This is a genomic window from Micromonospora sp. KC213, from assembly GCF_004348325.1.
Classification (GTDB): domain Bacteria; phylum Actinomycetota; class Actinomycetes; order Mycobacteriales; family Micromonosporaceae; genus Micromonospora.
Map to the genome: position 1 here is coordinate 1 of NZ_SMKF01000027.1, position 44735 is coordinate 44735.

Below are 44735 nucleotides of genomic sequence, written 5' to 3' on the forward strand. Positions count from 1 at the left end.
ACCCCTGGGAAGGCGCATGGCCACCCAGCCCCCAAGCCTGGCGTGTCCGCTGCCGCCAAATCCGCGAAGACATCGAGGAGACCCACCCCCATGCCTAAGATCCGCATCTTCGACGAAGAAGACTCCGCCGCCATCCGCCGCCTCCTCGACGACATCGACCAGCAGCGCAGCCGAGCCGAAGCCGCAGAAGCCGAACGCGACGACTACCGCGAAGCCCGCGACACCGCCCGGCAAACCGCGGCCTTCCGCAAGGGCATCATCGACCGCCACCGCGCCGAGCTGGGCGCAGCCGGCGAAGTCCTCGCCGTCGTTCGCGACGCCCACGACCAGATCGAGCGAGCACTGGCCCGATACGACACCCGACCCACCACGGAGACCGTCTCGGGCGCCCTCGGTTCCCCGGCCGTCCGCGCGCAGGACGAGCAGCTGGCCCCGTGGATCCGCCGCGCCATCGCCGACCCCGGCAGCATCGCCGGCCGCCGCCGAGGCCCATCCTGGCGCCCCAACGAGGAGGGCTACGCCGACGTGCCGGAGACCCTCGCCGACTGGACCACCCGAGCAGTGCTGCGGATCCTGGCCGTCGACGGCCGGCCGCGCTGCGAACGCTGCTCCCAGGAGATCCGGGTCAACGACCTGTACGACCCGCCGCTGCCCGGTGTCGGGCTGTGGGAGCACCGTGGCGACTGCCCGCCGGCCGATGAGGTCGCCCGTGACGCCACGCTGGCGCAGATCGAGCGTGACGCCGCCCAACTCCAAGCGGACCTCGCCGCCGGCCGGGTTGACGATCACCTCGGCCACACCCCCGCCCCGCGCCAGATCCCGGAGTACCACTGGGGTCGAGCCTGGTCGCCCACGCAGGACGAGGCCACCTGTCCCTGCGCGAAGGCCCCGTGCGGGTACGTCATCCGCTCCGCCGACTCGGCCGGCTGCGAGTACCACGGGCCGATGCAGACGATGCGCGGCGGCCACCCGGCAGACCGGTGCCCCGGCAAGCGGGAGGGCTGACGAGTGGACCCGCTGACCGCAGCCTGGCGCCGCCACGACGCCAGCGAGCCCGAGCTGGCCGACGCCCCGCTCTTCGCCAACCACCTCACCGCCGCCTGGGCCACCCACGAACGCATCCGCGCCCTCGTCTGGCCGCTCGCCTCCGGCCCTGACGGCACCGTGCACACCACCTGTGCCGACGCCACCTGCCACCACGACGGCGAGCAGCCCGGCCACGCCCGCTGCCTTGCCGCCCGCGTCCTCGCCGTGCTCGATCGAACGGAGGGCTGACCGGTGACGTGCGACGTGTGCGGCCTCCCCGACAACTACCGAGGCCAGGGCGACGGCATCGGATCCTGCGACTGCCCCCGCTGTGACTGCGGCGCGGCGCGCAGCTCGGCGTTCTGCACCTGCGACCCCGACTGCGACTGCGACGACCCGGACTGCGGTTGGTACGACCGCTGCGACCGTGCCGACGACGAGTGGCCCGACGACGTCGTCCTACGGCCCGTCGAGACCGTCGAGCTGCCCGGGGTGTCCCGGTGACCGCCCGCCGCATCGCCATCGCCGGCGCCATCGCCCTCATCGCCAGCACCACCGCCATCCTCGCCCTCGACGCCGCCGCCCGCGCCTGGGGCAACCCCGCCGCCGCCGTCCTCGTCGCCCTGGCCGCCGTGTGGCTCGGCCAGGGAATCGCACCCCTCATCCGCCACAGGAGGCACCGGTGAAAGTCACCTCTCCGAACACGCTGACCCGCGTCGTTGTTCACAACATCGACCTGATGCGAAAGGCACGCGGATGGACCAAGACGGAGCTCGTGCAGCGTCTTGATTCCGCTGGCTGGCCGATGAAGCACTCGGTCGCCATCGACCGATTGGGCGACGGGCGTCGGACGCTCACCGTCGACGAGCTGGCCATCCTCGGCAAGGTCTTCAGCGTCGAGCCATGGTCGCTCACCGTTCCGCCCACGTGCGATGCCTGCCTCGGTTCGCCTCCCGCTGGGTTCGCCTGTCTTGCCTGCGGGGCCAACACCGCCCGCACGACCGCCTGAGGAGCGCAGTGACCTCGCCACACCACCTCCACGCCACCGCCGCCGCCTGGTCCCTCCACACCGCCCGCACCCACCTCGCCCAGCTCGCCGACGAGGAAGCCGCCCAGATCGCCGCCGAGCAGCTGGAGGCCCCCGCTCTGCTCCGCTCCCCGGCCTGGGGACGCCGCCACGCCCTCGGCGGCCACGGCGACCCCACCCCCGGAATGGTCGTAGTCGCCACAGACCGCCGGCCAGCCCGGCGCAACCGGTGGGCCCTCCTGCTCGCCCGCGCCGACCGCCGCATCACCGGAGTCGCCGCCATGCTCCGCCTCGACGGCCCCGACCCGCTCCGGCTCATCCTCGACACCATCCCGAGCACCCAGCCCGGCACCGCCGCCATCGTCGCCCGCCACCTGGCCGACGAGGACACCTGGGTACGCAACGCGATCGACCTCCGGCCCGCGCGAGAGCCGCTGCCCGGTGTCGCCTGCCCGCACTGCGGCGAACGCCAGCTGTACGTCCAGACCGCCGGCCCCGTCAACGCCTGGACCGTCGTCTGCTCTACCGGCCGCCTCTGCACCGGCGAGGGCTGCCCGTGCGGGATGCCCGGGGCGGTCGAGGGCGTCGCCCACATCTGGCCGCGGAGTACGGTGCTCACGGAGTGCAATAAGCCGATGACGACCCCCGCCAGGAGCGCCCATGCCTGAGCACCTCATCCCCGCTCGCTACAGCGACGCCGAGACCTCCCTACCCGAAGTCGACCGCTGGTGCAGCGCCATCCTGGCCGGCTCCAGGGCCCGCCTTCTGCTTCTCGGCCCATGCATGTCCGGGAAGACCCACACCGCGTACGCCGCTCTCCGCCGTCTCCTCGCGGCCGGCTACCCACCGGCCAGCCTGGGGGTGTACAGGGCGTACGAGATGGCCCGCGACTACAACCCGCAGCTCATCGAGCAAGCACCGCCGGTGATCTTCCTCGACGACCTGACCGACCGAAGCGACAATGTGGCCGGCGTCAAGAACCTCGAACCCGATGAGCCGGAGATCCAAGCTTTGATGGCGATGCACCAGGGCGCAGTCGTAGACGCTGCCGAGAGGTTGGCGGGGCGGGCAGGCACCTCATGGATCGCCTGCGCGTCAAACCGAGAGAGGCTTGCGGCGGACCTGGGAGAGGACGTCGCCGTCAAGCTCCTCGCCGTCGCTGACGTGGTCGAGCTTTCACCGAGGCCGCAGCGTCCTGTCCTGGACTGGTGACCTGCTACGTGGCGGTCGCCAGCCACGATGGGAAGGGTGACCGACCCCTCGCCCTCCGGCGGCCGACGAAAGTTCGGGCGCGACGTCGCAATCAACGTCTTGGCGAACCTCATCGCGGCGGCCATCCTCTACCTGCTCGCAGTCGCCGGCCGCTATGTCGCCGCCAATTGGGTACTCGTGGTGCTGTCTCTGGTCCTTCTAGTGATCGCCGGCACCGCGACCCTGATGAGCCTCCTACTGGCTACCACTGTCCTGAACTCGGTCCGAATCGGAGGCTGGGCCGCTGCAGACGGTCGGCCCGGTCGGGGTCGCCGTACACTCCTGGTCGCGCAGCGCGGTGAAGGGGTGGCGCCCACGTCTGAGCCGAGGCGAGGTGCTCCATCAGCTGGCCCAGCGGATGACCATGCAGGACAGTGACCTGTGAAACACGTCTCTATGGACGGTCGCAGTGCAGAAAAACTCACCTGTGTAATGTGATCGTAGTCACACGCAAATCGCTTGATATCTGGACCAGTGCCGGTAAATTCGGACAGCCATCCTAGCGCTCGGCTACGGCCCAAATGCGATGCGTATCCGGCCTGCACGGTCCGTCACGCTGATTCGACTACAGTGCCTAGTGCAGAAGACATTGAGCCGTCTTCCTCCGGGGGTGAGGCACTCGCCCCGCCGTACGGGAGGCGAGGGATCTCCCGCAGTGAGCGGGAGCGCCTGCCGGCTGGAGGTGGTTCATGTCCATGCATCCAGAGCCCTTGGGTGAGTCTAAGGGTTCTAGCGACACCCCACCCCCTCAGGCTCGCAGGTCTGAAGGGGCGGGCCGGACGGTCGTCCTGATCATTCAGGGCGCCGCCGGTATCGCCACCATCGCGGGCGTCATGCTCACGAATGGTTGTGGGCCCTTCTGATTGGCCGTCAGGAGAGCCTGTTGCGGTAGGGGGTTCTCGCCTTGTCCATCTTCCCGGGTGGGGCGAGGCCCTTTGCTCTCTCCACCTCTTGCGTCCCAGCCACCCAGCCAGGGGAGTTCCCCCTGAGGTGGCTTGGCTCTACTTCAAGTGGGTGGAGCTGGTCACAACCTTACACCCCAGAGTGAGTATGGTGACTTTCCGCGCATGGTCCACGCCTGTCCGCCATGTTGGCGAGCAGGCATGATCAAAAATGAGGGCACCATAATGACCATTATGCTCGGCGGGACGTTACGGCAGCGGAATCACCACCCATCCATCGCTGCCCTCCCAACGAGCCCTGATTTCGGTCACCTCTGGCAGCTCTGCCGGAGTCGCCACCCAGAAGCCCAGGGACTGTCCGGGGGACAACCTCACCGCCGACAGAGACGCCTCCCCCGATGCGCGGACCAGGCCATCCTCATCATGGATTTCCAGCGAAACCGCCGGTTCCGTTCCCGCGTTGCGGAGCAGGTAACTGTTCGGGGCGCCTCGATGGACCACCTGCCACGCCACCGGCGACGGAGGCGGCGGCAAAGCTGCCTCAGCCGCCGCAGCCTGGCGCTCGGCAGCCTCCGCCGACCGTCGGGCTGCGTCAGCGGACGCCTTAGCGTGTCTCAGGCCCCAAGCCGAAACGGCGACAGCAACGACAGAGATGATGATCGCGATGACATCCGTCCATTTCATGCCTTGCAAGCTACCGATCTGCCACCTCTAACGTCCTGAGCTGAACGGCCCGGCCAGCGTCGGTAGGAGAGCCGAGTTGGAGGTGTTGTGAGCTCGATAGGCTCGGACCATGCAGCTTGACCTAGGGGATGTGCCCGCCTGGACGGCGCTCGTCCTCTCTGGCGCAGCCGTCTACGTCGCGACTCGCGCCAACCGGCATGCTCGCGACTCCGCCGCCGCCTCCAAGGATTCCGCTGGCTCGGCCCGCCGGTCCGCCGACGCGGCCGAGCGTCAGGCCCTGGCCGCTGAAGCCGCTATTCCACCGCCACCACCGCAGGTCGCCTGGCGGGTCGAATGGGTAAGTAAACAGCGTTACCTGCTGCGCAACATCGGCGTGGGCACCGCGACCGGGGTCAAGGTCGAGGTCCGAAACGCTCACCCCCTCGCCGGGCTCAAACTCGGCGACGGCACCCTCGAATCGAACCAATCCGTCTCGTTCCTCATCATGGGCAGCATGGGCCGGCCAGCACCGACCGAACTCTGGGTCTCGTGGGACGGTCAGGAAGAGCCGATTGCGGTCGCGATCTGATGGGCTACGACAGGGAACTCGACAACGCCGCACTCGGCCTCGCGATCGTCACTGCGCTCGCCAGTGGCGACACCGAGCAGGTAAACCGCCTGCTTCACGGCCACATCCGCGCTTCACCGTCCGTGGAGCAGGGCACCAACGACATCATCAACGGATTGATCTTTACCGCGTCGACACTGCTCACCAAGGCCGCCTCCGCCGCCAACGTGGATGAAACGACGATCCTCCAGGAGATCGGCATGCTCTACGCCGATCGCGAGGGTTACGGACGCGAGGACGAGCAGCGGTGATGTACGTGGCCGGCCGGGAGTACGGGACTGCTGCCGAGATCGCCGAGCGGCTCGGTCCAGACGTCACCGTTGCCATGGTCCGCAACTGGCACCAGCGTGACGGCCTGGAGAGCCGGCGCGTCGCCCGGACGGTCTACTACCCCCTCGACCAGGCGGCCCAGATCGAGGCTGCGAAGCGTCGAACGCCACGCGGACGGCCACGGCAGCTTGACGGCGCCCAGGTCAGCGCCGCATGATTTGATCACTCACCGCCACAGGCGGAGTGTGCCCGCAGCCCGGTAGAGCCCCACGGCTCCCGGGCTGTACTGCGTCCAGGGGGCGGGACGCACGGGCTCGGGGGCGCGGGCAGGCTGCTGTGGTGGCCGGCCTGCCCGCACACCCGCCGGCTACGACTGGCCCAACTTCGCCTTCGCATCCTGGAAGGTGGCGGCCTCCGCCTGCCACTGTTCCAGCATCTCCTGCGGCGAGGGACCGCCGAACGCCGCACACACGGCCATCAGCGGCGGCAACAGGTCAGCCGGCCACCCGCCAGGGATATCCACGTCCACCTCGAAGACATGGGTGGCGACATCGCGACTGATGTGGATGCTGAGAAAGCCGGCCGCAGTGACCAATCGCACGACGTCCGCGACCTCGTCAGAAGTGTCGATCTGGTCGATGCGCAGGATGCCGGGGCGGAACTTCGCTCGCATGCAGTACCTCTCGGGTCGGGCCAGCTGATGCCGGCCACTGCCCCCGATCAACCTCCACTGCGGAGGGTGTATTCCTGATCACTGACCCTGACCGGACAAGGTGCCGGGACGGAGTAGCCATGACCGATCGCCCCGCACCCCGGCCCGTCACCCAGGCCGACTACGACCAGGTCCGCGAGCTGCACGCCCAAGGCCTGAGCCGCAACGCCATTGCCGAGCAGATCGCCCGGTCCGGACGCACCGTGTCCCGGCTCGCCGGCGAGATGGGCCTCAGCTTCGACCGGGCACGCACGAGGGCCGCCACCGAGGCGAAGAAGGACGACGCCCGAGCGAAGCGCGCCCAGCTGGCCAACGACCTCCTCGACGACGCCGCCCGACTCCGCCGGCAACTCTGGCAGCCCGCGGACTACGTCGACCACGGCGGCAAGGAGTACGACCGCGTCGACTGGACCCTCGACGAACCCACGTTCGCGGACAAGCTGAAGATCATGCAGGCCGTCGGGATCGCCGCCGACAAGGCCGTTCGCCTCGACGAGTACGACGCCGACCCCGGCATCGACGCCGCCAAGTCCATGCTCGGCGCCCTCGCTAAGGGCCTGGGGGCCGCGTACGACCAGCTCAACCAGGCCAGCACCGACGCCGATGCCGGTTGACCTCGACGCAGTCGGCCGGACACTGTCCCCGATCCACCTCCGATCGGTGGTCGAGTCCACCGCCCGACTCAACATCTGGCAAGGATCGGTCCGGTCCGGCAAGACCGTGTCCAGCCTGCTCCGGTTCCTCCTCGCCGTCGCCACCGCTCCCAGCTCCGGCCGCGTGCTGCTGTTCGGCAAGACGAGGGAGAGCGTCAACCGCAACGTCTTCGCGGTGCTCACCGACCCGGCCATCTTCGGCCCCCTCGCCAGGCTGGTGAAGTACAACCCTGGCGCACCCACCGGCACGATCCTCGGCCGCGAGGTCGACGTCCTGGGCGCAAACGACGCCAAGGCCGAGCCAAAGGTCCGCGGCATGACCCTGTGCCTGGCGTACGGCGACGAGCTGACCACCGTCCCGGAGCCGTTCTTCACGCAGGTCCTCGCCCGTCTCTCCGTGGCCGGCGCGAAGCTGTTCGGCACCACCAACCCGGACGCCCCCAACCACTGGTTGCGGAAGAAGTACCTGCTCCGCCAGGGCGAGCTGAACCTCCGCACGTGGCACTCGACGCTCGACGACAACCCGCACCTCGACCCGCAGTACGTGGCCGACCTGAAGGTTGAGTACGTCGGGCTCTGGTACAAGCGGTTCATCGAGGGCCGCTGGGTCCAGGCCGAGGGCGCCGTTTTCGACATGTTCGACGAGGACCGCCACGTCGTGCCGGTCCTGCCGGCCATCCACCGGTGGGTCAGCCTGGGCATCGACTACGGCACCCGCAACGCCACCGCCGCCCTCATCCTCGGCGCCGGCCAGGACGGACGCCTGTACCTGACGCACGAGTGGAGGCACGACCCGTCGACCGCCCGACGGCAGCTCACCGACGCCAGCCTGTCGCGCGAGCTGCGTGCCTGGCTGGCCGGCCTCGAGGTCCCCGGCGCGGTCGGGCTCAAGGGCGTCGCCCCGGAGTGGACCGTGGTCGACCCGTCGGCCGCGTCGCTGCGGCTCCAGCTGCACGAGGACGGCATGACGCCGGCCCTCGCCGACAACTCCGTGCTTGACGGGATTCGGCTCATGTCGTCGCTGCTCGGCAACGACCAGCTGCGGATCGACCGGTCGTGCCAGGGCCTGATCAACGAGATCCCGGGCTACTCCTGGGACGACAAGGCCGCGGAGCGGGGCGAGGACGCACCGATCAAGGCCGACGACCACTCGATCGACGCCGCGAGGTACGCGATCAAGACCCCTGAGGTGCTGTGGCGCCCGCTGCTGCGCACCGCCCACGCACTCGCTGCCTGAACCCATGGAGGCCCCGTGGACCCCACCCACATTGCCCGCGTCTGCCACGAAGCCAACCGCGCCATCCAGATCATCACCGGAGACCCAGCCGTCTCCCCGTCCTGGGACGACGCGCCGCGCTGGCAGCGCGACTCGGCCATCAAGGGTGTCGAGAGCGCGCTGACCGGTGCCAGACCCGCCCTGATGCACGAGCTGTGGTGCGAGGAGAAGCGCGCCGCCGGCTGGACCTACGGCGAGGTCAAGGACGCCGAGGCCAAGACACACCCCTGCCTCGTCCCGTACCACGAGCTGCCGGAGGAGCAGCGCGTGAAGGACCGGCTGTTCGTATCGATCGTTCGCACGCTCGCCTGACACAGCCCGAACCGAGGGAGGCCCGGTGCCGATTCCGACCGGCGGCGCCTGGCCGCCACCCGCCTACGGCCTCGCCTACGCCGCCTACCGCGACTGGGACGCCTGGTACACCGGCGACCCCGACCGGCTCCGCACCGTCTACCTCAACCGCGCCGCCAACGGGCAAAGCCTCTCCCCATCCCAGCGTGTCCGCGCCGGCCAGTACGCCGGCGGCATCGTCGGCTACCTGTCCCGCTGGCTGTGGGGCAACCCGCCGTCGCCCGGGCAGCGCGACGGCCGGCTCCACGTGCCGCTGCCCGCCGACCTGGCCGCCACTGCGGCGAACCTGCTGTTCGCCGAACCACCGACGCTGACCAGCGAGGACAAGGCGGTCCAGGCGCGGCTGGAGCTGCTCCAGGAGGACGGCCTCAACACCACCCTGCTCCACGCCGCCGAGGCCGACAGCGCCTTCGGTGACGTCTACCTCCGGCCCGTGATCGACCGCGACGTCTACCCTGACCGGGCCTTCCTCGGGGTCGTGCACGCCGACGGAGCACTGCCGGTCATCCGGTGGGGGCGGCTGGTCGAGGTGACCTTCTGGTCGGAGCTCGAGAACGACGGCCAGCGGGTGATCCGGCTGTTGGAGCACCACGACGTGGTCACCGGCGCTGACGGCAGCCGGGCCGGCCGCATCGAGTACAGGGTGTACGAGGGCACGCCCACCCAGCTCGGTCGGGCCATCAGCCTCGCCGACCACGCCGGCAGCGTCCACCTCGCCGACCTGGTCGACGAGACCGGCGCCCAGGCGACCGGTCTCGACCGTCTCGACGTCGTCCGGATCGCCAACACCGGCCCGCAGCGCCGCTGGCGTACCGAACCGGGCCTGAAGTACCTGGGCCGGTCGGACTTTGACGGCAACGAGCAGATCTTCGACCGGATCGACGAGACATGGACGTCCTGGTTGCGCGATGTCCGGCTCGCCCGCGCCCGCATCATGATCCCCGACTACATGCTCCAGTCGAATGGACCGGGCCAGGGCGCGACGTGGGACGCGGATCGGGAAGTGTACGCCGCGATCAACGCGCTCCCAGTCACCGGCAACGCCACCGGCCAGGGCATCACCCTGAGCCAGTTCGCGATCCGGCACGCCGAGCACAAGGCCACCGCCGACGCACTGACTGAGGTGGCGCTGCGGCACGCCGGCCTGTCCGCCCAGACCCTCGGCGAGGAGGGCGACGTGGCGGTCACTGCCACGGAGGTTCAGGCTCGGGAGCGGCAAAGCTTCACGACCCGGGGTAACCGGATTGTCGGGGCGTGGCAACCCGGCATCGCTGACGCCATCGAGCTGCTCCTCGCCGTCGAGCGCGGCCAGATGGGTGGCAAAGCCGAGCCGGTCAAGCCCAACGTCGAGTTCGGCGACAGCGTGTCCGAGGCACCGGAGACGGTGGCCCGCACGGTGCAGCTCCTCGACGCCGCCAACGCCATCAGCATCGAGACCAAGGTGCGGATGGTCCACCCCGACTGGGATGACAAGCAGGTCCGGGCCGAGGTGAAACGCATCCGGGAGGACGAGCCGACCCCGGTGGACGTCGGTAGCTCCCTCGGCGCACTGGCCGGCAACCAGCCCGACGGCGGCGACGAGGGCGAGGGGCAGCCCGGCGAGGAGTGATCCCCGATGCCCGTGCCACCCGAGCAGATCGAGGACATCGCTCGCGACGCCGCCGACCTGTATCGGGAGGCCGAGACGTCGATTCTGGCCACGGTCACCCGCTACCTGGCGGACGGACTCGACGCCCCCGACTGGGCGGTCCGCCGGCTCGGTGCCCTGTCCGCGTTGCGGCGCGCGGTCGAACGCACCCTGGCCCTGGTCGGCGCAGCCGGCGCGGACCGGATCCGGCAGGCGGTCGCCGACGCTTACCGGTCCGGCCGGGCGGCTGCGACCGTCGAGGTGCCCCGGCGGTACTGGCCACGGGATCTGGACCTGGCCGCCGCCGCGGCGGCCCGGGCGGAGGTGCCGCGCGCCGCGGTCATCGAGAACCTGGCAGCGGCGCTCATCGGCGACATCGGCCAGACGCACTCCAACGTGCTGCGGCACGTTGAGGACGTCTACCGCACGGTGATCCAACGGGCGACCGCCATCAGTGTTGCCGCCGGGCAGACTCGCAGGCAGGCCGCGCAGCACGCCTACCAGCGGTTCGTCGACCAGGGCGTCACGTCGTTCACCGACGTTCGGGGCCGCCGGTGGCGCTTGAGCAGCTACGTCGAGATGGGCGTGCGTACCGTCACGCAACGCGCCGCCGTGCAGGGCCAAACCGACCGGCTCCAAGACCTCGGCGTCGACCTGGTCCTCGTGTCCAACTCGCCGCGTGAGTGTCCGCTGTGTCGGCCGTGGGAGGGCAAGGTCCTCACCATCGCCGGGGGGCGCCGTGGTCGCGTCCAGGTGCCCTCGGCCGTGTCGAACGGCACGGTGACGGTGGACATCGCTGGGTCGCTCGCCGAGGCCCGGGCCGCTGGTCTCCAGCATCCGAACTGCACGCACTCGGTCCGTGCGTACCTGCCTGGTGCGACCCGAATCCCGACCGGCAACCTCGCGAACCCTGACGGCTACGAGGCCAAGGAGCGGCAGCGGGAGATCGAGCGGCAGATTCGGAAGTGGAAGGAGCGCGAGCAGGCCGCTCTCGACCCCGCAGCGCGCACCTCCGCCCAGGCGAAGGTCCGGGCCTGGCAGAAGGTCATGCGTGAGCATCTGGCCGCCCACCCGGAGCTGAAGCGCCTGCCCTACCGGGAGCAGATCGGCGCGGGGAACCTGCCACCTGGGCCCAGGCCGGCAGCTCCGCCACCGCCGGCACCTACCCCCTCACCGTCTCCTCCGCCGCTGCCTCAGCGGACCAGGACAACCCAGCCGCCGGCTCGCGTCGCCGACCTTCCCGGGCTTCTGGCCGTCGACCTGGGGCAATCCGCGAACCGCTCCATGGTCCGTGACGTGATGGCCGACGTGATCGGCGGCGACTACGCCGGCCTCACCGTCGAGATCGAAGACGTCGAGCTGTACGACGAGTACGGCGTGGATGGCGACCTGCCCGGCATCCTGGTTCGCGGCGGCATCTACCCAGATGACGACCTGAACGCTCGGCAGGTCGGCACGGTGATGCGCGGCTTCTACCGCGACGAGGCCGGTGACCTGGTCGCCGTCCACGCCTACCTGCAACTCGACCCGAGTACCCGCGGCAAAGGCTTCGCCACTGAGTTCAACGGCCGCCTCGAAACCTGGTACCGGTCGCAGGGGATCAGCCGCATCGAGGTCCACGCCAACATCGACGTCGGCGGCTACACGTGGGCCAGCCACGGCTACGACTTCGCCGACGAGGAATCCGCCGAATCGGTCCTCGACCGGCTCCGCTTCATCATCGACATGGTCGAAGACGAGGTGACAGACCTGCGGGAAGAAGCCGAGCAGGCCGACGACGACGAGGCCGCCCGGCTGGGTGCGCGGGCCGACGCGCTGGACGCCCAGCTGGTGGAGGCCGCGGCTATCCTCGATAGAGCGGACACGGCGCCGTTTGGGTCGGATGCGTACCCGAGCGCGTACGAGATCAGCCAGTGCGGCCGGTCTGCCGCCACCGGGAACGAGTGGATCGGCAAGAGGGCGATGCTGGGTAGCGACTGGCAGGGGGTGAAGTGGCTGTGACGTCGTCGCAGATGCCACGTCCCCGCCGCCGGCCCGTGCGCCCCTCCGAGGCTCGGGTCCGCCGGCTCCAGGAGCTCGGTGAGTTGCACCGCGAGTGGGTGGCGGGGAACGCCGACGCGGCCGGTTTCCGGCCGGAGGAGCACCCCACCCCGGGCAGCGACTACAACCTGCACCACGTGGACCTCGACGCCCCGCCGGGCGCGCAGGACGAGTTCCACCGTCGCGCCCGACAGGTCATGGGTCTCCGGTAGGGGCCACCTTCGTTCGTCCGTCGCCCGTACTGCGGGCGCGGTAGCAGCTGCCTGCGGCAAGGCCCGGCAGTACCCATTCACCGACACCCTCAAGGAGGGCTTGTCATGCAGCACACCCGACGCCGTACCCTCAGCGCTCTTGCTGGCCAGGTCATCGGCTACCGGAAGGACGGTCGCCCGATCCGGCTGGCCGCCGGTGGTAGCGGCGATGGAGGCGGCGACGGTGCTGGCTCGGACGGCGGAGCCGGCACCGGCGGCACGGATGCTGGAGGTGACGGCCAGGGCGGCAAGGGCGGCCAGGGCGACGGCACCGGCAGCAAGGACGGCCCGACCATCGACGGCGAGTTTGACGCCGAGCGAGCGCGGCGTGCCATCGCTGCCGCCCGCGAGGCCGAGAAGAAGGCCAAGGGCGACGCGAAGGCGGAACGGGAGCGCGTCGCTGCGATCCTCAAGGCCGCCGGCCTCACCCCGGATGGGCAGGCTGATCCGGCTGAGCAGCTCAAGGCGGTCGCCGCCGAGCGGGACGCCGCCGCGGCGCAGGCCCGCGACACGGCCGTCGAGCTGGCGGTCTACAAGCGCGCCGGCAAGGCCGGAGGCGACCCGGACGCCCTCCTCGACAGCACCCGCTTCCGGGCCGCCGTCAAGGACCTCGACCCGACCTCGTCCGACTTCGACGACAAGGTCACCGACGCGATCAAGGCCGCGATCAAGGCCAACCCGAAGCTCGCTGCCGCCGTCACGGGAGGCCAAGGGCCGGCCCGCCAGGGGACGGATCACACCGGTGGCAACAACGGGGGACGCCAGCGGCCCGCCGGCCTCGGCGCGGCCATCGCCGCCCGCATGGCCGGCCAGTAAACCACCCAACACCAACCAGGACAGGAGTAGCCGACCGTGGCTATCACCCTCGCCCAGGCCCAGGTGAACACGCAGGACGACGTCGCTTTCGCGGTGATCGACAACCTGCGCCGGTACTCCTGGCTCCTGGACCGCATTGTCTGGGACGACGTCGTCAACCCGACCGGCGGCGCGACCCTCACCTACGGGTACACCCGCCTGACCACCCCGCGTACGGCCGCGTTCCGGCAGCTCAACACCGAGTACACGCCGTCGAAGGCTGTCCGCAACCGCTACACCGTCGACCTGAAGCCGCACGGTGGTGCCTTCGAGATCGACCGGGTCCTCGCGAACCTGGGCCAGCCGGCCACCAACGAGGTCACCTTCCAGATGCAGCAGCTGCTCACCGCCACCCAGCAGAAATGGCAGGAGGAGCTCATCAACGGTGACACCGCGGTCGACCAGGCGGGCTTCGACGGCCTCGACAAGAGCCTCACGGGGACGGCCACCGAGTACGACCCGCTGGACAACGGGGTCACCGCCGGCTACCTCGACTGGACCGCCGGCACGATCATCTCCCAGCCCCTCGCGATGGCGGCGCTGGACCGGCTCGACGAGATGCTCGCCCAGATCATCCCGTCGAAGACCGGCGGCGGGGACCTCGGCACCCCGGGTGCGCTGCCCCCCGGCGAGAAGGCCATCCTCGGCAACACCAAGAGCATCACCCGGATCCGGGCGCTCGCCCGCTGGGCTGGCCTCTACACCGCCGACAAGGACGACCTCGGCCGCAGGGTCGAGCGGTACGGCGACTGGGTCCTCGTCGACCTGGGCGACGGGCAGCTCGGCTCCAGCCCGATCATCCCGATCTACTCGGCAGACGCCGACGAGGGCGGCGCCGGGGGCACCATCACCGGCCTGACCGACCTGTACGCGGTCACGTTCGGCATGGACGCCCTCCACGGTGCCGCGGTCGCCGGTAAGCCGCTGGTCGAGACGTGGATGCCCGACTTCACCCGGGCGGGCGCGGTCAAGACCGGCGAAATCGAGATGGGCCCCACCGCGATGGTGCTGAAGAGCACCAAGAGCTGCGGTGTGCTCCGGAAGGTCAAGGTGCAGTGATGGCGCGCTTCAAGGTCACCGCCCCGCAGGTGGTCACGACGAAGGTCGCCGGGGTCACCCTGGTCGACGGCACGGCCACGGTCGACGACAGCACCCCGGAGAACCGGCGGGCGCTGGCGTACTTCCGGCGCAAGGGCTACCGGGTCGACACCGTCGAAGAGGCGCAGCCCGATCCGGCCGTCACCGCGGAGCCCGAGCCGGTCGAGCCGCCGGCCCGGTCCGCGTCCAAGGCCGACTGGGTCACCCACGCCGCCGAACACGGCGGGATGACCCGCGAGGACGCCGAGAAGCTCACCCGCGACCAGCTGGCCGAGAAGTACCTCGGCCCGAAGGAGGACTGAGCGATGACGCAGCTCGGCGGCTACACCCGCAACGTCCGCGACGCGCTCGCGCACGTCAACCTGGCCGACCCCGCGTCGCCGGACACCTTCTACCGCAGCAACCTGCCCCGGACCGGGCTGATCGACTCGGCCGGCGACTCCGGCCACCCGGCCCTCGCCACCGGCGTGATGACCTCCGTCCCGGTGTACCTCCGGGCAGGGGACGTCATCACCAACATCAGCGCCCGCTCCGGCGCGACCGCGGCGAACACGCCCACCAACTACTGGTTCGCGCTGTACAGCAACGCCGCCACGCCGGCGCTGCTGGCGCAGACCGCCGACCAGACCAGCACGGCGTGGGCGGCCAACACGGTCAAGACGGTCGCCCTGTCCGCCCCGGTCACCATCACGGAGACCGGCATTTACTGGGTGGGGATCGCGATGGCCGCCACCGCGGTGCCCTCGCTGATCGGCACGATCGCGATGACTCCGGTGGTGACGGGTGAGCGGAACCTGTCCCAGTCGTCCGGCTCCAGCCTGACGGCGACGGCACCGGCGACGATCGCGACGCCGACGGCGAAGCCGTTCGTTCCCCGAGTCGTCCTAACCTGACCTGCCTGGGCCGGCCGTGCCGGGGAGACGGCCGGCCCAGGCACCCACCAGCCAGAGGGAGGCAGCATGGCGTACGCGACCCCGGAGCAGCTCGCCGCCTACCCGGTCACCGTGCCGGCCGGTGCTGACGCCGAGCTGCTCCTCAAGCGAGCCAGCCGGGACGTCGACAGCGCGCTTTTCTGCACGGTCTACGACCCCGACAACCCCGACGTGCAGGCTGCCCTCCGCGACGCCACGTGCGAGCAGGTTGCCGGCTACCTCGACTCAGGGAACCGGACCGGCACCGGAGCGGCACAACCTCCACCGGTGGGCTTCAGCATCGGGAAGGTGACCGTCCAGCGAGGCGGCAGCGGCAGCGCTGTTGGGGGACAGCAGGCAGCATCGGCCAAGGTCGGCCGCCTGTGGTACCAGGCGTGGCTGGTGCTCCAGAGCGCTGGGCTGACCGGTCAGGGCCCACAGGAGACCTGGTATGGAGTGGTCTGACTTCATCGCCGAGTGCATCCCCACCCCGGCCACGGTCAGCGTGGAGGCGTACCAGGGCAGCGGCGCGTACGGCCCGGTCTACGCCGCCCCGGTCGACGTGACCCCGTGCGTGGTCGAGCAGACCCGCCGCCTGGTCAGGGTGCAGACGCAGGACGCTGCCGGCGCCGAGCAGGTGTCCTCGACGACCGTGTACGCACCGCCCGGCACGACGTGCCCGCCCGGCTCCCGAGTGACCTGGGCCGGCCGAGCATCCCTGGTGCTGGCCCGTTCGGACCTGGCCGCGCACGGCCTGCCCCTCCCCGAGCACGTCGAGCTGAACCTGGAGTGAGCCGTGACGGTCGAGGACGGCCCGTTCCGACTGGAGTGGGACGGCGACGAGGTCGAGGCGCTTCTCCAGGCCGCCAGCTTCGAAGGCGCCGAGCTGGCCGCCGAGCACCTCCTCGGCGAATCAAACCTCCTCGTGCCGCACGAGGAGGGCGACCTGGAACGGTCTGGCGAGGTCACCAGCGACGAGTCCACCGGCGAGGTTGTCGTCAGCTACGACCGGCCGTACGCCGTCAAGCAGCACGAAGACCTGACCCTCCGCCACGACGAGGGCCGCGAAGCGAAGTACCTGGAGAAGCCCATGAACGACGTCCAGGTCCAGGATACGATGCTCGCGATCATCGCCAAGGCCGCCGGTGAACCGTTCCGGGGGACGTGATGGCAACCGGTGACGGCTGGACCAGCAAGCTCCTCACCGGCTGCGCCGAGCACCTCGCCGCAGCCGGTATCGGCACCTGGCGCACGTCCGGCGTCTACCAGCCGGCGGAGACCGGCATCGCGATCCGGGCCGTACCGCAATCTCCGGACCGAATCATTACCCTCGCCGCGTACCCGCTGGGCACCGCCTTGCAGGGCATGGCCGACCACCAGACCGCCATCCAGATCCGGGTCCGTGGCCTCGCCGAGGACCCGCGCGACTGCGACGACCTGGCCGACGCGATCTACGACGCGCTGGACAGCGCCGCAGGCCTGCGCTGGGACGGTATCCCCGTCGTCCAGATCTGGCGGCAGAGCTACACCAGCCTCGGCCAGGACGGGAACCGCCGTTGGGAACGGTCGGAGAACTACTACGTGCAGGCCATGCGGCCTACCAGCAACAACACCGACTGAAGGAGCGAGTCATGGCCACGACCCCGACCACCCGCGTGACCACCCTCGCGCGGTCCCACCGACTCGACGCCGACACCGCCGTCTTCCCAGCCAGCCAGTACCAGCAGCTCATGGGCATCGAGGACCTCAAGCTGGTGGAGGAGGTGCGCGTCGAGGAAGACGAGATGTACTCCGACAATGGGGCGATGCGGGAGACGAACACCGGCTACAACTGGCGGCTGGAGGGAAAGCTCGCCTACTCGACCAACCTCGCCGGAACGTCGATCGACCCGGTCCACGCCTTCCTGCGCACGAAATTCAAGGCTCACCGCGCCGGCCGAGTGGAGAACGCCGAGTTCGGCGTGAGGTTTTACAACCGGGACGGCCTGGACTCTGGCCATGACCACGAGGGCCGCGTCTACGTGAAGAGCTGGACGATGCCCGGTGGGAAGGGCCGCGACGTCATCGACGTCGTCCTGCAGGGCCAGGGGCCGCTGGCGGACATCGTCAACCCGATCGCGTCGCTGGTGCCGACCATCACCGCCCTCGACCCGGCCACCGGGGGCACCGCGGGCGGCAACCATGTCAACATCTACGGCCAGCACTTCAAGCCCGGCGGGGTGGCCGCCGTAACCGACGTTGATTTCGGCGCCAACCCCGCCAGCGACTTCACCGTCGTCTCCGACTCGCACGTCGTGGCGACCGCCCCGGCCGGTGCGGCTGGCACCGTCCAGGTCTCCGTGACCACATCGGCAGGCACCTCGGCCAACACGGCCGCCGACGACTACACCTACGCCTGATGGCCCGTCTCTCCGGCCTCGACCAGTACCTTGACCCCGGTCTGACCCTCGCTCTTCCTGGGCCGGATGGGGCCGAGCGGGACTACGTCATTCCACTGCCCAGCGCGGAGTTGGGGCTGTGGTGCCGGCGGATCGCCGAGTCCGCTGGCGAAGTCTCGGCGGCCAGCACCGAACGGGAACTGCGGGAGGCCACCGACCGGGCCCGCGCCCGGGTCGAGGCGCTACCGAAGCTGCCCGGTGACCTTTCCTTCGAGGAGCGTCTGCTCGGCGACGCCCACCCGCGAATGCTCGCTGACCGGGTGCCGGACCCGTACGTACAGTTTGCCGCCCAAACCGTCTACGTGTGGATCATAGGCGGCGAGGAAGCCGCCGAGCGGTGGTGGACGTCGGGAGGCCGCCCCCCGGCGCCGGGCCCGGTGCCGAACCGGGCCGACCGCAGGGCAGCTCGTGGCGGGACCAGTACGGCCGCGGCCGACGCGACCCGCGAACCGGCCTCTACGAGTGGTACGACATCCCGTCGGAGGAGCGGCCGGCGCCGTCAGGGCGGCAAGTCTCCTGGGCAGAGATCCTGACCCACTGGCCGGCGGTCGAGGCCGACCTGCACAGCGAGTACGGCATCGACGTCGAGGACCGGGGGCTGATGCGGGCTCGGTCGTGGCGGTGGCTGCGGAGCCGGATCGTGGGGCTACTCGCCGCCGACACGCGGCTGTCCCGGGCACTCAGCCCGGATGGCACGTCAGGTGATCATCCCCGCTCGCAGACGATCCCGTCACCATCACGGTCCTGATACCACTCGTACTCCGGATCCTTGCCCTCCTCGTACGGCCCGTAGCCCTCGCGGTTTGCCTCGCGGCATGTGTCGAATCTCGGGTCGGTCTTCGGTGCCGCCGGTGTCGGCTTACGGGTGGTGGGCTTTGGTGCTGGCTTACGGGTGGTGGCGGCCGGCTTCGCCGTGGGCTTCGTGGTGGCCGCTACAGCTGGCCGAGGTGTTGTTGCTGCGGGGGCCGGGGCTGTTGCAGTCGTCCTGGCCGGTGCGGCTGCGGCTGGCGCGGATGTGGTTAGCGGCTGGGTCTTGGCCGTCGGGCTGGTGTCGTCGTTGATCGCGCCGACGATCCCGGCGCCGCAGCAGCAGAGCACGATTCCGGCGAGGACCGACCCGCCAATCACGCCCACCGGCGAGTTGAACTGCAAGGGCCCGAGGCGAAAGTTCCATCGAAGTTTGGACACGCCAGCGGACGCTACTGCCCGCTGTCAACCCCGTACAGATGGAGGAGGTGGCCAATGGCGCTCAAACTCGGCGAATTGGTCGCCTATCTAAAGACCGACAACAAGGGGCTGAAAGACGGCCTGGCCGAAGGGCGCCAGGAGGTGCGCCGCGGCGGCCGAGACATGGAACAGGAAGCCGCAGCCACCGCCCTCGCCATGGCCGCGGTCCTCGGCGCTGGCGGTCGCGCTGCTGGGGAGGAGTGGGTACGCGGCGCGGACGGGAAGCTGCGGGATGGCCGGGGCCGGTTCGTCGCCGCCGGCAAGGCCCTGGGGGACGCTACCGCTGCTGACGTCGCAGGAGCAGGCTCCCGTCTCGCTGGTGGGCTGCTGGGCCGCTTCGGCGCCAGGTTCGGCGCGATGCTGCCCGACTCGGTCGGCAAGGTCTTCAGTGGCCTGCCGCCCCAGGTCCAGAGCGTGATCGCTGCTGCCGCCGCCACGATGGCCGTCACCATGTCCGCCGCTATCGGCGCGGCGCTGGCCGCCGGCATCCTCCTCGCAGTCGGCGGCGGCGTTCTGGCCCTGGGCATCACGCAGGCGGTCAAGGACCCGGCCGTCGCCGCGGCGTGGAAGGGATTCGGTGACCGGGCGAAGAAAGCGTTAGCCGGATTCGCCGAGCCATTCAAAGAGCCACTGATGAGGGCGGCGGACACTTTCGGTGACGCGATCGAGCGAATGGGCCCTGGCCTCAAGGAGATCGGTCGGATCATCGCCCCGGTGATCGACAAGCTCGCTCCGGCACTTGTCGGTTTCGCCGAAAAGGCCATGCCGGGGCTGAAAGACGCGGTCCAGCAGAGCGTTCCCCTATTCGAAACCCTCGCAAGGCATCTGCCTGAAATCGGGGCAGCGGTGTCGTTTTTCCTGTCGTCGATCGCTGACGGCGGAGCAGGCGCGAACACCATCCTGAGTGACATGCTGACCTGGCTTGAAGGTGCGATCATCATCGCCGGGTGGCTGATCGGATCGCTGGCCAGCCTCTATCAGTGGATTCGCGACACCTTCTCCACGCTGGCGCGCGTCGGCGGCGAGGTATGGGACTCGATCAAGAATGGTGCCAGTTCGGCCCTGAACTGGGTGCGAGGCAAGTTCGACTGGGCAGTCGGCGTCGTCCGGGGCCTGAAGGGCCGGATCGGCCGCGCCTCGTCTGGAATGTGGGACGGAGTCAAGAATTCGTTCCGCGCCGCCCTCAACTGGGTCATCAGCAAATGGAATGGGCTGCAATTCCGGCTGCCGTCGATCACCGCTTTCGGGCAGACGATCGGCGGCGGCACGATCGGCACTCCGAACATTCCACATCTGGCGACCGGTGGTGACGTGTTGGAGTCCGGTCTTGCGGTGATTCACCGGGGCGAGCGGATTCTGCCGGCGGCCCAGGTTGACCGTCTCCCGGCTGGCGGGGGCAAGCCAGCCGAGCTGCGCATTACCGGCGAGTTGGTCGCGCGTGGCTCCGACCTGGTGCTGGTGCTGCGGGAGCGGGCGCAGGTCACCACTGGCGGCATCGTCAAGCTGATCGACGGATGAGGAGGCGGGGTGTCGTACCTGACCGGAGACTCACTCCTGGTCCGCATCAGAATTGCGTTCGGGGCATCTATCGCCGCAGACCCGGCGACATGGTCGTGGACGGACGTCACCGAGTGGTGGCATGTGCCAGACGACGTGTCGGTTAGTTGGGGGCGGTCGTCGAGGGCAGGGCAGGCCGAGTACTCGACCCTCGGCCTCACCCTGAAGAACACCGACGGCCGCTTCACCGCCTACAACCCCCTGTCGCCGTACTGGCCGCATGTCCGCAGGTGGACGCCCATCGAGTTCGACATCGACCTCGGCGACGGGGCGGGGTGGCGTAACAGGTTCAGCGGCTTCGTGCGGAAGTGGCCGCTGACTTGGCCTGGACGGTCAGAGAAGATGGCCGTCGCCCGCATCGAGGCGGTCGGCGTGCTCTGCCGCCTTGGCCGTGGCAACCCTCCGGCGAAGTCATCACTACGCCGCACCATTCCCGCCACCGGCACCCTCGCCTACTGGCCGGCCGAGGACGGCCCCGCCTCCGGCCAGGCAGCCTCCGCGTTCCCGGACCACCCACCCCTGACGATCGTCGGCGTGTACGAGTTCGCGCCGATCGAGAGCTGGAAGAACTCCCAGGGTTACAGCGTCGACTATGGCACTGCCGGCCTGGTTGACGTGTCCGGTGGCGCGACGATGACTGCGGCCGTACCAGCGACCGTCACGGTCGCCACCGCGACCGCCTGGACGGTGGCCGTCTGCGCCGACATCCCCGACACGCGGGCGACCGATCTGGTGCTGGTGGAGATTGCCACCCCGGGCGGCACCCACTCGGCGTGGCGGCTGGTCGTGACGACCACCGCCCGCACCCAGGTCCACGCCCGAAACAGCGCGGGAACCTGGGTCATCGTCGTGGACAACTCGTCGTTGGTTCTGTCGATGTTCTCGCACAACCTGGCGGTGTGGCAGTCCGGCGGCAACATCCAGGTCGGGTTCAACTGGGATTCGGTGAGCGGCTACAAGGGGTCCGGGTCGGTGGCCGGCACCCTCGCCGGCGTCGCCCAGGTAGTGGTCAACCCCACGGCGTCGACCGCGGCGGTGCCTACCCCGATGGGGCACATCGCGGTGTGGGCTGGGCACAGTCTTACGGCCGTGGACCTGCGCGACGGGCCCGTGGTTCTCGCCTTGTTCGGATACGGCTGGTCGAGCATCGCGAGCGGGGCCGCGGCGACCGGCGAACCGGCCACCGAGCGGCTAGCCCGGCTGGCCGCCGAGGACGGCGTCCCCTTGGCCATGGCGGCGGCGGATCCGGGAGACGAGGTGATGATGGGCTTGCAGCGGCCCGGAACAGCGTTGGACCTGTATCAGGGGTGTGAGGCCGCCGATGCGGGCCTCCTGTACGAGGATGGCTTCGGGCTCGGCTACCTCCCGAGGACAGCCCGATACAACCAACCGGTCGCGTTGACCATCGACGCCGCTGCCGGCGAGCTGGGGACACCGTTTGAACCGGTCGACGACGACCAGATGCTGCGCAACAAGTGGACGGTCGAGCGGATCGACGGCAGCTCAGCAGTAGCCGCCGACGAGGAGTCGATCATCCTCCAGGGGGAGATTGAAGACTCCGTCACGCTCAACCTGGCCTCGGATCATCCTCTGCCCGACCACGCCGGCTGGCGGCTGCGCCTGTCCACAGTTCAGGAGCCCCGCTACCCGGCCGTCACCATCACCCTGTCCTCCAGCCGGGGACTCGCGGCAGCGTGGTGTGCCTGCAAGTCAGGCAGCCGGGTTCAGGTAATCAACCCGCCGGAGCAGAACCCGCCCGGCACGGTTGACCAATTGGTGGTGGGCGCGACGGAGGTGTACCGCGGCCGTCGGTCGTGGCGGGCCACGATGAACGTGGAGCCGGCCGCGCCATGGCTAGTCGCCACCGCAAGCGGCCCGCATCGCGCCGCCGCGGCCGGGTCGACGCTCGCCACCGACATCACCGCCGGCGCGATGTCGCTGTCCCTCACCTCCACGGCGGCCGGCGGCCTGTGGACCACGAAGGCGTCCGCGTTCCCCCTCGACCTGCTCATCGGCGGCGAACGGGTCACCGTGTCGGCCATTACCGGCACGTCGAGCCCACAGGCCGCCACCGTCACCGCCCGGGCGGTCAACGGCGTGTCCCGATCTTGGCAGGCTGGCACACCGGTACAGGTGTGGTCGCCGGCCGTCGTTCCACTGTGATGCGAAAGGGTGCCCGATGACGACTGCTGCCGGCGACCTCCTCACGCCGTCGAGGCTCAACCCGATCGCTTTCCAGCTTCAGCTGGCGTCGCTCTACACCCTGACGGGTACGGCCACGGATCTCACCCTGACCAACGTCACCCCGGGCTACGCGCCGAGCACCATGTCTGTGGTTGTGCCGGAGGGCGGCATGGTGGGTCTGGCCGTCTGGACCGGCGATTTCCAGCTCACCTCGTCTGGGGCGGTTACCGCGGCCACTGTCGACCTGACGATCGATGGTGCTGTGCCCACTGGCGCTCCGCAGGCCATCTTCGATCCGGGCAACGTGACCGACGCCCGCGCCACCAATCCGTCGCACTGGCCGTTCTTCCTGGCGGCAGGGTCGCACTTTTTCGGCCTCCGCGCCTCCGTGACGCCCTCGGTCAGCAACGTGCGGCTGAACGCCAAGCACACCGCCCTGTCCATTCTTCTGCACCCGTAGAGGAGCGCATCCATGTCCATGCCCGGTGAGAGCCGCACCTTCCCCGTGAAGTTGACCGTGACGGTCGTGGAGGTTGGTACGGACACCCAGGTGGTCATCGACGTGCCGCTCCCCGTCCCGGCCGGGACGGTGATCAGCAACGAGGAGATTCACACCTTCTACGGCAAGCTCATGGCCGCTTTGCAGGCCAGTCCAGATCTCGGGGTGGCTCGTGCTGAGCTGGTGTCGGAGCAGCGCCTGGACGTCGACCCGGGCATGGCGGCATGACGTCCGCGCCCGACAACTTGCTGGCCGTCCGCCGTTTGCTGCTGGGCGGGCTCGGTCCGCACGGCCTGGCCTCGGCCGAGGTCGGGATCGTGGGAGACCCCGCGCACCGGGGCGGCTACCACTGCGGCTCGGACCGGGTGGTGACCGGCGACTACTCGGTCGTCGAGTCCCCCCGGGACTCCACCGGCCTGACCCTGCACGCCTCGGCCCTGGACGTCGGCACGTTCTCCGTCCGGGCGGGTGGCCGCACCCACAACCTGATGAGCTTCTCCACCTGGTGCGTCGCCCAGTGCGCGGCGGACACTCCGGACAGCCGCGACATCCGCGAGATCATCTACTCCCCTGACGGGAGGGTGGTCCGCCGGTGGGACCGGCTCGGCAGGCGGTCGACCGGCGACAGCTCGCACCTGTGGCACACCCACTTCTCGTTCTTCCGCGACTCGACCAAGGCGGGCCGGGACCAGACCCCGCTGTTCCGCCGCTACCTGACCACCATCGGCCTCCTGAAGGCCCCGATTCCGGAGGCTGACTTGACTCCCGAAGAGCACGAGTGGCTGCGCGACGTCCGCAACGCCCTGCTTGACCCGAACCTGGGCTTCGCGACCACGCCCGGCCAACCGAAGCGGTCGCTGCGGCAGCTGCAACTCGACCTGGCGTGGGTGTTCATTAACGGTCCGGCCAGCTCTGGCGCGTGGGTCGGTGGCGCGCTGTCTCGCATCGCGGAGGCCGCCGGCATCTCGCCTGCCGAGTTGGAGCAAATCGCCGACGCGGCCCGCGAGGGCGCTGCTGAGGCCGCCGCTGCAGCGCTGGCACAGTTGACCCCGGAGGCGATTGCTACGGCGATCCCGCCGACCATGGCCAAGCAGGTCGTCGACGAACTCAACAGGCGTCTCGCGGCCTGACTCGCGCCGAACGGGGGTAATACACCCGTGGACCACGTCCTACAGCTCGGTGCCCTGGCCGGGGCGCTGACCGCCATCGTGACTGCCGTCTACCTCGGGGGGCGCTGGATGCTCCGCACGCTGCGCAGGATCGACGACTGGCTCGACGACTGGTATGGCCAGCCGGCGCGTCCGGGCCAGCCTGCCCGTCCGGGGGTGCCGGAGCGGCTCGCCCGGATCGAGGCTCGGCAGGCGGCGATCGAGGCGCAGCTGCGCCCCAACGGCGGCGGGTCGCTCAGGGACGCGGTCGATCGGGTGGAGCAGACCGTCCGGGGCGAGTAGCCCCTTCAGCTGCCGGCTGGCGCAGAGCCCGGTGCTCGTGCTGGTGCTGCGTCACCTGCCCGCACCCGTCCCGTCGGCAGCGCCATTGCCGGCCCATATCCCAGCAGCCGGCTACCGGGCACGCACCCCATCCCGGGGTGGTGTCCGTGTGCCCGGCGGGGCATGGCTGCGGGATCTCCGCCAGCTGCCCGTCTGGCGTCCGCTCGTACAGCTGCACCACCCGACCGTACCCAGGGAGGTACCCCCGTGTTCACCAAGCGATTCTGGATGGCCGCCGGCGAGCGAGCCGCGAAGAGCAGCGCCCAGGCGCTGCTGATCCTCTGGGGCGGCGACGCCGTCTTCAACGCCTGGCACGCCGACTGGCCGACCGCCGGTGGAGTCGCGGCCGGCGCGGCGGTGCTGTCGGTGCTCACGTCGATCGTGTCGGCGGCCGGGGGTACGCCGGGATCGCCGAGCCTGGTGGCCGGAGACCGGTAGAATCGGCGGCGCGGTGCCGCCGGTCCGGGCCGGCCGGTCACCGTCCAAGCTCCCAATAGGGCCGCACCCTCCGCTTCGGTGGAGGTTCCGGGGTTGCACCGCCGGCCGCCTTCGGGCGCGAGTGCTGGGTAATGCGCGGCCCGCCCACGATGAGCACCACCCTTCGCTCCGATCCGGTGCCGGAGCGAAGGCCCTCAACGACTGCGCCCCCGCTCGGCTTCGGCCGGGCGGGGGCGCTTCGTGCTGTCCGGGGTCAGCTCGCCGCGGCGATCCGCTCGGCCCGCACGTCCCGGATCCGCCGCTTGGCGGTCGCCTCGGACACCTCGAACTCCTCCATGACCAAGCGGACGATCTCGGCGTACGCATGGCCACGGTCCAGCATCGTGCCGATCACGTCCTCGATCGTCTCCGGCTCCTCCGGCTCGGTGCCGTCCAGGTCGAGGTCCACCTCGGCGTCACGAACCTCCAACAGACGGGTCTCAGCCGCCCGGACCCGTCGGCCACCAACCTCAACAATCCGACCCCACCAGCCGGTGTCACGGTCAGTGTCATCGGTGTCAGACACCGCGCTGACCTGCGCGTTGACACCAGCGTCGGTGTCAACGTCGTCGGTGGGGGAGGGGAGTCCCCGCGACCGTCGGTACCAGTCGTGGAGGGTGGCGCCGGTGATGTAGATGATGATGACGACGCCCAGGGCGATGGGGCCGCCCCAGCCACGCGACGGCTCGTCGGCGGCAGCGGCGGCGATGGTGGTGGTCAGCATCAGGCGGCTCCGAACAGCAGTGCGGGCAGGGGCGCGACGAGGCCGGTCACGATGTCGAGCAGGGTGCGGGTGGCGTCGCCGATGAGGCCGTTGGGCAGGTCGGACATCATGCCGAGCAGGATGGCGACGGCCCACATCTTCCCGTTGAGCCGGTAGAGCGGGCTCTGCGGCCAGGTAAGGGTGGCGAACCGGCCGAGCTTCTTCGACGTCTTGACGGGCAGCATGCAGCCGATGGTGTAGATCCACAGGAGGCCGATGCCGACGCCGAGGACGGTGTTGACGCTGGCTCCGGCGATGTACGCGCCGCCGGTGGAGTCAAGCAGGCTCTTGACCACACCGCCGAGGGCGGCAACCGTCTTCTGGTCGGCAGGCGACCCGTCGAAACCCTCCTTGACCGCCGGCACCGCCATGATGAACGCAAGGCGGTCCCGGATGGAGTTCGGGCCGATGCTCATGTAGTCGACGACGATGGCCAGTAGCAGCAGGATGGCCACGGCGGTCGGGGACATGGTGTGCGCCATGTCAGGCCCCCGTCCAGTCGAGCACCTTGGTACCGGTGCGGGCATCCCGGATCTCCAGGCGCGGCGAGTCCATCGGCTCGTTGGCGGCCAGGGCCGCGCGGGTGAGCGCCTGGAGGAGCCGGTCGAGGATCCCGTCGACGCCCGGGCCCTCGAGGTCGAGCTGCTGCGTGAAGACCCGCTGGTGCAACACCTCGTACTCCGCATCGAAAACGTGCACTCGGTAGATGCGTGAGGCCATCAGTCCATCTCCAGGTGCGTCAGGACGGGAAACAGGGCGACGCCGAGGAGCACCATGGCGGTCGCGGCGACCCAGGCAGAGGTGGTGCGCCCGGCGAGGATGGCGGCCAGAGCGGCGACCAGCTCGGCGAGGACGCCGGCCGTGAGGGCAACGGCGATCCGGGTCCACTGCACAGGCCGGGGCACGGCGAGCACGAACGGGCGGACGCCGGCCCGGCGCAGTTCGCGGATGCGCTCGGCGAGCTGCTGGAGACCGCAGGCGGGCAGGGTGATGATGCGGCCGGCAAGAGCGCGCAGCGGCGAGTCCGGGGGGACGTATCCGCAGACGTGGTGAGCCGGGAGCATGATGAGGTTCCTTCCTTCCGGGGAGGGCCGGGGCGCGGCGCTGCTTTGGTCGGTAAGCCGCGCCCCGGGGCGTTCTACTTGGCGTTCTGCTTCTTCCACTCGTTGGCGTAGGTCTTCCCGACACCGGCCAGCGCGGCCAGCTTCCGGTCAGAGGGCGCCCGGCCGTGCTCGGCCAGGTAGGCGTCGTAGGCCGCCCTCGTGCGCTCCGCGTCGGTGCCCGCGGTCGGCTGCTTGGGTGCCCGCCGACGCAGCTTCTGGCCGACCTTCGCGGCCACCGTTGCCCGCTTCGGTCGGGTAGTCGCGGGCACCGGGGCGGCTGCCCGCGCGGGCAGCTCCGGGCCGCCCGCTGGAGCCGGGGCGGCGGGCACTTTGCGGGCAGGGTCCGCAGCGCCCGCCACGGGCACCGCCGGCCGGATCGCGGGCAGAATGGCGGGCAGCGGAGCACCCGCGGGCGGCCACACGCCGAGCGCCCGCTCGGCCAGCGCGATTCGGGCCATCTGCGGCGCGAGCCCAACACGAGCCGCGGCGATCCCCCGCTCCAGCTTCCGGCACTCCCGGATGCCCGGGTCGCTCTCGTCGACCGTCTCGGCAGGCGCACGCAGCTGCCCGCGCAGCGCCGCCCACGCGGCCTTCAACCGGCTACCCGGGTTGCCCGCCCGTGCGGCTCGCTGGGCATCCCGGTGAGCGTGGTACCCGGCCCACGCCTCGCGCGGGTCACGGACGTTGTGCTCGATGCTCCACCGCTCTGCCTTCCATGTGCGGATCGGGAACGCCCTGCGGCGCTTGCGGTCGAACACCGCGCCGGTCTCGTCGAGCAGGTCCTTGCGGAGCAGTTGCACGTGTTGGGCGCGGCGGGTGTGCAGCCCCCACAGCCAGGGGGAAAGCAGCGATGCCATGCCGGAGCCGACGGCGAACGGGGTCGGCGTCCAGTTCGGGCCGTCGAAGTGGCTGTAGTTCATTGCGCCGACGATGCCGGCGATGAGGTAGGCGCGGCGGCGCATCTCGGCGGCCGTGCCGGTGGCGCTCTGGAGCAGTGCGTCGTGGGCATGCCAGTTCACGTACAGGCTGATGGACTCGACGGTCGCGGCGTAGACCAGGGCGACCGCGATCCGGGCGGCTGGGTGCCATGCGGCCGGGGTGCGGGTGAAGGCGTACGCGGTCTGCCCACCGACTGCGGCGAGGTTGACCAGAAGCAGCGGCGCGACGTACCGGGCAGTGTCGGCCCACCGGCGCAGAGCAGCATGGCGCCGGGTCCGTGCCTTGGCCTTCGCTTTGCGGGCCTTCTTCTCCGCGCGGGCGCGTTCACGCTCTGCGGCGCGGCGGGCTGCCCGGTCCGCGTCGGCCTGTTCCTGGGCGGCGACCCGCGCCAGGCGGCGGCGTTCGTCCTCGGCGCGAATTCGTGCCTGCTCGACCTCGGCCAGCTCGGCCGGGGAGAGCCGGGTCCGACTGATCAGCTTCATGCCGAACAGTGTGCCACACTAGACACGTTAGACACACTAGGCATGTTGATGGGAGGTGCAGTGTCGATCACCGCGACCCTCGACACGCCCGCTACGATCGGCACGATGCCGAGGACCGTTGACGACCTGAGACAGGCGCTGGACGCTGGCGAGTGGCTACGGCCCGCCGACGCCGCCCTGGTCATCGGCGTGTCCAAGAGCGTCGTCGTCCGGATGCTCACCGCAGACCCGCCGAAGATGCGCTACCGGGTGAAAGCCGGCACGGGACGGCATCGCGAGTGCCACCCCGACGACGTCCGCCGAGAGATGGAAGCCCGCCACCAGGTGCACGGCGAGTAGTAGTAACCCCAGACGCAAAGCCGCCCCCGACCGTGCTGGTCGGGGGCGGCTTCGTCACATGGTGGGCTGGCCGGAGCCGGAGCAGCGGCTACGCGAACCCATCGCCTGATGAGGCGGGCATGGGCTGCCGGGGGCTACGCCGACACGGGCTCCGCAGACGGAGCAGGAACTTTGAGGTGCCATGACTGGACTCCCTGGGGGATTCGGTAGTCCGGGTGAGGGTCGGTCTCGGGCTCGGCCATCGAGCCGGACGCCGCCGTGGCGCGCAGGTACACCACCGACCCGTCGCGGCCGGTGAGCCGGAGCGCCGCGGCGACCGGCGACTCAACGCCGGCCTGACGGCACAGCTCCCACTTCGTGAACTGGTCCGGGCGGGCGACGTCGAGCAGCTGGTGGGCGAGCACGAGGAGACGAGCGGCCCGCCACTTCGGCGGGAGCGGCTCGGCGGGCAGCGGTACCGGCGTGGCGTCACGCGGCGGCACGGCCACCCACAGCATCGCGGCGGACCCGGACCGGTGGACGGCCTTGACCCCGGCCGGAGACTGTCCGCCGGGCTGGGCGTCCCGGCCGTACCGCTCGACGGCGGTGATGTCCGGGTGCTCGGCGGCGAGGAGCAGCTGCTCCATCACGTCCAGGGCCTGGGATGTCTGCACTACGGTCTCCGATCGGGGGATTCAGGCAGCTCACGGGCCGGGCCAGTTTACCGGCGGCCCTCGGGGGTGCTCGGCTCCAGCGCACCGGTGCCTACTCGTTGAGCGCGTCGTAGAGGGCGGTCGGCAGCACAGCCACCCGGATGCACCACTCGCGGGCGCACGCGACGCTCTCCAGCCGGCAGTCCAGGCCGTGGGCGCGGACCCAGACCAGGCCCAGCGGGTGCTCTTCGCCGCCAACGTGCACGATTCGCAGGTCGACGTCCATCGCGCCCAGAACGCCGAGATGGGTCATCCACTGGCCGGATCGCAGCGCGACCCGGGTGCCGGGCGGCACGTCGGGCGTCACCATGAGACCGCCATGGCAGGTCGTTCGGCTCGGTCGAGGCGGAACTCGGCGAGGATGCCCTGCGCCCAGTCGAGCAGCTCGCACCCCTCGGCGGCGCACTGCTGGCAGTCCGCCAACTGGTGGGTTCGCACGGTCCATGACGCGACCTGGACGACGTCGGGGACGGTCATGACCTCGACGAAGCGGCTCACTGGGTGCGGTGGCGTTGGCCGGGCGTCATCAGCGGCGCCACGGTCGGGATGAGGGTCGGTCCGTCCCAGCTGGGCGCGGCTGGGGCGGGGTAGGCGCCGGCCCGCTGGCCGTAGCGGGTTGCTGGGCCGGTGAGGTCGATCTGTGCGTGCCGCCGACGGCGCCAGCGAAAGGGCCAAATCATCGTCGCTCCTCGCGTCCCGGGACCGAGGCGGCCGGCCCTGTTGGCTCGGCCGCCCCTGCCCTTCCGGTGGAGCAGCGGCACTTCGCGTATTGCGTCGGGTAGCACCGCCGCTGAGGGGTGCAGCTGCCCAGCACCACGGGGGGAGCGCTGGGTAACCGGTCCCTCACTGCTAGGGTTGCGTGTAGATCGGCGATCTTCCAGGTACGCCCTGTACAGCAATCACGACGCGGTAGCGCAACTCGTACGCTACGTACCAGTCACGGCGTGCAGCCGACCAGCGACGCAAGATCGGCAAGCTCCCTGCTCATCGTCCGTCGCCGCCCCTCCGCGATGGACTGCACGATCTCCCGCGCGTACCGCTGCTGCCGCAGCCACGCCGGCGCCCGATCGGCCAGCTCGACGAGCACCCCCGTGGCGTCGGCGTACGCGCCGGTCTGCACGTGCGACCACGCCACGTCCAGGCGGTGCCGCTGCCGAGACGACGGCGTTACCTGCGGCGACCGCTCCATCTGCTGGGCCAGGCGTAGCGCCTGATCCGGCTGGCCGGCGATGACCGCCGACTCGACGCGCATCAGCTGCACGCCCTCCGCGCTGTAGTCGTTGCCCATGACGTCGGCGTTCGGGTTCGGCTGGCCGCCGAGCCGGTGCGCGCCGGCTGCAGCCAGGTCGAGCATCTGCTCCGCGTCGTCGTGCCGGGCGTCCCGGACCGCTGCCGACGCACCCTTCATGAGCAGGAATCCCCAGGCGGCGAGCTGCTCCGGGGTGGCCTGCGACAGCCGCGGCTCGACCTGGTCGGCGGTACGCACGGCGAGCGCCTCGGCCTCGGCGAATCGGGCCTGCCGCAGCAGCAGCCAGCACATCGGCGCGACGGCACCTGCGCCCACCACCTGGTCGCCGCTGCGCCGAGCGTGGTCCAGCGCGCCGCTGAGGGCAACGTGGGCCAGGTCGACGCGGCGCAGCTGGATCAGGAGTCTGCCGGCAAGCTGGTGGGCCTGCGAAGCGAGAGCGTGCGCCGCCAGCTGCTCGTCGCCGGTCGTGACGTCGACGAGGGTGCGGGCCTCGCCGAGCAGCGATGGCACGAGCGACAGGGTGGCAGCGTAGTCGTTGGAGTGGTACAGGGTGTTCGCCGCCCGCACGGCCCGCCGGACGGTCGCCGGTGTGGGCGGCTCACTCTCGGCATCGCCGGTGACCGGCTGACCGTCCAGCCCGGCGACCGGGGTCAGCGCGCGGCGGACGTCGACGAGGCCGAGCGGCGCGGCGTCAGGTTCACGCATGGCCTGCGCCCGGGCAGCGGACCCCATCAGCGTGGTGGTGGCCACCTGCAGCGCGCGGGCGAGCTTCTCCAGGGTCGACATGCGGGCGCTGGTCCGGTCGTTGCGCTCCAGCTTGCGGATCGTCTCGACGCTGACGCCAGCGCGCTCGGCCAGCTGATCCTGCGTGAGGGTAGAGGTAGTGCGGATACGGCGCAGATGGTCGCCGATGGTCTGGTCCATGCTCGACTCTCCCAGGTAGCGGTCTGGGCGGCGGGCCGCCGGTCCGCTACAGCCCGACGGCACCGCCACTGCCGACGGTACCCCTGGCCGGCTATCGGCGTGGGAGAGCGCGCCGAACTGGGGTACCGGGGGACCGAGGATCCCCGGGTCCGATGTGGAGGTGAGGTCCGTACCGTGCGCTAATGATCGACTTTCGGGCGGAGAGGGCTGTCTACCAGCAGCTCGCTGACCTGCTGCGCGAGGAGATCGCGTCGGGGCGGATCGGCCCGGGTGAGTTGCTGCCGTCAAGTAAGCGCCTGGAGCAGGAGCACGGCGTAAGTCGGGAGACGGTCCGCCGGGCTCTGGCGGTGCTACGCGGCGAGGGGCTGATTGTCACCGAGCCCAGCTACGGTACCCGCGTGCGGGTGGCCGAGGAACGAAAGCGGGTATCGGTGCCGCGGGGAGCGTCGGTGATCAGCCGCCCAGCTACCGCTGCTGAGCGAGAGCAGTTGGACATCCCGCTTGGTGGTCATGTTCTGGTGGTGATGGTCGGCGGGCGGGTGCGGGGGCCGGTACATGCGGCAGATCGGACGGAGCTGACCACCGCCTGATTTCCGGCCGAATGAGGGAGTTTGGCGCGTCAAGATCGACGATCAAGGAAAATATGTAACGCGCAGCATGCCGAGAGCGATATCACTAGTAGGCCGCCGTCGGAGCGCTGTGGACTCGCCCTCCTCGGACTCCGGCGGCGGTCCCATATTATCCATCGACCTTTACGAATGCTGCTAGGCCGCTTGGTCGGGATCCGACAGCACGGCTGACCGTGGTTTGCGAACCAGTACGGACGTGCTGGTCAACGGGGTACGGGTCTGGGTCGACCGGGGCGACGGGCTGCGTCAGGTGGCGGTGCCGATCGGCACCGTCGACGACGTACGACGCCTGGCGCAGCGGCTCACCGCGGCCGCCGGGCGCAGGCTGGACGACGGTTGCCCGTACGCCGACGCGCGGCTGCCGGACGGCACCCGGCTGCACGCCGTCCTGCCCCCGGTGGCGACCGACGGCCCCTACCTGTCGCTGCGTACCTTCCGGCAGCGACCGTTCACCCTCGACGAGCTGGTACGCCACGGCACTGTGCCCCGTCCCGTCGCCCCGCTGCTCGCCGCCGTCGTCGCGGCCCGGCTCGCGTACCTGGTCACCGGCGGCACCGGCTCGGGCAAGACCACCCTGCTCAACACGCTGCTCGGGATGGTCCCGCCGACCGAGCGGATCGTGCTGGTCGAGGACGCCGCCGAGCTGCACCCCGGGCACCCGCACGTGGTGGGGCTGCAGGCGCGTACGGCCAACGTGGAGGGATCGGGCGTGGTCGGCCTCAGCGAGCTGGTCCGGCAGGCGCTGCGGATGCGCCCCGACCGGCTGGTGGTGGGGGAGTGCCGGGGCGCGGAGGTGGTCGATCTGCTCGCCGCGCTCAACACCGGCCACGACGGCGGGGCGGGGACGCTGCACGCGAACACCCCGGCGGACGTGCCGGCCCGACTGGAGGCGCTGGGGCTGCTCGGCGGGCTGCCCCGGGCGGCTCTGCACGCCCAGGTGGCCGCCGCGTTGCAGGTGCTTCTTCAGGTGCGTCGCGGTTCCGCCGGCCGGGTGCTGGAATCGATCTGTCTGCTGCTGCCCGAAGGGCCCGACCGGCTGGTCACCGTCGTGCCGGCCTGGATGCGGGGCCGGGGCGTCGGGTTGGCCGGCCGGGCACTCGCCACCCTGCTGCGGAATCGAGGTGTGGCGGTCCCACCGATCCTCTGCGAACCGTGGCCGGGCTCGGCGGGGTCGGAATGAGCCCCCTGCTCGGGCTGGTCACGGTGCTGATGGCCCGGCCACGACGGGCGCTGCTGCTGGTCGGCGTCGCCGGTGCGGCAGCCGGTACGGCCACCGCCGGCCCGGTGGCCGGAGTCCTCCTCGCCTGCTACGGCGTGCTCGGTACCCGGGCCGCACTCCGGAGACGGGCCGACCGGCACGCGGCCCGGGACCACCGGCGTCGGCTGGACCAGCTCTGCGGCCTCGCCGCCGACCTGCGGGCGGGACTGCCCGTCCCCGAGCCGGACGACCGCCCGGACCGCCTCGCCCGGCTGACCCGGGCCGCCGTGCGGCTGGCCGACCGCACCGGAGCGCCCCTGGCGGAACTCCTGGAACGCATCGAGGCGGACGCCCGCGCGGTGGACCGGGGGCTCGCCGCCGCCACCGCGCAGGCCGCCGGTGCGCGGGCCACCGCCCTGCTGTTGGCCGCCCTTCCGGCCGGCGGGATCGGCCTCGGCTACGGCATCGGCGCCGACCCGCTGGCGGTACTGCTGCACACCCCCGTCGGCGCGGTCAGCGCGGTGACCGCAGCCGCCCTGCAGACCGGCGGGCTGCTCTGGGCCGAACGGCTGGGCCGGGTGTCCGACGGGCACGGCCGATGACGACCGGGCAGCCGATGACCGCCGCCGCGTTGCTGACCGCGGCCGCGCTGCTGGTGGCCGTATTCCCGGCATCGGTCCGGCCCGCCCGCCGGCTGCGTGGCCTGCTCACGGGTACGCGCAGACCGGGCAGGTCGACGAATCCGCCGGCTGCTGCCGTCGAGCGAACGCTGTCCGGCGACACGGGCCGGTGGCGGGGCGCGGTACGGCTCGGCTCCGGGCTGGCCGGGCTGGCGGTCGCGGTGCTGGTCGGTGGCGTGCCCGGATGTCTGGCCGGAGTGCTGGTTGGTCTGGCGGCACACCGACTGCTGCGGCGCATCGAACCACCGGCGGTCCGCGAGCGCCGGCTGCGCGAAGTCGCTGACCTGCCGCTGGCCGCCGATCTGCTGGCGGCGGCGCTGCGCGCCGGCGCTCCGGTGGACCGCGCGGTGCTGGCCGTGGCCGACACGCTCGGCGGCCCGCTGGCGGCCCGCCTCGGTCGGGTGGGCCGGACGCTGCTGCTCGGCGGCGAGCCGCAGGAGGCGTGGGCGCACCTCGGCTCGGTGCCGGGGGCGGAACGCGTGGTGGCCGCCGCGCAGCGCTCCTCGCGCAGCGGGTCCGCGCTCGCCGGGGCGCTGACCCGGGTCGCCGACGACCTGCGGGCCGACCGCGCCACCGCCGCCGAGGCAGCGGCGCGTCGGGCGGGCGTGCTGATCGTCCTGCCGCTGGGTCTGTGCTTCCTGCCGGCCTTCATTCTCGCCGGCCTGGTGCCGGTGATCGTCGCCGTCCTCGGCGACGTGCTCTGACAACCCATCGAGAAGGGACACACTGTGCGCAGACTCCGTACCCGTATCCGCAGCCGGCTGCGCGGGGACGCGGGCATGAACACCGCCGAGTACGCCGTCGGCACCCTCGCCGCGGTGGCGTTCGCTGGCATCCTGCTCAAGGTCCTCACCTCCGGCAACGTCCAGTCCGCGTTGACCGCCGTGATCGACCGGGCGCTCAAGTGAGCGCGCGCCGGTGGGCCGGTCGCGACCGGGGATCCTTCACCGCCGAGCTGGCGGCCGGCCTGCCGGCGCTGCTCCTGCTGCTGCTGACCGGGGTGACCGCGGTCGAGGCGGTCACCACCAGAGCCGCCTGCCTGGACGCGGCGCGGGAAGCGGCCCTCGCCGCTTCCCGCGGCTCGGACGGCAGCACGGCCGGCACCCGGATCGCCCCACCCGCCGCGACGGTCGCGGTGTCGGCCGACGCGGCTCGGGTCACCGTCACCGTCCGGGCTCCGGTCCGGGCGCTCGGTGCCCGACTTCCCCGGCTCACCGTGGAGGCCACCGCGGTCGCCGCCGTCGAGCCGGGCACCCCGGTGAGCCGGCCATGACAGTGCCGGGCGTACGGTCGCGCGACGCCGCCGACCGGGGCGGCGCGACCATCTGCCTGCTCTTCCTCGGATTGGTGTTCGTGCTGGTCGGAGCCTTCGGAGCGGCCATCGGCACGGCCCGGCTGGCGCGGCACCAGGCCCGGGTGGCCGCCGACTTCGCCGCGTTGGCCGCGGCGGGGCAGGCACCGGGCGGGCACGGGCCGGCGTGCCGCGCGGCCGAGGAGTTGGCGGCCGCCAACCGGGCCCGGTTGACCGGCTGCCGGCTGGACGGGCTCGACGCGCTGGTGACGGTCGAGGTACCGGTGACCCCGCTGCCGGGCCTGCACCGGGCGGCCACCGCCATCGCTCGCGCCGGCCCGGTGCGCGGCTGACGGAGACCGGTGGCGCTGACGGTCAGCAATCGGCGCCGGGTGTGACTGCCGACCACACCCGGCACCGGCGACGTGATCGGTGGCGGCTGGGTGATTTCGACATGCCGGGCCTGCTGCCGCTGAGCTGCAAACGATCACCCGGCCAGCCGAGCGCCGACCGGGGTGAGCCGCACCCGGCCGGCGGACGACGGTCAGCGGGCCTGGAGGGCGTCCAGACCGATCGCCATCGCGATCACCAGGCGGCGGTCGATCTGCGGGTTCTGCACCTCGACGACGTACCGGTCGCGCAGCCCCCACTTCTTCACCACGGAGAAGAACGGCTGACCACCGCCGACAAAGTCGAAGTGGTACGGCAGCCAGGAGAGCGAGTCGACGAACCGGCGCAGCAGCGCCACCGGCAGGCTCCGCTCCTGGCCGGTGACCTGCGGCAGGCCGGGCTGCTCCACGTGCCAGGTGGAGCGCAGCAGGGACTGCGCGAAGTCCTTGCGGAACAGGCCGAGCGGGTTGCCCGCGTGGTCGGTGACGTCGTAGGTGGCGCCGAGGTCGACCCGCTGGCGGGCCTTGAAGCCGAGCAGCGGCTGCTGCTTGGAGTCGTCGCGGTAGATGGTCACCTGTTCCTTGAAGGCGAGCCGCTTCTGTTGCGCGAATGCCAGCAGTTCGCCCTCCTGGCCGTCCGGGCCCACGGCGTGGACCTCGTACTGGTTGACCATCAACCGGATCCGTTGCCGGACGTGGAACCGGTGCTGTGCCTGCAAACTGTCGAGCTGCATGGAGTTTCTCCTGTCAAAGGGTGGCCGGAGTGTCGCACGCCGGCGCGCAGAACGACGGCCGCCACGGCAGCACCGAGGAGTCCGTCGTCCGTCGGGGCACCCCGCGTCGGATCGCGCAGCCCGCCGGTCAGCGTCCGCCGTCGACGGTCACCTTCATGGCCCAGGAGTTGAGCACCTGGTGGATGGTGCGTAGGCGCTCGTTGATCTGCTCCAGCCGTTCGGCCTGGGCGAGGTTTGCCATCGCGGCCCCCAACGCGATCTGCTGGTCAGGGGTGAGGTTGTCCTGGTCGATGTTGTAGAGCAGGTCGACGGTCTCGGCGATCGTGTCGGCCATGGCTTCTTCTCCTCGGGCAAGAAGACGACAGGTCGGCGGATCCTGACCGGCGAATCCGATCAATGGAAGCGCTCCCATCTCCTTGCCCACATGCTCTGCCCCTCATGCACCCTTCCCACAACCCGGACCCGCCGGCCACCTGTTGGCCAGCCCTCAACCGGCGAAACCGCCCCCGGAGAGCAGGTACGGCCAGGACGCTGCCGGACGGAAGACAAAACGTGGTCGGGACGCAGACAGCAGGGCGGCCGGGTGCGCGGCCCGGGACGGCAGGCGCGGTTACGGCATCGGCTGGCGCGGCACCGACGCCCCCGAGCCGCCCGCCGGACCGCCCACCGAGCCGTCCGCCGGGGCGGGCAGGTGTCCGAGCACCACGTCCAGGACGCGGACCGCGTCCGGCTTGGACAGCGGATTGTTGCCGTTGCCGCACTTCGGCGACTGCACGCAGGACGGGCAGCCGGCCTCGCAGCCACACTCGGCGATCGCGTCCCGGGTGGCGCGCAGCCACGCCGCCGCCGTCCGGTACGCGCGTTCGGCGAAACCCGCCCCGCCCGGGTGGCCGTCGTAGACGAAGACGGTCGGCGCTTCGGTGTCCGGGTGCACCGCGGTGGACAGGCCGCCGATGTCCCAGCGGTCGCAGGTGGCCATCAGCGGGAGCAGCCCGATCGCGGCGTGCTCGGCGGCGTGCAAAGCGCCCGGGATGTCGGCCGCCTCGACGCCGGCTAGAGCCAGCGACCGCGGCGACACGGTGAACCACACCGCGACGGTGCGCAGTTCCCGCGCCGGCAGGTCCAGCGGGCGGGTGTCGATCACCTCGCCGGAGGCGATCCGCCGTCGCTGGTACGAGACCACCTGGTTGGTCACGTCCACCTCGCCGAGGAAGAGCCCCACCGGTCCGGCGTCGAGGTACGAGCGGACCGACACCACCGACAGCGAGGTGACGTCCCGGGCGTGGGTGGACCAGTCCGGCTCCTCGGCGTGCACCAGCGCGCACCCGTCGGCCAGGTCGAGGGCGTCGACCACGTACGAGACGCCCTGGTGCAGGTAGACCGCCCCGGGGTGGACGAGGACGTGCGACGAGCCGGCGTCCACGGTGCCGAGCAGCCGCCCGGTCGACGCCTCGACCACGCAGACCGGAGCGCCGTCGGAGCCGCGTAGGTCCACCTCGGGCCGTTCCCGGTGCCGCCAGTACCACCCGGTCGGGCGCTGCCGCAGCGCGCCGGCCGTGACCAGGGAGTCGACCGCCTCCTTCGCCCCGTCGCCGAAAAGTTCCAGGTCGGCCGGGGTGAGCGGGGCTTCGGCGGCGGCGCAGGCGAGCTGCGGGGCGAGCACGTACGGGTTGGCCGGGTCGAGCACGGTCGCCTCGACGGGCCGCCCGAACAGCGCCTCCGGGTGGTGCACCAGGTAGGTGTCGAGCGGATCGTCCCGGGCCACCAGCACCGCCAGGGCCTCGTCGCCGGAGCGTCCGGCCCGCCCGGCCTGCTGCCAGAGCGAGGCCCGCGTGCCGGGCCAGCCACAGATCAGCACCGCGTCCAGTCCGACCAGGTCGACGCCGAGTTCCAGGGCGTTGGTGGAGGCGAGACCGAGCAGTTCGCCGTGCAGCAGGGCCCGTTCCAGCTCGCGCCGCTCCTCGCGCAGGTAACCGGCCCGGTAGGCGGCCACCCGGTCGCCCAGTCCGGGCACCGCCTCGTCGAGTGCGCGTCGGGCGTTGGCCGCCACCACCTCCGCGCCGCGCCGGGAGCGGACGAAGGCGAGCGTGCGTACCCCCTCGGCGACGGTGTCGGCGAGCAGGTCCGCGGTCTCCCGCAGCGCCGACCGGCGGACCTGGAGCAGATCGGCGTCGGGGGCGGGCGTGGCGGCGGCCGGCAGCAGCGGCGGCTCCCAGAGCGCGAAGGTCACCCCGCCGCGCGGCGAGGTGTCCTCGGTGACGGCGACCACCGGCAGCCCGGTGAGCCGCCCGGCGGCCGTCGCCGGGTCACCCGAGGTGGCCGAGGCGAGGACGAAGACCGGCGTACCACGAAAGCGCGCGCACTGCCGGCGGAGTCGGCGCAGGACGTGCGCGACGTGCGAGCCGAACACGCCCCGGTAGGTGTGGCACTCGTCGACCACCACGTACGCCAACCGGCGCAGGAAGCCGGACCACCGCGCGTGCCCGGGGAGGATGCCGTGGTGCAGCATGTCCGGGTTGGTCAGCACGAACCGGGCGTGCCGGCGGATCCACTCCCGTTCGGCGCGCGGGGTGTCCCCGTCGTAGGTGGCCGGGCGTACCCCGTCGAGGCCCAGGTCGGCGACGGCGCGCAGCTGGTCGGCGGCGAGCGCCTTGGTCGGGGCCAGGTACAGCACGGTGGCCCGGGGGTCGGCGAGCAGCGTGGCCAGTGCCGGCAGTTGGTACGCCAGCGACTTGCCGGACGCCGTCCCGGTGGCCACCACCACGTGGTTTCCGGCGTACGCCAGCTCGGCGGCCTCGGCCTGGTGCCGCCAGGGGGCGACCACGCCGCGCCCGGCGAACGCCGCCCGCAGCGGCTCGGGGGTCCACCGCGGCCAGGGCGCCGGCTCGCCCGGCCGGGCCGGAACCCGTTCGACGTGGGTGACCGGATCGGTGCCGTGGTGGCGGGCGCGCAACCGGCCCAGCAGTTCCCCGGGCGCCGCCGGCTGCCGGCGACCGGGGCCGGGTCCTGCCGATGCGGTGGCTGCGGGGTTCACGTCCTGCACTTTCATGAGGGTGTTCGGGTGGTGAACGACCGGGGGGATGGGTAAGGAGGAGCCGCCGCCGGTGACCGGAGGTCGGCCCGGCGGGGATGGTTAGATGCCCAGGAGAGTTTACGACTCTCGGAGGAGGACTGATGGAGCTGTCGCTGGCGACCCGCACCGTGGGGGAGCACACGGTGCTTGAGGTCGGCGGTGAGGTGGACGTCTACACCGCACCTCGGCTGCGCGAACGGCTCCTCGAACTGATCGACGGTGGCGCCCGGCAGGTGATCGTCGATCTCGGCCGGGTCGACTTCCTCGATTCCACCGGCCTGGGGGTGCTGGTCGGTGCCCTCAAGCGGCTCCGCTCGGCGAACGGATCGTTCGCTCTGGTCTGCGACAAGGAGCCGCTGCTCAAGATCTTCCGGATCACCGCCTTGGACCAGGTCTTTCCGTTGCACCCGACGATCGAGGCGGCGATCGCGGCCGATCCGAGCGGCGCCGGCGCGTGATGGCCACGGTCCGGCTCTCCTTCTCGCCGGCTCCGGTGCACGTGCGTACGGCCCGCCTGGTGGGGGTCGCGGTGGCCCGCCGGGCCGGGGTGCGCGAGGATCTGCTCGACGAGGTGCGTCTGGCCATCGGTGAGGCGTGCACCCGCGCTGTGGCGCTGCACCGACAGTACGGACTGCCCGATCCGGTGCTGGTGGAGATGTCCGACTCCGGGGCGTACCAGGTGCGTGTGGTGGACCGGGCGCCGATCGAGGCGGGCATCGGCCTGGCCGCGTTGAACGCCGACGAACTGGCCAACGAGTCGCTCACCGACGAGGCACTCACCACGGGCGTCGGGTTCGCCCTGCTCGCCGGCTTCGTCGAGGATCTTCAGGTCCGTCCGGTGGACGAGGGGGTCGGCACCGAGGTCCGGATGGTGTGGCCGGTCGGTCGCTGACCTTCACTTTCCCGTACGAGGTCGTGACCCCACGTGGTCGCGGCCTCGTCGCGTCTCTGGGCTCCCATATCAGATTTTTTCTCATAACACAGTTAGAAATATCATCAGGACACGGTGTGCCCCGGTTGTGACCTCCAACACTAGGCAGGGCTACAGTCTGTGGGTTGTCAGCACGTGAGCCCTCCCGCAACCAGCGGATATGGACGTTGATCATGGTCCGTCGGGGCGGGTTGGCGCGCGTGCGCAACCGCATCCAGGCGCCGGGCAGACGTCCACTGGCCGGCGCGACCGTGTCGGTACAGGAGGACACAGATGTCCGGGACCATGGCCGCCCCCGAAGGCGGCGCGCTGTCCCTCACCGGAGCGAACCTGACGTACGTCGTCATCGCGGCGGTCATCGCCGCGGTGGCCCTCGTCTTCGCCGCGGCCTTGACCAAGGCCGTGCTGGCAGCCGGTAAGGGCACCACCAACATGCAGGAAATCTCCGGAGCGGTACAGGAGGGGGCCTCCGCGTACCTGCTCCGGCAGTTCAGGACGCTGGCGATCTTCGTCGTCATCGCCGTCGTACTCCTCTTCCTGCTGCCGGTGCACGACACCGACGGCAGCGAGGTCGCGGTGAAGATCGGCCGTTCGGCGTTCTTCGTGGTCGGTGCCCTGTTCAGCGCGTTCATCGGCGGGGCCGGCATGTGGCTGGCCACCCGCGCCAACCTCCGCGTCGCCGCCGCGGCGCGCGAGGCGCAGGGCGGGCGCGAGGCCGCCATGAAGATCGCCTTCCGCACCGGCGGCGTGGTCGGCTTCCTCACCGTCGGCCTCGGCCTCCTCGGCGCCGCGCTGGTCGTCATCCTGTTCGAGGGGGACGCCCCGACCGTGCTGGAGGGCTTCGGCTTCGGCGCCGCCCTGCTGGCCATGTTCATGCGGGTCGGCGGCGGCATCTTCACCAAGGCCGCCGACGTCGGTGCCGACCTGGTCGGCAAGGTCGAGCAGGGCATCCCCGAGGACGACCCCCGCAACGCCGCCACCATCGCCGACAACGTCGGCGACAACGTCGGCGACTGCGCCGGCATGGCCGCCGACCTCTTCGAGTCGTACGCGGTCACCCTGGTCGCCGCTCTGATCCTCGGCCGCGCCGCGTTCGGCGAGGCCGGTCTGGTCTTCCCGCTGATCATCTCCACCATCGGGGTGCTCATCGCCATCGTCGGGGTCTTCATCACCCGGCTGCGCGCCTCGGACCGCAACGGCCTGACCGCCATCAACCGCGCCTTCTACCTCTCCGCGGTCCTCTCCGCGGTGCTGGTCGCCGTCGCCGCCTTCCTCTATCTCCCGGCCACCTTCGCCGAACTGGAGGGCGGCCTCACCGGCGTCGACGAGAACCCGCGTCTGGTGGCCATCGGCGCGGTCGTCATCGGTATCGTGCTGGCCGCCGCTATCCAGGCGCTGACCGGCTACTTCACCGAGACCAACCGGCGTCCGGTGCAGGACATCGGCGCCAGCTCGCAGACCGGCCCGGCCACCGTCATCCTCGCCGGCATCAGCGTCGGCCTGGAGTCGGCGGTCTACTCGGCGCTGCTCATCGGCGCCGGTGTCTTCGGCGCGTTCCTGCTCGGCGGCAGCTCCATCACGCTCTCGCTGTTCGCGGTGGCGCTGGCCGGCACCGGCCTGCTCACCACCGTCGGCGTGATCGTGGCGATGGACACCTTCGGCCCGATCTCCGACAACGCCCAGGGCGTGGCCGAGATGTCCGGCGACATCGACGAGAACGGCGCGCGCATCCTCACCGAACTGGACGCGGTCGGCAACACCACCAAGGCGATCACCAAGGGCATCGCCATCGCCACCGCCGTGCTCGCCGCCACCGCACTGTTCGGGTCGTACACCGACACGCTGCGCAGCTCGTATGCCACCGCCGGGGTCGGCGACGTCGGCACCGAGATCCTCAACTCGCTGAACGTGGCCAACCCGCGCAACCTGGTCGGCCTGATCATCGGCGCGGCGGTGGTCTTCCTCTTCTCCGGGCTGGCCATCAACGCGGTGTCCCGTTCGGCCGGCGCGGTGGTGATGGAGGTCCGCCGGCAGTTCCGCGAACTGCCCGGCATCATGGACGGCACCCAGCGCCCGGAGTACGGCAAGGTCGTCGACATCTGCACCCGGGACGCCCAGCGGGAGCTGATGACCCCCGGTCTGCTCGCCATCCTCGCCCCGATCGCGGTCGGGTTCGGCCTCGGGCCGGGCGCGCTGGCGTCGTACCTGGCCGGGGCGATCGGGGCGGGCACCCTGATGGCGGTCTTCCTGGCCAACTCCGGTGGCGCCTGGGACAACGCCAAGAAACTCGTCGAGGACGGCGCGTACGGCGGCAAGGGCTCCGAGGCGCACGCCGCCACCGTCATCGGTGACACCGTCGGCGACCCGTTCAAGGACACCGCCGGCCCGGCGATCAACCCGCTGATCAAGGTGATGAACCTGGTCTCGCTGCTGATCGCGCCGGCCGTGGTGGCGTACAGCGTCGGCGACGAGCGCAACACCCCGCTGCGGGTGGCCATCGCGGTGGTCGCGACCCTGGTCGTCGTCGCAGCGGTGGTGTTCAGCAAGCGCAAGGGCGTCGCCATGGACTCCTCCTCCGGCGGCGGGACCGGCACCGACGCGGGCAACCACGAACGCGCCACGGTCAAGGCCTGATCCTCGGTAGGCAACGGTCCCCGGTCGACCACGTCGACCGGGGACCGTCCGCCTGACCGGTGGCGCGTTTCCCGCGAGGCCGTACGCTGCCTTGCATGCGTACGTGCCGGGCGGCAGCCGCCGGAAGGATCACGGTGGTCCTGGCCACGCTCGTACTCGTCGTCACCGGCTGCGGTGGCGGGCCCAGCCCCCGGGTCTGGGCCGCCTCGGTCTGCGAGGCACTCACCCCGTGGCGGGCCGAGATCAACAAGCTGACCAGCAGCACCAAGCAGCAGATGACCGCGCAGACCACCCCGGCTCAGGCCAAGGAGAACCTGGTGCGGCTCTTCGCCGGCGCGGCGCAGGCGAGCGAGACCGCCCGCCGCCAGGTCGCCGCCGCCGGGGTGCCGGAGACCGAGCACGGGGAGGAGATCTCCCAAGGTTTTCGGACCACCCTGGAGAAGGTGCGGGACGCGTACGGCCGGGCCCGGGACACCATCGACGGGCTCGGCACCACCGAGCCGGCCGCCTTCTACGACGGCGTCAGGGCCACGGTCGAGACCCTGACCAAGGAGTACGACGAGAGTGCGCTGGACACCAGCCGACTCGACTCGGAAGAGCTCAAACAGGCCTTCGACGAGGTCCCGGAGTGTCGCTGACCCCTGCCGACCCCACCCCCCGACCGGTGCGCCAGCTCTCGCTGTTCGGCACCGAGGCCGCGGACCCGTCGGTCGCCGACCTGGCCGGCCTGCTCGCCGGTCCCGGCGAGGTGGTCCGGATGGGGCGCACCGCCCGGCTGTCGATCACGGTCGACGCCGCCTGGCGGGTGCACGTGCTCGTCGCCGAGCTGCGGGCGCGCGGGCTCGCCGCGAGCTGGGAGTCGATTGGGGAGCAGGCGGTGGGCGAACCCGCAGCGCCGCCGCGGTTCGCGGTCCGAACGTCGTACGTCCGGACCCTGGCGCCGCTGGCCACGGCCTGGCTGGCCGGCCACGGGCGCAAGCGGCCCCCCGCCGGCTTCCACCTCAACGGCCGGCGGCTGCGGCTCTGGCTCGCCGGCGCGGGTACGCCCGACCCCACGGGATTCCTGCTCGGGCTGAGCGGGACCGACCGGGAATGGTGGCCGACGGTGCGGTCGGCGCTGGCCGCCGTGGGGCTGCCCGTCGCCGTGCTGGAGGCGGAGGCCGGCGGCCCGGCGTTCCGCATCACGGGCCGGCGACGGCTGGCCCGGCTTGCCGAACTGGTCGGTGAGCGCCCGTCCGCCGTGCCCCCGGAGGTCTGGCCGCCAGCCCCGCC

61 protein-coding genes and 2 pseudogenes are annotated in these 44735 nt (G+C 71.1%); 47 read left to right on the forward strand and 16 right to left on the reverse strand.

Annotated elements, in window-relative coordinates; translation table 11 throughout:
- Positions 1 to 90: 90 nt before the first annotated feature.
- The 7 genes from E1166_RS31470 to E1166_RS08935 are packed head-to-tail and all read left to right on the forward strand — an operon-like array spanning position 91 to position 3265.
- Positions 91 to 1005 (forward strand): hypothetical protein, encoded by a 915-nt coding sequence (locus E1166_RS31470; protein WP_207914115.1) that lies wholly within the window; start codon positions 91 to 93, stop codon positions 1003 to 1005.
- Positions 1006 to 1008: 3 nt separating this feature from the next.
- Positions 1009 to 1275 carry a hypothetical protein gene (locus tag E1166_RS08910; protein WP_132337432.1) on the forward strand — a complete coding sequence of 89 codons (267 nt, stop codon included), beginning with the start codon at positions 1009 to 1011 and terminating at the stop codon, positions 1273 to 1275.
- Between the two features lie 3 nt (positions 1276 to 1278).
- Entirely contained in the window at positions 1279 to 1530 is a 252-nt protein-coding gene (locus tag E1166_RS08915) for a hypothetical protein (protein WP_132337434.1), read from the forward strand.
- Positions 1527 to 1712, forward strand: coding sequence for a hypothetical protein (locus E1166_RS08920; RefSeq protein ID WP_132337436.1), 186 nt, complete (start codon positions 1527 to 1529; stop codon positions 1710 to 1712). The genes E1166_RS08915 and E1166_RS08920 overlap by 4 nt, the downstream gene beginning before the upstream one ends.
- Positions 1709 to 2035, forward strand: coding sequence for a hypothetical protein (locus E1166_RS08925; RefSeq protein ID WP_132337438.1), 327 nt, complete (start codon positions 1709 to 1711; stop codon positions 2033 to 2035). The genes E1166_RS08920 and E1166_RS08925 overlap by 4 nt, the downstream gene beginning before the upstream one ends.
- Positions 2036 to 2043: 8 nt before the next feature.
- A complete protein-coding gene (locus E1166_RS08930) occupies positions 2044 to 2721 on the forward strand; it encodes a hypothetical protein (protein ID WP_132337440.1) in 678 nt (225 codons plus the stop codon).
- A complete protein-coding gene (locus tag E1166_RS08935) occupies positions 2714 to 3265 on the forward strand; it encodes an ATP-binding protein (protein WP_132337442.1) in 552 nt (183 codons plus the stop codon). Before E1166_RS08930 ends, E1166_RS08935 begins: the two co-directional genes overlap by 8 nt.
- Before the next feature lie 1190 nt (positions 3266 to 4455).
- On the opposite strand, the gene E1166_RS08940 is transcribed toward E1166_RS08935, so the two are convergent.
- Positions 4456 to 4890, reverse strand: coding sequence for a hypothetical protein (locus E1166_RS08940; protein WP_132337444.1), 435 nt, complete (start codon positions 4888 to 4890; stop codon positions 4456 to 4458).
- 109 nt (positions 4891 to 4999) lie between these two features.
- On the opposite strand from E1166_RS08940, the gene E1166_RS08945 reads away from it, so the two are divergent.
- Genes E1166_RS08945 through E1166_RS08955 form a run of 3 tightly spaced genes read left to right on the forward strand, consistent with a single transcriptional unit; the run spans position 5000 to position 5984 of the window.
- Positions 5000 to 5458, forward strand: coding sequence for a hypothetical protein (locus E1166_RS08945; RefSeq protein ID WP_132337446.1), 459 nt, complete (start codon positions 5000 to 5002; stop codon positions 5456 to 5458).
- The gene (locus E1166_RS08950) at positions 5458 to 5748 is read left to right on the forward strand and encodes a hypothetical protein (RefSeq protein ID WP_132337448.1); all 291 of its coding nucleotides are present in this window, start codon (positions 5458 to 5460) and stop codon (positions 5746 to 5748) included. The genes E1166_RS08945 and E1166_RS08950 overlap by 1 nt, the downstream gene beginning before the upstream one ends.
- Positions 5748 to 5984, forward strand: coding sequence for a hypothetical protein (locus E1166_RS08955; RefSeq protein WP_243710256.1), 237 nt, complete (start codon positions 5748 to 5750; stop codon positions 5982 to 5984). Before E1166_RS08950 ends, E1166_RS08955 begins: the two co-directional genes overlap by 1 nt.
- A gap of 150 nt (positions 5985 to 6134) precedes the next feature.
- Here the strand turns inward: E1166_RS08955 and E1166_RS08960 are convergent, their stop codons facing one another.
- Entirely contained in the window at positions 6135 to 6440 is a 306-nt protein-coding gene (locus tag E1166_RS08960; protein ID WP_132337452.1) for a hypothetical protein, read from the reverse strand.
- A 119-nt stretch (positions 6441 to 6559) separates the two neighbouring features.
- Here E1166_RS08960 and E1166_RS08965 point away from each other — a divergent pair, with 119 nt between their 5' ends.
- The 17 genes from E1166_RS08965 (at position 6560) to E1166_RS31880 (ending at position 18727) form a co-directional block, all read left to right on the forward strand.
- Positions 6560 to 7093: a helix-turn-helix domain-containing protein gene (locus E1166_RS08965; protein WP_132337454.1), complete on the forward strand. Its 534-nt coding sequence runs from the start codon at positions 6560 to 6562 to the stop codon at positions 7091 to 7093.
- Entirely contained in the window at positions 7083 to 8369 is a 1287-nt protein-coding gene (locus E1166_RS08970; protein WP_132337456.1) for a phage terminase large subunit, read from the forward strand. Before E1166_RS08965 ends, E1166_RS08970 begins: the two co-directional genes overlap by 11 nt.
- Positions 8370 to 8384: 15 nt before the next feature.
- Entirely contained in the window at positions 8385 to 8720 is a 336-nt protein-coding gene (locus tag E1166_RS08975) for a RyR domain-containing protein (RefSeq protein ID WP_132337458.1), read from the forward strand.
- Positions 8721 to 8745: 25 nt separating this feature from the next.
- On the forward strand, positions 8746 to 10368 hold the full coding sequence (locus tag E1166_RS08980; protein WP_132337460.1) for a phage portal protein: 1623 nt from the start codon (positions 8746 to 8748) through the stop codon (positions 10366 to 10368).
- 6 nt (positions 10369 to 10374) lie between these two features.
- Positions 10375 to 12387 (forward strand): phage minor capsid protein, encoded by a 2013-nt coding sequence (locus E1166_RS08985; protein ID WP_132337462.1) that lies wholly within the window; start codon positions 10375 to 10377, stop codon positions 12385 to 12387.
- Between the two features lie 11 nt (positions 12388 to 12398).
- The gene (locus E1166_RS08990; protein ID WP_132337464.1) at positions 12399 to 12638 is read left to right on the forward strand and encodes a hypothetical protein; all 240 of its coding nucleotides are present in this window, start codon (positions 12399 to 12401) and stop codon (positions 12636 to 12638) included.
- A 105-nt stretch (positions 12639 to 12743) separates the two neighbouring features.
- Positions 12744 to 13493, forward strand: coding sequence for a hypothetical protein (locus E1166_RS08995; protein WP_132337466.1), 750 nt, complete (start codon positions 12744 to 12746; stop codon positions 13491 to 13493).
- Positions 13494 to 13529: 36 nt separating this feature from the next.
- The gene (locus E1166_RS09000) at positions 13530 to 14591 is read left to right on the forward strand and encodes a major capsid protein (RefSeq protein WP_132337468.1); all 1062 of its coding nucleotides are present in this window, start codon (positions 13530 to 13532) and stop codon (positions 14589 to 14591) included.
- Positions 14591 to 14932, forward strand: a complete 342-nt coding sequence (locus E1166_RS09005) for a hypothetical protein (protein ID WP_132337470.1) — start codon at positions 14591 to 14593, stop codon at positions 14930 to 14932. The genes E1166_RS09000 and E1166_RS09005 overlap by 1 nt, the downstream gene beginning before the upstream one ends.
- Positions 14933 to 14935: 3 nt before the next feature.
- Positions 14936 to 15523, forward strand: a complete 588-nt coding sequence (locus tag E1166_RS30830; RefSeq protein WP_165944293.1) for a hypothetical protein — start codon at positions 14936 to 14938, stop codon at positions 15521 to 15523.
- Positions 15524 to 15589: 66 nt separating this feature from the next.
- Positions 15590 to 16006, forward strand: a complete 417-nt coding sequence (locus E1166_RS09015; RefSeq protein ID WP_132337472.1) for a hypothetical protein — start codon at positions 15590 to 15592, stop codon at positions 16004 to 16006.
- Positions 15993 to 16334 (forward strand): hypothetical protein, encoded by a 342-nt coding sequence (locus E1166_RS09020; protein WP_132337474.1) that lies wholly within the window; start codon positions 15993 to 15995, stop codon positions 16332 to 16334. Before E1166_RS09015 ends, E1166_RS09020 begins: the two co-directional genes overlap by 14 nt.
- 3 nt (positions 16335 to 16337) lie before the next feature.
- Positions 16338 to 16709, forward strand: coding sequence for a minor capsid protein (locus E1166_RS09025; RefSeq protein WP_132337476.1), 372 nt, complete (start codon positions 16338 to 16340; stop codon positions 16707 to 16709).
- Positions 16709 to 17161, forward strand: a complete 453-nt coding sequence (locus E1166_RS09030; protein WP_132337478.1) for a minor capsid protein — start codon at positions 16709 to 16711, stop codon at positions 17159 to 17161. The genes E1166_RS09025 and E1166_RS09030 overlap by 1 nt, the downstream gene beginning before the upstream one ends.
- Positions 17162 to 17172: 11 nt before the next feature.
- Positions 17173 to 17940, forward strand: coding sequence for an IPT/TIG domain-containing protein (locus tag E1166_RS09035; protein ID WP_132337480.1), 768 nt, complete (start codon positions 17173 to 17175; stop codon positions 17938 to 17940).
- On the forward strand, positions 17937 to 18512 hold the full coding sequence (locus tag E1166_RS09040; protein ID WP_132337532.1) for a hypothetical protein: 576 nt from the start codon (positions 17937 to 17939) through the stop codon (positions 18510 to 18512). The genes E1166_RS09035 and E1166_RS09040 overlap by 4 nt, the downstream gene beginning before the upstream one ends.
- On the forward strand, positions 18452 to 18727 hold the full coding sequence (locus E1166_RS31880; RefSeq protein ID WP_132337530.1) for a hypothetical protein: 276 nt from the start codon (positions 18452 to 18454) through the stop codon (positions 18725 to 18727). Before E1166_RS09040 ends, E1166_RS31880 begins: the two co-directional genes overlap by 61 nt.
- On the opposite strand, the gene E1166_RS09050 is transcribed toward E1166_RS31880, so the two are convergent.
- Positions 18685 to 19167, reverse strand: a complete 483-nt coding sequence (locus E1166_RS09050) for an excalibur calcium-binding domain-containing protein (protein WP_132337482.1) — start codon at positions 19165 to 19167, stop codon at positions 18685 to 18687. The genes E1166_RS31880 and E1166_RS09050 overlap by 43 nt on opposite strands.
- 54 nt (positions 19168 to 19221) lie before the next feature.
- Here E1166_RS09050 and E1166_RS09055 point away from each other — a divergent pair, with 54 nt between their 5' ends.
- The 7 genes from E1166_RS09055 to E1166_RS09085 all read left to right on the forward strand — a co-directional run bounded on the left by E1166_RS09055 (position 19222) and on the right by E1166_RS09085 (position 25374).
- Positions 19222 to 20724 carry a hypothetical protein gene (locus E1166_RS09055; RefSeq protein ID WP_132337484.1) on the forward strand — a complete coding sequence of 501 codons (1503 nt, stop codon included), beginning with the start codon at positions 19222 to 19224 and terminating at the stop codon, positions 20722 to 20724.
- Positions 20725 to 20847: 123 nt separating this feature from the next.
- The gene (locus E1166_RS09060) at positions 20848 to 22926 is read left to right on the forward strand and encodes a hypothetical protein (protein ID WP_132337486.1); all 2079 of its coding nucleotides are present in this window, start codon (positions 20848 to 20850) and stop codon (positions 22924 to 22926) included.
- A 16-nt stretch (positions 22927 to 22942) separates the two neighbouring features.
- Positions 22943 to 23407 carry a hypothetical protein gene (locus tag E1166_RS09065; protein WP_132337488.1) on the forward strand — a complete coding sequence of 155 codons (465 nt, stop codon included), beginning with the start codon at positions 22943 to 22945 and terminating at the stop codon, positions 23405 to 23407.
- Positions 23408 to 23419: 12 nt separating this feature from the next.
- Positions 23420 to 23674, forward strand: a complete 255-nt coding sequence (locus tag E1166_RS09070; RefSeq protein ID WP_132337490.1) for a hypothetical protein — start codon at positions 23420 to 23422, stop codon at positions 23672 to 23674.
- Positions 23671 to 24576, forward strand: coding sequence for a hypothetical protein (locus E1166_RS09075; RefSeq protein WP_132337492.1), 906 nt, complete (start codon positions 23671 to 23673; stop codon positions 24574 to 24576). The genes E1166_RS09070 and E1166_RS09075 overlap by 4 nt, the downstream gene beginning before the upstream one ends.
- Before the next feature lie 27 nt (positions 24577 to 24603).
- A complete protein-coding gene (locus E1166_RS09080) occupies positions 24604 to 24897 on the forward strand; it encodes a hypothetical protein (RefSeq protein WP_132337494.1) in 294 nt (97 codons plus the stop codon).
- A gap of 246 nt (positions 24898 to 25143) precedes the next feature.
- Complete coding sequence (locus E1166_RS09085) at positions 25144 to 25374, forward strand: holin (protein ID WP_207914117.1); 231 nt, start codon at positions 25144 to 25146, stop codon at positions 25372 to 25374.
- A gap of 253 nt (positions 25375 to 25627) precedes the next feature.
- Here the strand turns inward: E1166_RS09085 and E1166_RS09090 are convergent, their stop codons facing one another.
- The 5 genes from E1166_RS09090 to E1166_RS09110 form a co-directional block, all read right to left on the reverse strand.
- Positions 25628 to 26137: a hypothetical protein gene (locus E1166_RS09090; protein WP_132337496.1), complete on the reverse strand. Its 510-nt coding sequence runs from the start codon at positions 26135 to 26137 to the stop codon at positions 25628 to 25630.
- Positions 26137 to 26646, reverse strand: a complete 510-nt coding sequence (locus tag E1166_RS09095) for a hypothetical protein (RefSeq protein ID WP_207914119.1) — start codon at positions 26644 to 26646, stop codon at positions 26137 to 26139. Before E1166_RS09095 ends, E1166_RS09090 begins: the two co-directional genes overlap by 1 nt.
- Before the next feature lie 13 nt (positions 26647 to 26659).
- Positions 26660 to 26896 carry a hypothetical protein gene (locus E1166_RS09100; protein WP_132337500.1) on the reverse strand — a complete coding sequence of 79 codons (237 nt, stop codon included), beginning with the start codon at positions 26894 to 26896 and terminating at the stop codon, positions 26660 to 26662.
- Positions 26896 to 27240 (reverse strand): hypothetical protein, encoded by a 345-nt coding sequence (locus E1166_RS09105; protein WP_132337502.1) that lies wholly within the window; start codon positions 27238 to 27240, stop codon positions 26896 to 26898. The genes E1166_RS09100 and E1166_RS09105 overlap by 1 nt, the downstream gene beginning before the upstream one ends.
- A 74-nt stretch (positions 27241 to 27314) precedes the next feature.
- The gene (locus E1166_RS09110; RefSeq protein ID WP_132337504.1) at positions 27315 to 28700 is read right to left on the reverse strand and encodes a hypothetical protein; all 1386 of its coding nucleotides are present in this window, start codon (positions 28698 to 28700) and stop codon (positions 27315 to 27317) included.
- 105 nt (positions 28701 to 28805) lie between these two features.
- Between E1166_RS09110 and E1166_RS09115 the strand changes: the two genes are divergently transcribed.
- Positions 28806 to 29039, forward strand: coding sequence for a hypothetical protein (locus E1166_RS09115; protein WP_132337506.1), 234 nt, complete (start codon positions 28806 to 28808; stop codon positions 29037 to 29039).
- A 134-nt stretch (positions 29040 to 29173) separates the two neighbouring features.
- Here E1166_RS09115 and E1166_RS09120 read toward each other — a convergent pair whose 3' ends face one another.
- The 5 genes from E1166_RS09120 to E1166_RS09135 all read right to left on the reverse strand — a co-directional run bounded on the left by E1166_RS09120 (position 29174) and on the right by E1166_RS09135 (position 31904).
- Positions 29174 to 29692 (reverse strand): hypothetical protein, encoded by a 519-nt coding sequence (locus tag E1166_RS09120; protein WP_132337508.1) that lies wholly within the window; start codon positions 29690 to 29692, stop codon positions 29174 to 29176.
- Between the two features lie 91 nt (positions 29693 to 29783).
- Positions 29784 to 30041 carry a hypothetical protein gene (locus E1166_RS09125; RefSeq protein WP_132337510.1) on the reverse strand — a complete coding sequence of 86 codons (258 nt, stop codon included), beginning with the start codon at positions 30039 to 30041 and terminating at the stop codon, positions 29784 to 29786.
- Positions 30035 to 30208, reverse strand: coding sequence for a hypothetical protein (locus E1166_RS30835; RefSeq protein ID WP_165944294.1), 174 nt, complete (start codon positions 30206 to 30208; stop codon positions 30035 to 30037). Before E1166_RS30835 ends, E1166_RS09125 begins: the two co-directional genes overlap by 7 nt.
- Positions 30209 to 30225: 17 nt before the next feature.
- Positions 30226 to 30411, reverse strand: coding sequence for a hypothetical protein (locus E1166_RS09130; protein ID WP_132337512.1), 186 nt, complete (start codon positions 30409 to 30411; stop codon positions 30226 to 30228).
- A 257-nt stretch (positions 30412 to 30668) separates the two neighbouring features.
- Positions 30669 to 31904, reverse strand: coding sequence for a helix-turn-helix transcriptional regulator (locus E1166_RS09135; protein WP_132337514.1), 1236 nt, complete (start codon positions 31902 to 31904; stop codon positions 30669 to 30671).
- 182 nt (positions 31905 to 32086) lie between these two features.
- Between E1166_RS09135 and E1166_RS09140 the strand changes: the two genes are divergently transcribed.
- The 7 genes and pseudogenes from E1166_RS09140 (at position 32087) to E1166_RS09170 (ending at position 36055) form a co-directional block, all read left to right on the forward strand.
- Complete coding sequence (locus E1166_RS09140) at positions 32087 to 32494, forward strand: winged helix-turn-helix domain-containing protein (RefSeq protein WP_132337516.1); 408 nt, start codon at positions 32087 to 32089, stop codon at positions 32492 to 32494.
- Between the two features lie 223 nt (positions 32495 to 32717).
- Positions 32718 to 33713 (forward strand): annotated as a pseudogene (locus E1166_RS09145) (TadA family conjugal transfer-associated ATPase); the annotation flags it as partial.
- A gap of 26 nt (positions 33714 to 33739) precedes the next feature.
- Positions 33740 to 34333, forward strand: a pseudogene (locus tag E1166_RS09150) (hypothetical protein); the annotation flags it as partial.
- A gap of 14 nt (positions 34334 to 34347) precedes the next feature.
- On the forward strand, positions 34348 to 35115 hold the full coding sequence (locus E1166_RS09155; protein WP_347813015.1) for a type II secretion system F family protein: 768 nt from the start codon (positions 34348 to 34350) through the stop codon (positions 35113 to 35115).
- Between the two features lie 75 nt (positions 35116 to 35190).
- Positions 35191 to 35319, forward strand: a complete 129-nt coding sequence (locus E1166_RS09160) for a DUF4244 domain-containing protein (RefSeq protein ID WP_208418639.1) — start codon at positions 35191 to 35193, stop codon at positions 35317 to 35319.
- Positions 35316 to 35684, forward strand: coding sequence for a TadE family type IV pilus minor pilin (locus E1166_RS09165; protein WP_132337520.1), 369 nt, complete (start codon positions 35316 to 35318; stop codon positions 35682 to 35684). Before E1166_RS09160 ends, E1166_RS09165 begins: the two co-directional genes overlap by 4 nt.
- Positions 35681 to 36055 carry an Rv3654c family TadE-like protein gene (locus E1166_RS09170; RefSeq protein WP_132337522.1) on the forward strand — a complete coding sequence of 125 codons (375 nt, stop codon included), beginning with the start codon at positions 35681 to 35683 and terminating at the stop codon, positions 36053 to 36055. The genes E1166_RS09165 and E1166_RS09170 overlap by 4 nt, the downstream gene beginning before the upstream one ends.
- A 191-nt stretch (positions 36056 to 36246) precedes the next feature.
- On the opposite strand, the gene E1166_RS09175 is transcribed toward E1166_RS09170, so the two are convergent.
- The 3 genes from E1166_RS09175 to E1166_RS09185 form a co-directional block, all read right to left on the reverse strand.
- Complete coding sequence (locus E1166_RS09175) at positions 36247 to 36825, reverse strand: hypothetical protein (RefSeq protein WP_132265946.1); 579 nt, start codon at positions 36823 to 36825, stop codon at positions 36247 to 36249.
- A 127-nt stretch (positions 36826 to 36952) separates the two neighbouring features.
- Positions 36953 to 37159 (reverse strand): hypothetical protein, encoded by a 207-nt coding sequence (locus E1166_RS09180; RefSeq protein WP_132265949.1) that lies wholly within the window; start codon positions 37157 to 37159, stop codon positions 36953 to 36955.
- A gap of 276 nt (positions 37160 to 37435) precedes the next feature.
- Positions 37436 to 39859, reverse strand: a complete 2424-nt coding sequence (locus E1166_RS09185; protein WP_243710257.1) for a DEAD/DEAH box helicase — start codon at positions 39857 to 39859, stop codon at positions 37436 to 37438.
- 140 nt (positions 39860 to 39999) lie between these two features.
- Between E1166_RS09185 and E1166_RS09190 the strand changes: the two genes are divergently transcribed.
- The 5 genes from E1166_RS09190 to E1166_RS09210 all read left to right on the forward strand — a co-directional run.
- Positions 40000 to 40356, forward strand: coding sequence for an STAS domain-containing protein (locus tag E1166_RS09190; protein ID WP_132265951.1), 357 nt, complete (start codon positions 40000 to 40002; stop codon positions 40354 to 40356).
- Positions 40353 to 40790 carry an ATP-binding protein gene (locus E1166_RS09195; protein ID WP_088977081.1) on the forward strand — a complete coding sequence of 146 codons (438 nt, stop codon included), beginning with the start codon at positions 40353 to 40355 and terminating at the stop codon, positions 40788 to 40790. Before E1166_RS09190 ends, E1166_RS09195 begins: the two co-directional genes overlap by 4 nt.
- A 312-nt stretch (positions 40791 to 41102) precedes the next feature.
- Positions 41103 to 43463, forward strand: coding sequence for a sodium-translocating pyrophosphatase (locus E1166_RS09200; RefSeq protein ID WP_132337524.1), 2361 nt, complete (start codon positions 41103 to 41105; stop codon positions 43461 to 43463).
- A 95-nt stretch (positions 43464 to 43558) separates the two neighbouring features.
- Positions 43559 to 44101 carry a hypothetical protein gene (locus tag E1166_RS09205; RefSeq protein ID WP_132265959.1) on the forward strand — a complete coding sequence of 181 codons (543 nt, stop codon included), beginning with the start codon at positions 43559 to 43561 and terminating at the stop codon, positions 44099 to 44101.
- Positions 44092 to 44735, forward strand: a 644-nt coding sequence (locus E1166_RS09210; RefSeq protein WP_132337526.1) for a hypothetical protein, incomplete at its 3' end; no start/stop codon positions are given. The genes E1166_RS09205 and E1166_RS09210, both read left to right, overlap by 10 nt.

Coding starts and splice junctions, on each gene's coding strand:
- E1166_RS31470 (WP_207914115.1), top strand. CDS start 91: ATGCCTAAGATCCGCATCTTCGACGAAGAAGACTCCGCCGCCATCCGC.
- E1166_RS08935 (WP_132337442.1), top strand. CDS start 2,714: ATGCCTGAGCACCTCATCCCCGCTCGCTACAGCGACGCCGAGACCTCC.
- E1166_RS08940 (WP_132337444.1), bottom strand. CDS start 4,890: ATGAAATGGACGGATGTCATCGCGATCATCATCTCTGTCGTTGCTGTC.
- E1166_RS08945 (WP_132337446.1), top strand. CDS start 5,000: ATGCAGCTTGACCTAGGGGATGTGCCCGCCTGGACGGCGCTCGTCCTC.
- E1166_RS08950 (WP_132337448.1), top strand. CDS start 5,458: ATGGGCTACGACAGGGAACTCGACAACGCCGCACTCGGCCTCGCGATC.
- E1166_RS08955 (WP_243710256.1), top strand. CDS start 5,748: ATGTACGTGGCCGGCCGGGAGTACGGGACTGCTGCCGAGATCGCCGAG.
- E1166_RS08960 (WP_132337452.1), bottom strand. CDS start 6,440: ATGCGAGCGAAGTTCCGCCCCGGCATCCTGCGCATCGACCAGATCGAC.
- E1166_RS08965 (WP_132337454.1), top strand. CDS start 6,560: ATGACCGATCGCCCCGCACCCCGGCCCGTCACCCAGGCCGACTACGAC.
- E1166_RS08970 (WP_132337456.1), top strand. CDS start 7,083: ATGCCGGTTGACCTCGACGCAGTCGGCCGGACACTGTCCCCGATCCAC.
- E1166_RS08985 (WP_132337462.1), top strand. CDS start 10,375: ATGCCCGTGCCACCCGAGCAGATCGAGGACATCGCTCGCGACGCCGCC.
- E1166_RS08990 (WP_132337464.1), top strand. CDS start 12,399: ATGCCACGTCCCCGCCGCCGGCCCGTGCGCCCCTCCGAGGCTCGGGTC.
- E1166_RS08995 (WP_132337466.1), top strand. CDS start 12,744: ATGCAGCACACCCGACGCCGTACCCTCAGCGCTCTTGCTGGCCAGGTC.
- E1166_RS09005 (WP_132337470.1), top strand. CDS start 14,591: ATGGCGCGCTTCAAGGTCACCGCCCCGCAGGTGGTCACGACGAAGGTC.
- E1166_RS30830 (WP_165944293.1), top strand. CDS start 14,936: ATGACGCAGCTCGGCGGCTACACCCGCAACGTCCGCGACGCGCTCGCG.
- E1166_RS09015 (WP_132337472.1), top strand. CDS start 15,590: ATGGCGTACGCGACCCCGGAGCAGCTCGCCGCCTACCCGGTCACCGTG.
- E1166_RS09020 (WP_132337474.1), top strand. CDS start 15,993: ATGGAGTGGTCTGACTTCATCGCCGAGTGCATCCCCACCCCGGCCACG.
- E1166_RS09030 (WP_132337478.1), top strand. CDS start 16,709: ATGGCAACCGGTGACGGCTGGACCAGCAAGCTCCTCACCGGCTGCGCC.
- E1166_RS09035 (WP_132337480.1), top strand. CDS start 17,173: ATGGCCACGACCCCGACCACCCGCGTGACCACCCTCGCGCGGTCCCAC.
- E1166_RS09055 (WP_132337484.1), top strand. CDS start 19,222: ATGGCGCTCAAACTCGGCGAATTGGTCGCCTATCTAAAGACCGACAAC.
- E1166_RS09065 (WP_132337488.1), top strand. CDS start 22,943: ATGACGACTGCTGCCGGCGACCTCCTCACGCCGTCGAGGCTCAACCCG.
- E1166_RS09070 (WP_132337490.1), top strand. CDS start 23,420: ATGTCCATGCCCGGTGAGAGCCGCACCTTCCCCGTGAAGTTGACCGTG.
- E1166_RS09075 (WP_132337492.1), top strand. CDS start 23,671: ATGACGTCCGCGCCCGACAACTTGCTGGCCGTCCGCCGTTTGCTGCTG.
- E1166_RS09090 (WP_132337496.1), bottom strand. CDS start 26,137: ATGCTGACCACCACCATCGCCGCCGCTGCCGCCGACGAGCCGTCGCGT.
- E1166_RS09095 (WP_207914119.1), bottom strand. CDS start 26,646: ATGTCCCCGACCGCCGTGGCCATCCTGCTGCTACTGGCCATCGTCGTC.
- E1166_RS09100 (WP_132337500.1), bottom strand. CDS start 26,896: ATGGCCTCACGCATCTACCGAGTGCACGTTTTCGATGCGGAGTACGAG.
- E1166_RS09105 (WP_132337502.1), bottom strand. CDS start 27,240: ATGCTCCCGGCTCACCACGTCTGCGGATACGTCCCCCCGGACTCGCCG.
- E1166_RS09110 (WP_132337504.1), bottom strand. CDS start 28,700: ATGAAGCTGATCAGTCGGACCCGGCTCTCCCCGGCCGAGCTGGCCGAG.
- E1166_RS09115 (WP_132337506.1), top strand. CDS start 28,806: ATGCCGAGGACCGTTGACGACCTGAGACAGGCGCTGGACGCTGGCGAG.
- E1166_RS09125 (WP_132337510.1), bottom strand. CDS start 30,041: ATGGTGACGCCCGACGTGCCGCCCGGCACCCGGGTCGCGCTGCGATCC.
- E1166_RS30835 (WP_165944294.1), bottom strand. CDS start 30,208: ATGACCGTCCCCGACGTCGTCCAGGTCGCGTCATGGACCGTGCGAACC.
- E1166_RS09130 (WP_132337512.1), bottom strand. CDS start 30,411: ATGATTTGGCCCTTTCGCTGGCGCCGTCGGCGGCACGCACAGATCGAC.
- E1166_RS09135 (WP_132337514.1), bottom strand. CDS start 31,904: ATGGACCAGACCATCGGCGACCATCTGCGCCGTATCCGCACTACCTCT.
- E1166_RS09140 (WP_132337516.1), top strand. CDS start 32,087: ATGATCGACTTTCGGGCGGAGAGGGCTGTCTACCAGCAGCTCGCTGAC.
- E1166_RS09155 (WP_347813015.1), top strand. CDS start 34,348: ATGACCGCCGCCGCGTTGCTGACCGCGGCCGCGCTGCTGGTGGCCGTA.
- E1166_RS09160 (WP_208418639.1), top strand. CDS start 35,191: ATGAACACCGCCGAGTACGCCGTCGGCACCCTCGCCGCGGTGGCGTTC.
- E1166_RS09170 (WP_132337522.1), top strand. CDS start 35,681: ATGACAGTGCCGGGCGTACGGTCGCGCGACGCCGCCGACCGGGGCGGC.
- E1166_RS09175 (WP_132265946.1), bottom strand. CDS start 36,825: ATGCAGCTCGACAGTTTGCAGGCACAGCACCGGTTCCACGTCCGGCAA.
- E1166_RS09180 (WP_132265949.1), bottom strand. CDS start 37,159: ATGGCCGACACGATCGCCGAGACCGTCGACCTGCTCTACAACATCGAC.
- E1166_RS09190 (WP_132265951.1), top strand. CDS start 40,000: ATGGAGCTGTCGCTGGCGACCCGCACCGTGGGGGAGCACACGGTGCTT.
- E1166_RS09200 (WP_132337524.1), top strand. CDS start 41,103: ATGTCCGGGACCATGGCCGCCCCCGAAGGCGGCGCGCTGTCCCTCACC.
- E1166_RS09205 (WP_132265959.1), top strand. CDS start 43,559: ATGCGTACGTGCCGGGCGGCAGCCGCCGGAAGGATCACGGTGGTCCTG.